This window comes from Marinicella marina, from assembly GCF_030065545.1.
In the GTDB taxonomy this organism is placed as follows: domain Bacteria; phylum Pseudomonadota; class Gammaproteobacteria; order Xanthomonadales; family Marinicellaceae; genus Marinicella; species Marinicella marina.
Genome location: NZ_JASJNC010000001.1, coordinates 115,344 through 173,014 on the forward strand (window position 1 = coordinate 115,344; position 57,671 = coordinate 173,014).

The window sequence follows — 57,671 nt, forward strand, 5'->3', positions numbered from 1 at the left end:
CTGAAAACACATTCCTGGTAATGACCGTGAGAAAACTGAGCAACACCATGACCAGCGTCAACCAGCCAAGGAAACCACCATACCGCTCAAGCCACTGGGAATCAGCGGTCTTCATTCAGATTAATTGCATAATCACAGCAACCAAAGCGCCCAACAACAAGATGTGTGAGGCCAAAAATCCGGTGACAAACCCCAGTCCTCTGGATTTAGGGTCTTTGATGTAAGTGGTGTAATACAGTTGTCGACCAAGTAAGTAAACCACGCCCAAAACAGCCGCGCTGAGGGCATGGGCATAGGTCGCGAACAACAACAAAGCTGGGATAAAAATGATCAATTGTTCCAAGGTGTTTTGCTGCACCCGATAATACCGTTCAAAAACTTCATGCCCTGTGACAGCCGGTGCATTCACTTGGAACTTGCCGCGCGCTGAACCGACCATGAAACTGAAAAAAGAATATTGCAACAAAGCCAATACCAAAACCACGATCACATACAACATAAAATATACCCTTTGTCAGAAGTGATTTATTTTAACTGATAACAACCCCATGGATGCGGCCAATAATTGACCATTATTTATCTCAGATAAAAAATTTGGCTCAAAACCAACAAAAAATTGGCTTAATCAAAACAAAACAACACATATCACAATGATTCACTTCTCTTTGGATGATCCTGTGCTAAATTATTGACAGTTAAAAAGCGTGTGTGATTTTATGAAAAAATTGATTTTATTAGGTGCCTTGATGTGCTCTGCGCTGACTCATGCTGGCAGTCGGCAATTGGGTACGGGTGCTGTGATGCAAGTTGAAGGCGCCTCAGGCAGTGGTATTGTGCCGTGGGCCACCATTGCCGGATATGGTGAAAAAGGTGAAACCGATTTCACCGCAGCTTATACTTATCTTGATACCGATGATTACCGTTTTGATATGGTAGGTGCCGCAGTCGGCTGGCATAACCGCGTCGAGCTTTCCTTTGCCAAACAAGAGTTAGATTTGCTTACTTTGGGCCCAGCACTTGATTTACCTGGCGCTTCTCTGCGGCAGGATGTGATTGGACTTAAAGTGCGTTTGGCTGGGAATTTGGTGTACAGCAAGATGCCGCAGATAGCTTTTGGCATCCAACACAAAAAGAACCAATCTTTTCTGATTCCATCGGTTGCTGGTGCCAGAGATGACCAAAGCATGGATTATTATTTAAGTGCCACAAAACTTTTTCTGGGTAAACCAGCTGGCTTCAATGGCTTTGTCACCTTAACCTTGCGCTCAACAGAGGCCAATGAGATGGGATTGTTGGGATTTGGCGGTGACATCGGTGGCAGAGACATCAATGCCGAAGCCTCCATTGGTTTGTTTTTGAATAAAAGTTGGGCCATCGGCTTTGACTACCGACAAAAACGCTCCAACTTGAGCTTCGCCAGTGAAGACAGTTGGCGCGATGTTTTTGTGGTTTGGGTGCCCAACAGGCACATATCTGTGGTAGCTGCCTATGCTGATTTGGGCAAAATTGCGACTTTGCCAGAACAAAAAGGGCTTTACCTATCAATCAACGGGAGTTTTTGAGTATGAAAAATTTAATCTTTACCCTGGTTATCACCCTGAGTGTTTTCGCGACAACAAAAGCACAAGCAGAGGAATCACTGTACCAACAACTCGGTGGTGAACCCACTGTCGATGCCATCACCAAAAACCTGATTGACAGACTGCTTGTGAATCCCAAAATCAGCTTTTTATTTGAAGAAACTGACCGCGAAGACTTACACCTTAAAATTGTTGACCAAATTTGTATGGAGACCGGTGGGCCTTGTGAGTATGAGGGCTTAGACATGGTTGAAGCCCACAGTGGTATGGACATCAAATATTCAGAATTTGATGTATTTGTGGAAGATTTTATCCTCGCCATGGAAGATGCCAAAGTACCTTTCAGACTTCAAAACAAAGTGTTGGCTATTTTTGCTCCGATGCGTGAGGACGTCACTTACGAATAACCCTTTTGGCATGATTGGCTTTGAAGCCTGCTGAGACAAAAATCCCAGCAGGTTTTTTTAGTTGTTGAATTTTATCTGCTTTAACTCACTCAGTACAGCTTGTACAGTCTGTGGTCTGTCTTTCGGTTGTTTGGCCAAGCATTTCAAAATCAATTGCTCTAAGCTTTTTGGCGCATCCGCCCATTGGGTAGAGATGGGGAGCGGTGTTTCACTGACGTGTTTCATCATCAAATCCTCATCATCGCTGCCATAAAAGGGCCGCTGGCCGATGAACAACTCCATCAATAAAACCCCCAAAGCATAGATGTCGGTGCGTTCATCAGCGCCTTTGCCTAAGGCTTGTTCAGGCGCAATGTATGCCGCGGTGCCGCCGACCATGGCATTGGATTGTTTTTCACTGATGATGGAATCAATTGACGCAATACCAAAGTCCATCAGCTTAATCGATGAATCCAATTCAACGATGATGTTGGCAGGCTTTAAATCTTTGTGTACCACGCCAGCCTCATGCGCCGCTATCAATCCTGAACAGATATGAATCGCTGCGTGCTTGGCTGCAGCCGGGCGTAATTTTTTAGCGAACCGCAGTATTTGTTCCAAGGTATAACCTTGCACAAACTCCATGGAGATATAAACATTTTGTTTCAGCTGACCAAAGTCATGAATCCTTACCACATTGGGGTGTGAAATGCGGCGGGCTACTTTGATTTCATCTTTGAACTGAACGATGTCCGACTCACTGGCTTGCTGGGTTTTGAGCACCTTCAAAGCCACCACTTCTTCCAGCTCTTGGTCATAGGCTTGGAACACAGCACCCATGCCACCCACACCAATATTTTTTATCACTTCAAATCGCTGATTGATGACTTTTCCTGGTTCAATCAGGACTTTGGCTGGATTTTGCATGCGCTCAACTTCATGATGAGACTTCTTGCTCAATTCAACCAAATGTGATGCCAGCGCATCTCGCCCCCTCAGGTTTTGCACCAATTGATTGATGGACTCACTCAAGTCCGACATGTCTGCGCCGACATTTTTGGGGAATTTGGCGCTGTAATTGCCATAAGACACCTGACGGGTTGCTGCTGAAATTTTATTCAGTGATGACAGTGATTGGTTAACAAAAAAGCGAGCAATAATCAGTGCCAAAATCACAATGCCCAGACCGGCAGCCAACAACAGGTTTCTGGTTTTAATAAAAGGCGCCATGGCTTCATTGACCGATACGCCATTGAAAATAAAGTATTCGGTGTCGCCTAATTCACTCAGTTCACTCAAGCGTGTGGCCAAGTTCAACTCACTCAAACTGAGGTTTTGTTGTCGAGTCAAATCATTGGCATCAATGGCATTTAACCTTTCTATCAAGTTGGCATTTTTATCCAGATCAAGGGTGGTGGCTAATGTGGTGTATTGGCCAGACTGTTCGGCCACTACGGCCACCTCAGTGCCAGAAAGTCGGGCTATGTCGTTGGCCAGAACATCATCAACCGCTAACCCTGTTAACAAAAATCCAATCAAATTTCTGCCTCTGGATAATGGCACCACCGCAGCTTGGTAAAGCTGTTTGGAGTCAGTCCAATATCCACTCACCGGCAGCAGTTGATCAATGGCGTTTTCCATCAATGGATCTTCAGCCAAATTTTTAGGCGCCGCCATGGCCTGATCGGATCGGGCTATTTGCTGACCATCGGCAGAGACAATGATGGCCACTTCAAAGCCATACTGTTGTTTCCTTTCCAACAATAAGTCGGCAATCGAGGCGATATCAGCCCGTTCATTGTTTTCCAAGTCAAAAATGGTTTGAGCCACATAGGCCACGAAGGCAGGGTCAGAGGCCACCACCATTGAAACCAGCTCTAACTGGCGTAGTTTCTGCTGATTAAACTCTTGCTGAATCAACTGGCTGCTGCTTAGTTTTTTCTCTATGCCCTCATTGGCAATTTGGTTACCGAAATACAAGGTGATAAAAATAGAGACCGCCACCGTTAACAAAATCAAAAAGCCCGTAATGAGCATGAGTTTTGAACTTAATTTGATGCCTGATTGTTGTGCCATATGCTGATTAATCTCTGGTTGGGCGGTAAGATTTACCAAATTTGTTGGTGTGCTTGGGTACTTTGGGCCGCGTGATTGTTAATTCTTGTTGCAAGGCAGTTAAGTCCATGCCATCGTTTAAGTTAATTGTTTTGATGTTGCCTCTGGGGTGCCATATTTTCAATTCACCATCCAAACTGGGCAAGCCACCAAGGTCAAAGCGGCCGGATTCATCAACGCGAGTGAAGTATGGCGTGTCCAATACCAATATATCAGCTTGCATCGAATGATGAACGTTGCAGTGGACATAAATCACCCCCGGCTGGTCGAAGGTGACGTTTTTGGTGGTACCAGCTGAATACAAACCCAAATCAAACTCGCTTTCAGGGGTGACTGAAAAAACATTGTGTAAAATACGGTCCATGTTGGGAAAACTGACTTCACTGCCAACCGTAACAGCCAACACATTGGGTTCAAAACGCTTGTTTTGGGTACTGATGATTGCATCGGTGGGACTTAGATCAATGCCTTGTTTGTTATTGGGCTCGAAGTAAACGATGGTATTACTCACTTCGGCATTTTGTCGCCGCAATTCGGACTGATCCAATTTAACCTCGCCAGATAAATTCATACTTGTTACTGATTCAGGCTTGGGTTCAGGCTTGGTTTCAGGCTTGGTTTCAGGCTTGGGTTCAGGCTTGGGTTCAGGCTTAGGTTCAGGCTTCGGTTCAGGCTTCGGTTCAGGCTTAGGTTCAGGCTTGGGTTCAGGCTTAGGTTCAGGCTTGGGTTCAGGCTTGGGTTCAGGCTTAGGTTCAGGCTTAGGTTCAGGCTTAGGTTCGGGCTTCGGTTCAGGCTTCGGTTCGGGCTTGGGTTCGGGCTTGGGTTCGGGCTTGGGTTCAGGCTTCGGTTCGGGCTTGGGTTCGGGCTTCGGTTCGGGCTTGGGTTCAGGCTTCGGTTCGGGCTTGGGTTCAAACGATTGACTTTTTTCAGGGTCAGATGGTTTAACCATTGGGTCATTACTTTGTGGGGCGCAAGCACTCAGCAATCCGAGACACAAAAGGGTGATTGCAATTGTTTTTACTCTATTCATAATCAATGCTTCAATTCTAAAGTTTTGTTTCATCCAGCCTGTTGCTTTGATACCATTCTTTTCTTCCATCCAAGCCACAAGGCACACACCTTTAAGTATATAGGAACTGATGTCAATTTTATAAGTATTCTGCTTGATGCAAGCACATTTCAACGAACAATGACACGCACAAGCTCCTGATTTAAGTCATTCAAACCCTGCTGTGTGCCAGTGACTTCTGTCTCAGGCCAAACCACCTGTAATTGGTTATAATGTCCTGATGAAACTGAACAGCAAATCTCTGTTATTGACTGTTTTCACCTTGCTGGGCTTGTTTGCTGTGGTTTTGGTGATGGTTTTGACAGAGAAAATATTGGCCATATGGCAATACCTACAACAAGCACCGGCTTGGGTCAGTGTTTTGTATGCCAGCGCCATCATTGTGGTTGCAACCCTTCCTGTGCTGTTGTTTTTAAAAATCACCCGACCAAAATCACCCAACGAACCCCAAGTTAAAATCATTGACGAATCGAGTCTTGAAGCTGCCATCATTAAGGAACAACGGCGCGGTGTGGACACTTCCGCCGCCGATGCTGAAATCAAAGAACTGCATGAACGACGCGGCAGTGGCCAGTTTCATATCAGCCTGTTTGGCAGCGCCTCTACCGGTAAATCCAGTTTGATCCATGCGCTGATACCCGAAGCGCGGGTAAAAACCGATGTGGTTAAAGGCACCACCATACGAGCCGAACACCATACTTATGGCCAACTGGAAATCACCGACCTACCCGGCTTTGATGCCGTTGATCAAGCCGAGCTTTCACAGTTGGCCTTGGAGGAATCTCAGCGTGCGCATGTGGTGGTATTTTTATTGAACACCGATTTAGCGCGCAGTGAAATGGTGTTGTTTGAAAAGCTCAATCAACTGAATAAGCCCATGGTTTTGGCTTTGAATAAAGTGGACGTTTATTCAAATGAACAAGTGCAACAAATCAGCGCAGCGATTACTGCCAAAACACAACAACAATTCCCTGTGGTGATGATTAATACCGGCGGCTTTAGGGAGGTCATCACCCGCCATGCTGATGGCTCTGAAAGTCAAAGCACAGAACCGAAGCAGCCAGAAATAAAACCCCTGTTAGATGCCATCGAGACCGTGATCAGTGACAACCCCGAAGCCTTGCACCGCTTTCGTGATGCCGGTATTTTGCTGTTAGCAGAGAACAAACTCAATCAGGCCAGCAGCGAATTCAATCAAAACTTGGCAGAGGAGACCATCGAGCGCCACACCAAAAGAGCCATTGTTGGTGCATTGGCCTCTGTTGCACCAGGATCAGATCTGGTGATTCAGGGCACCATTGGCACCCAACTGGTCAGAGAGTTATGTCAACTCTACGATGTGCCAGTGAATCAATTACAAGTGGATCAAGTGCTTAAATCCACCGGCGGTAAACTGCGCACCTCGACATCATTGGTACTGGCAGTGGCCGGTAATGCACTGAAAGCCTTCCCTGGGGTCGGCACCGCAGCAGGTGGTATCATGCACGCAGTGGCCTATGGCTTGATTTTTAATTCACTCGGTAAAGCGGTCATGACCAGTGTCCAAAGTGAGGGCCGCCTGAATACCGAATTAACCCAACAAACCTTCGAGGAAAACTTACTTGGATCATCCAAAGAACTGGCTAAAGACTTGGCGAAAATGGCGCTCAAACTCAGTCAACAAAAAAAACACAAAGCCTGAAGCTGAAGATCAAATAACAGCTGCATCTGAATTACCAGATGTCGGTGCACCAACGGTCAATGAACAGGCTTTAAGCAGCCTGCGTCAGTTGTTGGATGACCCAAAAATTCCGGCCACAGTCAGGAACCAATTGCAGGATGAATACCAAAACATCCAGCGACTGATTGATAAATTAGAAAATGAACAAATTCACATCGTGGCTTTTGGTAAGGTCAGCACCGGTAAATCCTCACTGTTAAATGCCATCAGCGGTGAGGCGCATTTCACTGTCAGCCCGCTGCATGGTGAAACCAAGCACACCAACCACCTGGACTGGCCCAGTTACCAACAACAATCAGTGGTGCTGATTGACACCCCTGGCACCGATGAATTCAATGGTGAAGAACGTGAACTGATGGCCCAACAAGCAGCCAATCAGGCCGATGTGATTTTGTTCGTGCTGGATGGTGATTTGAGTGCATCACAGAAACAACAGTTGGAAATCATTGCCCAACCCAACAAACCCATCATTGTGGTGCTTAACAAAGCCGATTTATACACCCACGATGAATTGCAGCGACTCAAAGCATCCATAACAGCCAAAACCCAGCACATCAACAGCCAACTTGTGGCCGTGTCAGCCGATCCCAGGGAACGCACTTTGATTGTTGAAATGGCCGATGGTACTCGCCAAGAAAAAGTCGAGTCACCACCAGCCCACATTGATGCACTGAAACAACTGATCTGGGAATTATTAGACAAAGAAGGTAAGACCCTGACCGCCTTGAATGCCTCCCTGTTTGCTGGTGAAGTGTCTGAAAACATAGCCCGCAAGGTCATCGAAGTGCGCAAAACCGCTGGGCAGAAAATCATTCGCACTTACTGCATGGCCAAAGGTGTGGGGGTGGCATTTAACCCCATACCTGTGGCAGATTTGTTGTTTGCTGCGGGCTTGGATGTGGCCATGATCAGGCAACTGTCCAAGTTATATGGTTTGTCTTTGGGTAAAGTAGAGGCGACCAAACTGACCACCACCATCATGGCTCAACTGGCTGTTTTGATGGGTGCGGTTTGGGGCGTCAACCTGCTTTCATCGGCGATGAAAACCGTCAGCGCCGGCCTCTCCACCACGCTTACTGCCACTGCGCAAGGATCACTGGCCTATTATGCCACCTATTTGGTGGGCCAAATAGCCGAATATTATTTCATCCAAGGCAATTCTTGGGGCAAAGCCGGTCCCAAAACAGTGGCTAAAAACATCGTGAAGAACTTGGACAGGAATTCAATCCTGTTGGAGGCACGTGAGCAGATATTAAAAACTTTGAATCGTAAAAATTAATCATTAGCCCTCTGATCAACAAGACTCACATCGGCTGACTTATTCAGCATGAAACAGTCAAAATCATTGGCTAAAAACAATTGACCTTGGTAATGTGCTCTCGCTTCTTGTTCAATTTCAGAAATATTGGAACCCTGGCTATCACCGTATTGGTACCTGGCACTGAAATGCGTCAAAATCAGATTTTTTAGCTGTTGCTTTTGCGCAAATTCAGCGACTTTTTCAGCTGAACTGTGTTGTGGTCCAGGACCAACCTTTTCAGCTATTTGTTGGGTGTAAGTTGCCTCATGAATCAACAAATCAGTGTCTGAGATGGTTTCAGTTAACAGCTCAGGCGTGTCATTGTCACCGCCAACAACCACTTTTCTTGGTTTTCTGGCAGGCAACCAATAATCGGAGGCTTGAATCTCCTGTCCATCATCAAGTTTGATGTTTTTGCCGGCCTGAATCTGACCCCACACCGGGCCTGGTGGTATCTCATCTGCTTTGAGTTTTTCGGCATTTAATGAACGTTCAATGCCTGACTCAGTAAAGCCATAGGCAAAAGAACGAACACGGTGCGAAAGCTCATGAGCATTGACACTGAAGTCACTCAGAGTGATTGACTCATTCATTGATTCAACCGCAATGAAATCAATTTCGTAAGGCAAAAACGTGTCGCTTATGACTTGCGCTGTATCTATCAATTGTTTGATTGCAGCCGGTGCAATTATTGTGATTGGCTGTGTTCTTCCAGCCATGGCAGCACTGGCCAACAGTCCAGGTAAACCGAAGCAGTGGTCGCCATGGACATGGGTAATCATGATTGCATCCAGATGATTTAAGGCCAGTTTGGTTTTTAATATTTGGTGTTGTGTTGCTTCACCACAATCCACCAAACACCATGCTTTTGTATCGCTCTTTTTTATCACAATGCCAGAAACATTCCTGGTTTTTGTTGGGGTTCCAGATGAAGTACCTAAAAATATTATTTCCATACTTTTACAGGGGTGCGTTTATTCAATGAATAAGCAATTATTCCAATGGTGACTTCTTATTCAGTGCATTGATTCGTTTGGTTTCCTCGAAGTCCTTGGGATTATTGGCTTGGATGCGCTGCGATTTGGCGATGTCTTGGATCGATTCATCGATGCTTTTGACTTGTTGGCTGATTTTATAGAAAAACGCGGCCATCAAAATAAACAGCGACAGCACCACAAATAACAGTGCCAATACATCAGGTTGGTTCATACGCACTCCGCATCAATTAAGCAATACACGATTATAATTGATTTTCACTGGTGACTCAGCCAGAATGTGCGCATGATTCAATTGACCAACCTTTCACTCAGACGCGGCCATAAATTACTCTTTGAGGAAGCCAGTGTCAGCATCCACCCAGGCCAAAAAGTGGGTCTCACTGGTGCCAATGGTACCGGAAAGTCGAGCTTATTTGCTTTACTGATGGGTAGCTTACAGGCCGATTTAGGTGAATGCAGTGTACCCAAAGGCTGGCGCATTGCACACGTCAAACAAGAAACCCCAGCCTTGGCTGTTTCTGCCATGGATTACGTGTTGGATGGCGATGTGGTTTATCGCGATATTGAACAAAAAATTGCCAAGGCCACCGCCGCCGATGAGCATGAAAAGTTAGGTGAGCTGTATGCTGAAATGGAGCACATTGATGGTTATGCTGCACACGCCCGTGCCGGGCGCTTATTGAATGGCTTAGGCTTCAGCAGCGATGAAACTTCACAACCAGTCAAGTCGTTTTCAGGTGGCTGGCGGATGCGTTTGAATTTGGCCCAAGCCTTGATGTGTCCATCTGACTTGTTGTTATTGGATGAGCCAACCAACCATTTGGATTTAGAGGCAGTGGTGTGGTTACAAGACTGGCTCAAGCGTTATGAAGGCACTTTGTGGCTGATATCGCATGACCGCGATTTTCTCGATGGCGTGGTGGGACACATCCTGCACATTGAACATGAACAACTGACCTTATACAGCGGTAATTATTCTGATTTCGAAAAAGCCCGCATGGAACAAATGGCACTGCAGCAAGCGATGTTTGAGAAACAACAGAAACAAATCGCCCACATGCAGGCTTATGTCGACCGTTTCCGCTACAAAGCCAGCAAAGCCAAACAAGCCCAATCTCGCCTCAAAGCGCTGGAGCGCATGGACACCATCGCTGCTGCGCAGGCGGAGAACCCGTTTCATTTTGAATTTTACCCTTGCCAAAACCTTCGGCACCAGATTGTCGAATTGGAACATGCCGACATTGGCTATGGTGAGCATAAGGTGTTTAAAGATTTGAGTTTTTCAGTCACCGCCGGCGCCCGCATTGGTTTATTGGGTCGCAACGGCGCTGGCAAGTCGACCCTGATCAAAGCCATGTCGGGCGACAAAGCCTTACAAAAAGGCGAGCTCAAAACCGCCAAAGACTTACACATTGGTTATTTTGCCCAACACCAGTTAGAACAACTCGACCCCTCCGCCACTGCCATCGAACACGTGTTACAACTGGACCCGAAAGCCACTGAACAAGACATCAAAAATTTCCTCGGTGGCTTTGGCTTTCGTGGCGACAAGGCCGACACCCCAGTCAAGCCCTTTTCAGGTGGTGAGAAAGCGCGTTTGGCGTTGGCCTTGATTGTCTACCAAAGACCTGACTTATTGCTGCTGGATGAGCCCACCAATCACTTAGACCTGAACATGCGTGATGCCATCAGTTTTGCTTTGCAAAGTTACGAGGGTGCGGTGATTTTGGTCTCGCACGACAAACACATGCTCAATTCGGTGATTGATGAAATGGTCTATATCGACCGTGGTCAGATTCACCCCTTTGATGGTGATTTGGATGAATACCAAAGCTTCATCAAAGCCCAAATCAAAGCCGCTGAGGCAGAGGAAGCCGCAGCCAACAATGTGGTTCCAATCAATAAGAAACAAAACCACAAAGCCAATAAAGCGGCCAAAAACCGATTCCAGAAACTCGACAAATTAATCGAACAGCACAGCCAAAAACTCACCGACCTCACCGCCAAATTAGGCGAGGCTGAAATCTATGAACCAGAAAACCAACACGAGTTACAACAGTGTATGGCATTATCACAAAAACTCAAAAGTGAGCTGGAAGAATATGAAGCCGAGTGGTTGGAGCTGAGTGAGGAGTTAGAAGGCTAGTCCCACTGGGCACTCAAATCGATAACAGTTGTGTTTTTAGCCTTTTCAAATCATCAATGATGGCTTGCTGTTCTTGAATCAAAGGCTGGTTGAGCTGTTGTTCCAAATTATTGGGTAAATCATCCAATTTGAGATCAAAGAGCGACTGTTTAACCAAGGTATTGGGGTGACTGAATTGGCTTGGTTCAACCCTGGCCACCATCAAGGCAATAATGAAAGTCAAACAAAGGGCTGCTGCAACAGCACTCAGCTGGAACCATTTGCTGCTTGAGCGTGCTTCCAGCTGCGCCTGAATGTGCGCATTCAGGTCGATTGTTTGTAAACGTGCAGCGGCTTGTTGTTGGATGTATTTGGCATCCCGTTGTAACTTATTTTTTAAATCATTGTTCATGTTAACTGGCCTCCAGCATCTCAGCCAATGATGTATTATTGCCGAGTTTTATTCGGCTGCGATGCAAAGATGTTTTCACCCAGGCATTGGATTGGTGCATCACATGGGCAATCTCTTTGATGCTCAGGCCTTCAACGTAATAAAACCACAACACATCATAAGCATCAGGCTTGATGTCCTGCTTAATCAGCTGCCAAATGTTGTTTTGATCAACTGCAAAAGGGTCTTGCTCCTTATCAACAACTTGGTTTGCAATCACATCAAAGGCGACATGACAGACACTTTTTAACTTACCAAGCAAGCGCCTGGCTATGGTAAATAACCAGGTGCTGAACTGCCACTGGGCATCGTAGGAATCGAAGTATTTATAAGCGTTGATAAACGTTTCTTGCAACACATCATCGGCATCAAAACTGTTATCACAGCGGGCCAACAAATAACTGTACAAACGCGCTTGGTAAGAAGCCACCAAGCGCGTGAAGCAGTTGGTGGTTCCATCACGTGCAATTTCTTGCTTGGCCTGAATGATGAGTTGTTGCTCGTTCATGGCTTGACTCAGTCAACATCCATCACTGGTATCAAGTTGTAGGGCAGTTCCGTGCTGATAATCAGCTCATTGCCTTGATTGATGATGGCAAGGCTTGCTACCAATGCTGCAACAATTGGGTTCTTCTGATCCAAATTAGATAGGGCATTCATTGCTATCAAACCATTGACCACTTGTTCTAATTGTTTGGCGGTGGCTGCATCAGCCGTGCCCAATGCACCTTCGATGCTGAGTCCTTCACCCACGTCATAAATGCTGGCTGAAAACTGTTTGATTTTACTGACCACAACTGAATTAAATGGGCCGGTGTTACTGCTTAAATCAGCACCCATATGCGCCATGGCAGACTCGATATTGACTGACAGCGAAACCAAGCCAGACTGGTTCATTTGAAAATCATTGTAAGCACCATTGGCCCATTGTTTCACTTCATCTAGCTCGACACTGATGACTATCAGTTCATCGCTCAATTGAGTCGAGTAAATTGATTTGGTGTTTTCACCATCAGAGAAACTGAAATGTTGAATCATTTGCCCCGCGTGGTATTCAGATTCAATCAAATTAAAGGTCACTTCTTCCTCAGGTTCAACCCAGTACATCAAACCATTGACATACTCGTTTAAATCAAACCCAGTGAAATCGCCTACAGCTACCAAACCCAGGTCATCCTCTTGTTCGCTGTGACCATACAAGGTCAACTTGACCAATCCATCAGGCAGATGCTCATCAAGATTGATTTTTACGTTGGCATGTTTGTTCTTGGCTAAAAGCGGTAAAATTTTAGTCCGCACTTGTTCAACATCAACGGTTGCAAACCAATTGGCTTCATCGTAACCAGTTGCGATTGCTGGCTGTATTGACATCACAAACAGTGCGATGAGCAGTATTACTTTTTTCATTTTTGACTCCGGTTTTGTTTTTTGTACTTACTTATAGGCAAGGAATCTGTGTTTGGTTACAAATTATTTTATTAATTCAGTAACGCCAGCAACAGTGGTGAAGGTCATGAAGCATCGAACTAAATGCATCAGGCCATGTCCCAATAAGTACTTACTGTGGAGAAAAAAATGAAAAACAGCTACACAAAGTCTACCGAAGAGAATGAAATTAACATCACGCCGATGATGGATGTGGTTTTTATCATGTTGATATTCTTTATCGTTTCTACTTCTTTTGCCAAAGAAGAGGGTATTGGTATCACCGGTGCCAGCAGCACCAAACCACCCAATGCCCCCAGTGAAATCGTTACCATTAAGCTGGATTTGGCCGGTCACAGCATCAATGGTCAAGTCGTGGCGCTGGATGCCATCAAAGTCCACTTGTCGCAGCTACATGCGGCCAAACCTGACTTAAAGGCACAACTCTTTGCCGCCAATGAAATTAAAATAGCCACGCTGGTTCGCGCCATTGAGCAAGTTAAGGAAGCCGAGGTTGTTGATTTTTCAGTGAGTACTTATTGAGGGGTTTATTGATGATCTGATAGGGCGAAGGTGACCAAGTCATTGATGTGTGCTTCAGTCGCATCAAGTAATGGAATTTGAGTATCTGTTGGTTTAATCAATAAACCAATTTCGGTACAGGCCAATACCACTGCATCAGCACCTTGTTGCTGCAGTTTTTCTATCACTTGTAGGTAAGCTTGTTTCGAACGGGGCTTGAGTTGGCCTTGGCACAATTCATCAAAGATGACTTGATTGATTATTCCTTGGTCTTTTTTTTGTGGCACCAATGTTTCGACACCATAGTGTGCCAACTTGGTTTTATAAAAATCCTCTTGCATGGTGAATGAGGTACCCAATAAGCCAATTTTTTTACTGCCTTGCGCCATCAGGTTCTTAGCCACAGAATCAGCAATATGAACCAACGGAATTGAAAGTTGACTTTCAAACTGAGGCACCAGTTTATGCATGGTGTTGGTGGCTATGCCAATACACTGTGCACCGGCTTGTTGTAAATTCAGACAATGGTTCTTTAAGATCTGGCTGATGGGTTGCCATTCACCTTGTTGCATCAACCGTTCAATCGGCTGAAAATCCACACTGACCATCACCACAGGTACTGAGTGCAATCCTCCCAAAGCTTGGTTTACCCTGCGGTTCAGCTCGCGGTAGTAAACTTGGGTACTTTCCCAACTCATGCCGCCTAATAAACCGATGGTTTTCATTTTTGGTGGGTTATTTTTTCCAGGTGTAGATACGCATTGGTGGAATGTTCTTGTATTCGACCTTCTTGAAAGTGTATTCACCAAATAAGGGTTCAGCTAATTTACTCACATGGTCGCGTAACTGGTATGCCAGAAATATACCACCGGGTTTCAAAGCTTCATATATGGATTTAATGATGGCTTGATCCATGCCTTTGGGCAAGGTGGTAAAGGGAATGCCAGAGATGATTACATCAGCTGATTGCCAATCCTGATCAGCCATGATTTCAACCAAATTTTGCGCACCTTTATTACTGATGGTTAGGCGTTGATCATCAATGGTTTTTTCCATATGATCAATGAATTTTTGATTGATTTCGACACTGATTAATTGCGCGTCGTCTTGCATGTATTTGAGGATGCCGCGGGTCGTACCACCGGTACCTGGACCCAGTTCCATGATGTAATTGGCATCGCTGAGGTGCGCTGATTTGGCCACTTGTTCAATCAACCACGGTGAAGAAGGCATAAAATATGCCACTTGCATCGGGCTCTTGATGGCATGTTTCAGAAACAGTGCCGAGTCTTTGATTGAGTTAGAGACCTTTTTACTCATGCTTGGATTTTTTCCATTAAAAACGATTCGATTGTATCACGGCTTATTTTTTCTGATGCCATATTAATACGGCTGCGGTACTCAATGTTGTTCTCATCCAATGAGCGATCGCCAATAATCACCTGATGTGGCACACCTAATAGCTCAAAATCAGACATCATGAACCCGGGTCTGACCTTGCGGTCATCCAGGATAACTTCAATGCCTTGGGCTTGCAGTGCTTCATACAAATCATCGGCAGCACGCTTAACGCGCTCAGATTTTTGATAATTCATCGGTAAAATCGCCACACCGAACGGCGCAATGTTGGCAGGCCAAATAATGCCTTTGTCATCGTGGTTTTGTTCGATGGCAGCGGCCACCATGCGCGTCACGCCCATGCCATAACAGCCCATTTCCATGGCTTGAGATTTGCCTTGCTCATTGAGCACCACAGCATTCATGGCTTTTGAATATTTACTGCCCAATTGGAATATGTGACCGACCTCAATACCGCGCGCCACTTTCAACACGCCCACTCCATCAGGACTGGGGTCACCAACTTGAGCATCTCTGATGTCCTCAACCGCTTGATAAACAGCATCTCTGTCCCAGTTCATACCCGTTAAGTGGTAATCTGTTTCGTTGGCGCCACAGACAAAGTCATTCATGTTGGCCACAGTGCGATCAACAACGATGTGACAGTTAAGGTCTTTGACCCCAATAGAGCCAGCATCACAACCAGCCACTTGTTTTATTTCATCGTCATTCAACATTCGCAATGGCGAGGCCACACAGGCTAGGTTATTGGCCTTGACTTCATTCAAGTTGTGGTCACCGCGCACCACCAATGCCACCGGTCCATCAACACCGGCTACCAATAATGTTTTGATGGTTTGTGTGCTTTCAACTTTTAAGAAATCAGACACCGCCTCAATGGTTTTAACTTCAGGTGTGTGCACTTTTTTAACGTCTTGTTCGGCTGTGTTTCTGTTGTCAATCAAACTGACTGCTTCGCATTTCTCTAAATTGGCAGCATATTCACCCTGATCTGAGTACATGATGGCATCTTCACCAGAATCTGCAATCACATGGAACTCTTGCGAACCTGATCCACCAATGGCACCTGAATCAGCCAAAACGCATCTGAAATCAAGACCGATGCGTTTGATGATGTTGCTGTAAGCTTGTTTCATGACTTGGTAGGTTTGTTCTAATGACTCAGTATCCAAGTGGAATGAATAGGCGTCTTTCATAATAAACTCACGCGAACGCATCACCCCGAATCTGGGACGGATTTCATCCCGAAACTTGGTTTGTATTTGATAAAAGTTTATTGGTAGTTGTTTGTATGAGTTGATTTCATTGCGAACAAAATCAGTGATCACTTCCTCATGTGTGGGGCCAAAAAAGTAATCCCGCTCGGCGCGGTCTTGTATGGCCAAAAGCTGACCACCAAAATCAGCAATGCGGCCTGTTTCTTCCCATAACTCCTTGGGCTGAACAGCAGGCATCAACATTTCCAAAGCCCCTGCCGCATTCATTTCTTCACGAATGATATTTTCTACTTTCTGTAAAACACGCATGCCTAATGGCGACCAAGTGTATAAACCTGCACCCAATTTTCTGATCAATCCGGCTCTGATCATCAATTGATGTGAAACGATTTCCGCATCTTGCGGGGTCTCTTTGCGGGTCACTAAATGAAAGGCTGTGGTTCTCATGTTTTGTAATTGTTGAAAAAAACGCTATCTTACCCGATACAAGCCTTTTTTGCTGCTGAATTGTCCCGCTTCAAACCGTGATTGATATCGGTCAATCTGTGGTCAGCGAATCATTAACCCCTTGGTCTGTCAGGTCGGGCTAGGGAGTTGCGATTCCGCCTGGCGTCTATTTTTTTGAGTTTTGGTGCATAAAGAAGGTGATTTTCTCGGTCCTTTTTATGACTTTTTGATTGTAGCGATTAACCAACAACCCCTGCACCGTATGCTCACCTCTGTAAATGTTTTCAAACACTTGGGTAGAAGCATCAGCTGGTTTTTGCTTCTCACCATCAATGATAAATTGAACTTGGTGGCTGGCTTTTTGTGCGGCAGTTAAAGGCGATACTTTGGCCGTTAATTTACCTCCTGTGCCCCACAGGTTTTGTTCCTTGACGGGTTCAAGTAATTGAAACTCTCTCACCACTTCAGGGTCATCTTCCTGATCTTTCTCGCTGCCAGAGGTGCGAACGTTTTCTGAACTGTTGTTAACCGGCCTGGATGGCACCACTGATAACTCTGGCAAATCCGCTTCTTTGTATTCCTCAGAAGGTTTGGTCTCGGTGTAATGGGTCACACCATTTTCATCGGTGTATTTATATATTTTCTTTTCTTCTTGTGCTTGAACGCCGAAAGCCGAACACAACAAAAATAACATCAGTCCAGTTTTAATCATAATTAATCCGCAAATAACATACTTTCTTTGTTATACAACCTCACAGCAAACCATGCAAGTAAAGCGCCCACAATCAATGTACCTAACATGCTCACGCCGATGTTAGTCCAGCTCACATCCTCACCCCTGATCATCTGGTTGATGATGATGTTCTGACTCAAAATGGGGGTGGCCATCATCCACAGTTTTTCCTTCACCGGCATGAACATCAACAGCATGCTGGGTATCAATGGGATAAAAATAACCAAGTTAACGTATGTTTGGGCCTCTTTGAAGGTCTTACTGAAAGCTGCAATGATGGTCTGTATTGAACCGGCCAACAAAGACAGCGGCAGCAATATCAACAGCATCAACAACATATCAACCACACTCAAAGACAAGGTTATGCCCAATGACTTGGTGGGATAAAACGGCATCGTCAATTTGAATGCAATCAGGGTCAAAACCAAGGTCAACAAACCAAAACTGACTGTCGCTGCGAGCTTTCCTGATAGCACATCAACGCGACTGACTGGATTCAAAAACAAAGGCTCCAGCGATTTACGTTCTTTTTCACCAGCGGTTGTATCAATGGCCAAATACATACTGCCCATGAACAGACCGATGATTAAAAAGTAGGGCAAAAACAACATCAACTGGGCACCTTGTGACTGTGCTGTTGATTGGTCATGATTTTCTATCATCACCGCATTCATCAAGTTCGGCGACACCCCTCTTAATTGTAAACGCATGGCTCCGATTTGTGATGAATAGGCATTGACCAGGCTGCGAATTCTTTTAACGGTCACATTTGCTGCCCCTTTGGCTGATGCATCGTAATACAACATCACCTTGGCAGGTTTAGCGGCAGCCATGTCCTCACCAAACTTTTCGTCAATCACCAGTACCGCATCATGGTCTTTGTCTTTGATTGCAGCCTCTGGAGATTTATCCAAGTTGATGATTTTAACGTCTTGACTGATGAAATGTTTTTCCAGGTTTTTGGCATAGGCCATGTTAACAACTGGCAGCTCCAGTTGTTTCTCGGCCTTTTCTTTGCCCATATTGGCTGTCAAATAAATGATTCCCAAGGCCATGATTGGACCCAAGAACGAACCCATAATCACCGATGACATCATGGTGCGCTTGTCACGCAAGTTTTCCATGACTTCTTTCCAGTAGACGGTTTTAAATGCTTTACTGATCATGCGCCTGCTCCTGCTGTCACCAGGGACACAAAAGCGTCCTCTAGGTTGCTTTGATTAGATTGAGCCAACAATTCAGCTTCAGTACCAACAGCCACAACCGCACCGGCATCTATTACTGTGATTTCATCACACACTGCTGAAACCTCTTGCATCACGTGTGAGGAGAACAGGATACACTTACCGCGCGCTTTTTCTTCACGTAAAAAAGTGCGTATGGCACGGGTACTCATCACATCCAAACCGTTGGTTGGTTCATCAAGCAAAATGTTCTGTGGGTCATGCAAAATCGCTCTGGCAATGGCCACTTTAACCCGTTGGCCTTGAGAGAAACCATCGGTTTGACGGTCAGCAAATTTTTCCATGCCCAAACGCTCAATCAATTCGCCAGAGCGGTTTTTGATTTGTGCTTCACTCATGCCTTGCAAACGGCCAAAATAAGCCATGTTTTCTCGCGCTGTTAGGCGTTTGTACAAACCCCTGGCATCGGGTAAAACACCCATGCGTGCCCGCGCCGATACCGGGTCATCGGTTGAGTTGATACCATCAACTGTAACCACCCCTGTTTGTGGTGTAATCAAAGCATATATCATACGCATTGAAGTGGTTTTACCTGCGCCATTGGCTCCGAGCAAGGCTGTGATTTTGCCGTCTTCAGCCACCAAGCTGACGTCTTTGACCGCTTGCACTTCACCAAAGGATTTGCTGATGTTTTCTACAGTTATCATTCTTGAGGCCCATTCATGTTGATGAAGAAAGAAAAGTCATTGAAGTTTTTCATGCATGCAGTATCCAATTCAGTCTCAGGATCTTTGATGAAAGCAGTTAAGATTTTTGGCATACAACCTCGCGTTCCTACTATGTGTCCTTGCCCTTTGGCCACCAAATGTTGAGACTTGCTTAAAGTCTGCATGGCTTTTTCTGCAAAGGCAGGTGGAGTGACCGGATCGTATTCACCCGATAACAGCAAAGTAGGGATGTCTGATTCAACGGGTTCTTTGAATGATGAATCGACCACAATTGAGTCCCATAATTCACACCTGGCGTGCATCAGTTCAAACAAATTATCACCAAACAATGAATTGGTTTGATTGGTTTCTTTCGGCATAAATGGCACGTCTTCAGCACAAGAGACTGAGATTTCTAAGGCATTGTTAAGGCCTTGATTCAATGAGTTCATCATCATCTGTGCTTGGTAGGCCATGGTTTCGGGCTGATCATGGTTAGCCAATGACACCATCAAGGGTATCAAACCCATGGTCTCAGGCGCGTAGGAAAACATACGCAAGGCAATCACTGCATACTCGCGAGTCATGGTGATTTCTTCAAATTCACCGGTGCTTGAGTTTTGTAACCTCAACCCAATTGGCTCTGCTTTGAGTTTGTCTAAGAACGTCCACATTTGTTGTTCGGCATCACCAAATCGTTCACTACAGTCGGCATCTTTTTCACACAATTCAAAAACTCGGCTCAGGGTACTGCGCAAATTTCTTTCATGAGAAACACCCAACACTTCATCCTGCGAAACCACCCCATCCAGAATGGCAGACCTGATTGAATCAGGAAACATTTTCATGTATGTCAACGCCTTACGCGTGCCATAAGAACCCCCGTAAAGGTTCCACTGCTCAACTTCCAAAGCCGTTCGCACCGCTTCTAAATCATGAATGGCCTCTGTGGTGGTATAAGTGGTGGTATCGGCATCCAAGCTGTTGAGACAGTTTGATGTCCAATCTTTCCAAGCATCTGACTCCATATCGCTCAGGGCTTCGTACTCACTTGGATCTATCTCACAGCGCAAAGGGTTTGAATTTCCTGTGCCTCGTTGATCAACCAAAACCACATCCCTGTTCGGCAAAAGTTTATCGAACACCCTGACGATGGAAGCAAACGTATCAACCGCGCCCTGGCCCGGTCCTCCAGCCAAGAGCAGCAAAGGATCATTCAACTTTTCCTTTGAATTGGTTTTTAACACTGCGACATTCAGTTCGATGGTCTTATTTGGATTTTCGCGGTTTTCAGGTACCGTCAGGCGGCCACAATGAGCGGCGGTGCTGACACCAGAGCCTTCGGCGCCAATAAAGCATTTTTCAAGCTCCAGCGCGTTGACATCGGTGACTGAAAACCAAGCCACCAAAGGAATGAGTAATTTTTTCATAAATTAATTAGCTGTTTAACGTTGATTATTCTACTGTCAGCCACCGCAACAATCATGTCCCGATGGTCACATTTACAAGACTTGGTTGTTATTTTTTCTTGGTGGCCGGGCTGATGTACTTCTCCCGTTTAATCAATGGCACAGGCATGCCCTTCTCTTTGAGCAAGTTAAAAGCCTCATCCACCATATTGGGGTTGCCACACAAATAAGCGATGTCATTTTCAACATCAAAATCATGCTTTGCCAGGTAATTTTGTACATAACCTGATTGGTCATTGGGGCCGGCTTCGTTCCTGTCTATTCGAGACAAACAGGGCACGTAATGGAAATGTTCATAGGCCTGTTCCAGTGCCACGAAATCAGCTTCGTATAACAGCCCGGTTTCGTCCTGTGCGCCCATCACCACATAAAAAGCAGAACCCTGCTGCAAACGCAACTCAATTTCCTTGAGCATCGCTCGATATGGCGTGACACCTGTGCCTGTGGCAATCAAAAAATACCGCTCATGGCGATCGGGTAACAAACAAAAACGTCCATACGGTCCGGTGGCTTCCATGCTTTGACCGACTTGCATCTTCGACAGTTTTTCTGTGGCCAAGCCACCCGGCACCCATGAAACAGCGATATCAACTTCGTCCATGGTGGTCTTTTCTTCAGGGAAAATACTTGCTATTGAGTAACTTCTGAATGTTTCAAGACCATCGTCTTGGGTAAAGTGCAAACGCAAAAACTGCCCCGCAATCACCACAAAAGGTTGTTCTGAGTCTACTTTGAAGCGAATATTAACGGTGTTATCATTCAATGAATCCATGCCCAACATGGTTAATTTCAATGGTGTCATGTGCTGTTGTTTTTTGGAATGTGACCATTATCGCAAGAATAACGTGAAAATGTTACCTTTCAAACCACATCAATTGATTAAAAAAATGTTGAACAAAGGATTTATTTTGTCTATACTTCGCATCCTCGTTTCGACGAGCATCTGTGATGTAGTGCCGACATAGCTCAGTTGGTAGAGCAACTGACTTGTAATCAGTAGGTCCCGAGTTCGACTCTTGGTGTCGGCACCATTTCAAACATTCATAAGACTTCATAAAACCCCGCTTTCACCACATAAACCTCACTATATAGCCACTCAATGGGCTTTTATTATGTCATAAGGTATCATAAAACTCCTTTACAACCCATGAAAAAAAGTGGTACATTGCTTGGTATATCAGTTCGATGGTGTTATTTTCTAAAAATGTACCAAGTTAATTTTGAAAGAAAAGCTAGATCACAAAACAATTGAGAACCTACCTATAAAGGATAAGCCCTACAAGGTGCATGACAGCATGACTAAAGGCTTGTTTATCCTTGTTCATACTAACGGCTCAAAATACTTCAGAATTAATTTCACCTTTGAATCAAAGCAAAAAACTTTAGCACTTGGCGTTTTCCCTAATGTTTCACTGATAGCAGCTAGATTGGAGGCTGCAAAGATTCGCAGTCAATTATCTGAAAACAAAAACCCATCTAAAGAAAGAAAAAAAGGCAAGGGTAAAGCTAACAACCAAAACAAACACACGTTTAAAAAAATTGCACTCAAATGGATTGAGCTAAAAAGCAATGAATGGAAGCCAGACTACACCAAAGACGTTTTGAAGTCCTTGGAGTTTAACGTGTTTCCTTATATTGGTGACAAGCCGATAAATAAAATCAAGCCTAAGAAACTAACCAAAGTTTTAGAAAAAATAGAAAAACGCGGTTCATACGAAACACTTAAAAAAGTAAGGCAGCGGTGCAATGGTATTTTTATCTATGCCAAAGTTAAACAGCTAATCAAGTCAAACCCTTGCGAGGGTCAGGAATTGGTTTTAAAGAAACACACTTCTACTGAAAACTTCAACAGCATTGATATAAAGGAACTGCCACAGCTTATAGAAGCCATTCACACTACAGCTATGGAGCTTACAACTAAAACAGGACTATTGTTAGCACTTTATACTTTTGTTAGAACCAGTGAGATCAGGTTCGCGCGGTGGGATGAAATAAGCTTCATAGATAAACAGTGGTTAATACCAGCAGAACGCATGAAAATGAATAAAGATCATATCGTTCCACTTTCCAAACAAGCTATCAAAGCATTGAAAGATTTGCACCCTATTACTGGACACTTCCCTTTTGTTTTTGCTTCACGAAGTAAACCAGATACCAAGCCATTCAGTGAAAACGCTATGTTATATGCGCTCTACCGCATGGGTTACAGAGGTAAACACACAGTACATGGCTTCAGGCATTTAGCTACAACTATTTTAAATGAGCTTGGTTTTGAAAGGCGGCATATTGAAAAACAAATGAGCCATGTAATTAAAAATTCTACTGAAAAAAGATATAACCGTGCTGAATTTATTCAGGATAGAACCGCCATGATGCAGATATATGCTGATTATGTAGATAAATCAGATGGTTCAAACATAGTACCAATTGGCCACAAGAAAATAAATTAACAGGCTAAACAGCCATGCCATAGGTTAGCTACTGAACAGCGGACTGTTTACCGCCTTGGCATGGTTTTTTTAATTTGAAAGAAATCACAGGAAAGAGTGCTTATGGATTTTTCAAAAAAATATATTGTTAAGAGTAGATTTATAGATAAGCTTCATCAAGCTGCAATATTTACCAATGTTGCGGAGAAAGTAATTGAGTCTCTTAATTCAGCAGGAAAAGTTTATTTCAAAGTTGAAGGCATATTGCCAGTTTTTGAACTAAAAGAGTTTTATTCAAGCAAAGAATTATATCTTTCTGGATATTTCTCTTTTAAAAAAGAACTCACTGACTTAGGCCATATCTCTAATTCAGGCATGATAATTAAACCAACACCAGAGTTTAAAGTTAATGGTGAAAAGTATAGCGGAGAATTACTAATTGAGGATTTAAAAGATATTGTCGACATACTTGATTTTAACTTTTACACAGATGATAAATTTGAAGGTCATGACGAGTATAATCAATTCTTTAATAACTTACATTGTCTTAATTTTCAAATGTTAAGTGAAGTAAGTTTGTTTTACAAAATTAGTGATATTAATAAAATCTTAAATAAGTTTGGCATCAGTGATATAACGTTCAGTGAAAAGAATAAGTTAAATGAAAACAAAAATGAGTTCACAGTTTCTGATTCAGAAACAAAACCAACAAGAGGGGAACGTAATTTAAAACTTGCACTTTTTGCTATGGCAAATTTATTATCAGAAAAAGATGTAAGCTATAGACACAAATCTTCTAATAATATCAATGTAACTAATATTGCCAAAGATGTGGCTGAATATTTAACAGCTAATAAAGATGACTTCGTTATACCTCCAAGAATAAAAGAAGGTTATTTTGCAACTGAATATGGGAAGCTTAAAAAAGAAATATCAAATTATATAGAGGATTCATTAAGTGAAATTAGTGACGAAATATAATTTTTCATTATTACAGCTTAATTTTTCATTATTGCGTACTAATTTATCCTAATAAAAGTATTTTTTCATAATAAATAAGGTCTTTGGTTTTTAATGGTTTAATTGACACCTCTTTCAACGTAATGAGGTAATAAACCAATGCAAAAGGCATTAAAAGTTAATCGACCAAATGAGGTCGCTCAAATGTTTGGGATTAGTCTATCGACTTTAAACCGATGGTCTAAAAACCCAAGCTTTCCCCAGAAAATCAAGTTAGGCGGTCGCGCCGTTGGCTATGACCACAACGAGATTTTAGAGTTTATTGAAGCGCGTAAGCAGGAGCGTAGCCAATGAATCAATCTACCATAAAAAAAGCACTGAAAGTTTCGACCCTTGCCAGTGCTTTTAATTTCTGTATCTTTCAACACAACCATGAGGTAAACATCAAATGAGTATTGACGAAACCACACAGCAACTCAATTCTAACGCAGCATCAGCTCAAAGACAAAGACTAGAGCATTATTTTCATGAACACGGCAAGATAACTACCTTACAGGCCCAGATTAAGCTTGATATTGTTTGCCCAGCCGCACGAGTATATGAACTCAGGCACATTCATGATTTAAACATCGTCACTAACTGGCGCACTGATCACACAGCACAAGGCAAACCACACAGAGTTGCTGAGTATGTTTTATTGAGTGGCAAATATAACGAGGTGCATCATGAGTTATGACCAAATAACAATTATTACACCACTGCAACACGGCTACAGCTTAATCAAGCGCCATGGAGATGAACCAAACTTTGAAATATGGCTTGGTACTTCCACAGTCAGAGATTTTGTAGCGTGTTTTAGTTTCAATGATGCGGTTAACTTTTTGCTGTCATCAGGTTTATGTGCTGACTATAAGAAAGCAATTAAACTACTGAACAAAGGTGACTGCAATGACTGATATTTTAAAGGCCCAGAACGGCAGAAACAATCAAAGCAACTTCAGCCCCTTGCATATTGCAGGGGGCACAAAAAAACGCAACCACTTTAAGCTTCAGTTTATGCCTGAATTGTTAAGTCTTAATATCGAGCCTAACTGGTTGATTGAAAATTTTATTGAAAGAGACACAACAGGGGTTCTTTATGGTCAGTCAGGCTCTTATAAAACTTTTCTGGCTTTGGACTGGTGTTTATCAGTGGCAACAGGTAAAAGCTGGCACGGTCTCGATGTGAATCAAGGTTTGGTTGTTTACGTAGCAGGTGAGGGCAATCACGGCGTTCAGAAGCGCGTTAAAGCTTGGTTGAAACACCATGGTTACAATGATGGCTCAGAAGTTCCATTTGCTGCCAGCAACCAAAGAGTGGCTGTTCTTAATACTGAAGAGTTAAGTGTATTTAGGCATCAACTTGACCAAATACAAGAACCAATCAAGCTAGTTGTATTTGATACACTGCGGAAATGTTTTGGCCGTGGCGATGAAAACCATTCAAAGGATATGGGTGAGTTTTTAGACTATATTGAAAACATTAGATACGACTACAACACAACTTGTTTAGTTGTGCATCACACTAATAAGAGCAAAGTCATACGCGGCAGTAATGCACTGGAGTCTGATGTTGATTTCGTCTATAAGCTGGAATCAAAGCAGAAGTTGAGTTGTGTGTTACATGCCGAAAAGCTGAAAGATTCAGACGCGCCATTACCCAAACAATTTGATTTAAACAATGTTTATCTTGGCAGCCAAAAAGGTAAACCGATTAATTCGCTGGTACTTGAGCCAGCAGATTACAACCAAGAGCCTGAAACATGCAAGCCCCAAGGCATCAGAGGGATTGTATTTGACTACATACTAGCAAACTGTACTGCGCCAATGACTTGGACTGATTTAATCAGTGGCTTACTTGATAGTAATTCTGGCAGTGATGACGAACAGCTAACAAAGACAAATATCAGGACGGCTTTAAACGGCTTAAAGGATAACAGAACCCCTTTGTTAGACTTTGCCAAGTTGAACGGCCAGAACGCTGTCAGGGCGGTTTCAGAGGGCTAAAAAATGCGTGTATGTATGTAAGCTTTCTCTATAGGGGTGATACGTACATACATGTTTTATTAATCTTCTGGAATAAAAGCGCCAACAGCAGTAACTTGATTTTTTTCTAAAGCAAAATAGGTATTGTATTTATCATAATCTAATCTCCATACAGTTAAATCTTCACTCTTTGACATATCTGATGGTTCTCCGTATTTTTCTATAACTTTTTGATAATTGTCACCATGTTGAATCGGCCCAATTTTTATACATTTCCAACAGTTATCTTTTGCAACTTGAGTAATTCTTTTAATTTTATTTTCTGTTATCAAAACAATTGTAATAAATGTGTCATTGTCATAAAACCAGTTATCTCTTTCTGGGAAAATCCTTTTTAAGTCAAACTCGTCGTTTGGAATGTTTTCAGCATTTGGTTCAATTAGCCCTCTATCTTTTGCAATACGTACTAATAAACTTTTAGATAAGCTGGAATCTATCAAATCACTATGGTCAATTGATTCATTTAATAATTTTAAGGTTGCAGGATCGGTAACACGTTTTGCAGTTTTAATATCAAAATTTGAACTTTTTGGTTCATTTGTCTCTGTAACGGAGTTATTTAAAAATCTAATATGTTGGATTAGTTGTTTATCAGTGACATTTGGTAGTAATGTTTCAGATGTTTTTCTGTAAGGTTGTCCTTTGTAAAAAATCAAATCATCAGCCGTAATATTTAAATCAATTCCACCTAACGAGATTATTTTTTCAATTTTATTTTCCTGATAATATTCATAAGAAAAAATCACAGCCATGACTATAGCCCAAGCCAAAAACGTTCCAATAATTCCTATTACAATTTTTTTTAGCATATCTATTTTGTCGAACTTTTCTTACAAGGTTTCAGAATTTTTCTATATCGGTTAGATTTCATACTAGAAATAATACATCAATGGTCACTGACTTACTACAGGTCAACCGATAAATCCGTCAGGTGTTTCGTTCGTTCAGTGGCCTTTTTGATATTAGGGAGTTACAAAATGATGACTGAGCAAAAACAGATCAAAGCACTTATACAAACGCAACATTACTTACAACGGCCAGACATTGAGCTACTCGACAAGATACAGCAGCTAAAGGATGAGATTGTCAGAATTTCACACCAACCAACGCCAGACTTAAAACTACATAGATTTTTGATGAACCAACTTAAAAAGGCCCAGCAACAACTATCAGAATTTAGAAAGGGTGAAGCATGACAGCACAAGACATTATCGGAAAAATGAAAAAAACACGGCGTGCCAACATTGTTAAGTCTAAATCTGATTATAAACAGCGGTTGCATGAAATTAGAAAAGAACTTGCTCTCAACTCACTAAAAGAGTCACCAGACCTTGAAAGATACAGCCAATTGATTACAGAGCTTGAAGAGACAAAGTTATTATTAAAACAGGTCGCAGCCTTTAGCAATTAATTGAATTTCGTAACACTATAAAAATAGTTTTGCGGTACGTTAGACAAAGAATTTTCTGACACCGTAAAAAGGCCAGCTAGTGACCCCTTAAAAAGTTATCTACAAAGGTTTGAAATACAATGTTAAAATCTTAAAGAAGAACACTAATCCTCTTTCAGTAAATTAACCCGATTGCAATATTTTTATGAAGCTATTTATATTTTTCTTACTGCAACTAGTCCCTTCTGTTTCACTTGCATCAGGATCTACTAGTGGTTTTTTGCTACTTATCTCAATTATTGTTGCACCGTTTGCCATTATATTTGCATTTTTTTATTTCTTATTTAGAAAAAAGGATTAAGTCAAAGAATTATTATTCGGCAATAAAAAAGGGTTTTCGGCTACGTTTACTGAATAGTTTTTACGTACGTTAAGCAAACAGTTTTCCGGCACGTTTGAAAACAATTTTCTTGCACTATAAAAAAGGGGGTTCGGAGTCAGTTTCATTGTAATTAACGGACACTATAAAAAGGGTTTTCCGACACGTTAGCAAATAACACAATAAATAATTTCTGCACACGTTAGGGAATTGGTTTTCCGACACCGTAAAAAGAAATTAGTTTACACTATAAAAAAGAGGGGTACAGGGGCAATTGAAAGTAAAATTAGTCATTGCTCGACAAACGAACGCCCAGCTAAATTTTTACATTCACAGAATTTGATTTTTGATTTTGCGTTTAGCTGTAATCAATTTAAAATGCAATTTACCCACACTAAAAAAACCGTGAAATTGTTTTAATGTGGATATGAAAAGATTACTATGCACCCGTATCAATCAATAAAGCTGACAGGTATTAGTGCCACCCCACCCCTTTGAAATCTAAATAATGCGGAAACGCGAAGTTTTCTATGCACCCGTGTTACATCACCATAGGCTTAAATATCTTAGCTATAAATACCGCTTATGCTGAAAAGTTTAATGTATGGAAGCAAAAACAACTTTATGCGGACGTGTCACCATTTACCAATAGATTTAATTTTTACATATGTACGTGTAAGACTAATCAGTCGTGATATGTGGCTTGTAAAAATGCCTAAACTTGGTACAAAACTGGGTACATTGCAATATTACATTATTTTAAACTTTACTTATCAGTTACTTACAAGATTGTTTCGACTCTTGGTGTCGGCACCATTTCATTCCCCACCCTCAAGACAACCTCATTCAAGCACCTTTTTCTGTGGCTTGCCCAAATGGAACCCCTGTAAGTAATCTACCCCAAGATTAATCGCCATGGCTGTGGTGGCCTCATCATAACAATATTCGGCGGTAACCTTCATGTTATGACGCTTGGCGATGGCTACTATTTCTCTGGTCACGCGCTGCGCATCCTCGTCATTGGCTATTGAAGTAATGATTGATCCATCAATTTTAATGAAGTCCAATGGCAAATGGGTTAAACGATCGAAATTTGAATAGCTTCTGCCCAAATCATCGATACCTACTTTGGCCCCCAATGATTGAAGTTTTAGGATAAAGGTCGTTACCTGCGACAAATCTTCAATGGCTTCTGTCTCTAAAATTTCGAATTGAATTCTTTCAGCGATATTGGATTCCCTGACACTGCGATACAAAAACACCCTGGTCTTTGTATTCATGATGTCTGATATCGATAAATTAATCGATATGATGACTGTATTGGTTTGCGCGAAAGCAATCGAATGAGCCAATATAACCTGTGTGATTTCACTGTAAATGCCGGCCCTTTTCGCTACCGGGATAAACTGCTGCGGTGCCACCAACACGTCACCCTGTTCATCGACAATACGGGCCAAACACTCGTACTTGGCCAACTGCTTGTCATGGGCATTAAAAATAGGCTGATAAAAGGGTACCAGCCGGTGCTGCTCAATCGCCTCAATCAACTGATGTTTAATGATTGAGTTGGTTTTGTAAGTCTCTGGTAAATTATCACTCTTATTGTCATAAACAAAAGACTGAATTTTTTGTCGCTTGGCCTCTTCAAGTGCCATATTGGCCAACATAAAAGCATCGTCATTTTGGTTAACACCACCAACAACCACATTCAAACGAATGTATTCATTGCTATTAACTTGGTATCGGTGTGAGACCAAATAAGTAATCAACTCTTCGCTGCCGGCTTTGATTTCATCAACACCGATGTTCTGATCTTCCAAGATGGCAAAAACATCACCGTCTAAACGATAAACTTTGTAGTTATCGAGCTTATCATGCTTAAAACTATCTAAACGCACAGCAAACTGCTTCAAAATGTGATCACCAACTGCCGGACCATAGGTGTTGGTGACATCGCTGAATTTTTTGATGTCTATCAAACCCAAATGAATGTGTTGGGCTTTTTTGAGGTCAGTGAGTAATTGGTTTTTGTTTGGCAAACCTGTCAAGCTATCCTTAAAAAGCAGCTGATATTTCATTTGCCATTGTTGTTTTTTGGCTTTCACAAACAAGTACATAACCGGCACCACCAATACCGCAAATAAGCCCGTTAAGATAAAGGCATAAACAAAACTTTTAAACAGCGCGCTTTCAACATCACCCTGAGTCATGTCGGCCCCCACCACGTAAGTTTCGCCTTGGCTGTTCTGGAACGGCACAAACACTGACCTGAATGAACCCCACCTGTCATGGTATTCAGCGAATTGAATCACACCCGTATCGAAAGTCACCTCAACTGCCGGATCCATTTCTGGATAGCGGGTAAAATAAGCTGAATCATAGACTTCCAATGCCAGTTCTTCATCTGTGGCACTGGAAGCAGTGAATAAAATCTCGTCATCAAAACGCTTAAAACTGTATAAATAAGCAATGCCGACGGAACGGGCATAATCATAAAGCCTGAGGGCCGCTGCATAATCCTGCTGGTAGCTGATTGAGTCTTGATTGGTCAGCTCATCATGAAAATCTTTGCCCAGTATCGCTCTGGCAGCGTGTGCTGCATTGATCAGTTCTTGGTTGATTTGGTTGGACTGTTCATAGCGCACGTATTTAAAATGCGCGAGCGAGAATAGTATCAGTACCGAAACATACAATAGAATCAATAAAACGACACCACTTTTTTGCACCCGAACAACCTCCGGCTATGTCCTTAAAGTCCATCATTCTTGCATTGAAACACATGTTTTTACAAACATTTTTGGACATTGTTGGCAAACGCTTCATGCCATAATGGATTTATCTTGAGCCAATAAATTATGGTTGACGATTACACACCACTAAAGCTAACATGGCGATTCCTTCAAACAGGTGCCTGGCGTCATTAAATAATTTTGATGATTTCAGGGTAAACGGGAAGTTGGTGCGAGTCGAGTTAATCATAAACCTCACTCAAAGCCCACACTGCCCCCGCAACGGTAAGCACTATCAAGCCAGTCATTATGCCACTGTGTTAATCATGGGAAGGCGCTGGTAAGGTGATTCATTTCACTCCTGGTGTGAGTCCGGATACCGGCCTGTTTGATTTATTAACCTCAAAGTTCGGGCGGAACAGGAGTAAAAATGAAACACAAAAACCACAATGGCGTGGCTTGCTGGCTTGCGCTCGCATTAAGTACACAAACCCATGCTCAAACAGTCGATGACACAGCACAGCTTACTGACTTAGTTGTTACCGCTGGCATCACCCCCATTGAACAAAACCAATTTGGTGGTTCAGTCACCCTCATTACCGCTGCCGACATCGCAGCCACTCAAGCCACTTATCTGTCTGATGTACTCAGGTCTGTGCCAGGCTTTGCAGTCAGTCAATCAGGCGGCCCAGGCACCCAAACCCAGCTGCGCATTCGTGGCTCAGAAGCCAACCATGTGCTGGTTTTAATAGATGGCATTCGCGTGAATGATCCCACAGCCAATGATGAGTTTCTGTTTAACTATGCCATGGTGGATAACATCGAACGCATTGAAATTGTGCGTGGACCGCAAAGTGCCATTTGGGGCACTGATGCGATGAGTGCAGTGATCAACATCATCACCCGCAGCGACCGCAGCAATCGTTGGGGTTTTGATATTGAGACCGGTTCTTTCAACACCAAAGGCATGGCCTTGGATGGCACTGTGGCTGATGAGGGTTGGCGGCTTTCTGCGGGCATCAACGCCCTCGATTCAGCGGGTATCAACATTGCTCGACGTGGCGATGAAGCCGACGGTTTTGAGAACTTGAACGCCAACTTTGCTTTTGACTACGACTTCAATTCAGCTTGGTCGCTAAAAATGAGCACCAATCACACCGATGCACTGAATGAATTTGATGGCACCGATTTTGTGATTACTGGCCTGCCTGTCGATGCCGACTTGTGGACTGAAAGAACTCAAACCAATTCTCAAATAGTGCTTAAACACCGGCCCAGTGATAAATGGCACAATGAGTTCAGCTACCAATTTTCTGATGTGGATGCTGAAAATTTCACTTTCGGAGCTGGTCAAACCAGCTCAACTGCGGCTGAGACAGCGGAAGTTAAACTTAAATCCAGCGTGTCATTCGGCACAATTAACCAACACCGAGTCTCTGCCTTGCTGGATCATCGCATGGTTGATTTTGTGCAACGTGGCACTGCATCACCATTTGGTGACCCTAATCAGGGCCAAGAATATTCAGTAACGGGTTTAGCCGCTGAATACCACCATCAGCTTAATGACCAGTTCAGCTGGAACCTATCAGCACGGCAAGATAATTTTAACCGCTTTGATGATGTCAGTAATTACCGCTTAGCTGCTTCCTATCAAATTAAACAAGATTTGCGACTGCGCAGTTCAGTGGGTACTGGCAGCAAAGCGCCTTCTTTTATTGAACGGTTTGGCTTTTTCCCAGCCAATTTCATTGGCAACCCCAATTTAAAACCTGAAGATTCAGATGCCTTTGAAGTGGCCATTGAAAAAAATTGGGCTAACAGTCAGTTGGTACTGGTTTACTTCAAGCAAAACTTGGAAAATGAAATCAATGGCTTTGTTTTTGATGCACCATCAGGTTTGTTCACGGCTGCCAATCAAACAGGTGAAAGCGAGCGCAGTGGCTTCGAATTAAACCTCTCAAGCAGCATCTCTACCCAATTAGACTTGGACTTTAATTACACCTACACCGATGCCACGGAAGAAAATGCCGCAGGAATGGAGGTCACTGAAGTCAGACGCCCTAATAACATGGCCAGTTTGAGTCTTGATTATCGATTCGCTGACAATCGTGCACAACTTTATGGGCAATTAAACTATCAGGATGATCAATTAGATGTGTTTTTTGATCCAACCAGTTTCACCTCATCCAATGTTAAGCTGGGTAGTTATACCACTTTTGATTTGACCTTCAGTTGGCAATTGAATCAACAGCTTCAGCTGTATGCCAAAGGTCAAAATTTATTTGATGAAAACTATGAAGAAGTATTAGGCTATGCCCGACCAGGTGCGGCGTTTTATGCTGGATTAAAAGGCAGTTTTTAGATTTTGAACTCCATACAAAAACACAGGAGAACTACAGTACAGCTCTCCTGTTTTTTAAGTCATCACAAAGCGTGCTGACTATTTGTCTTCCTCCAAGCCAATACCATCCATACCCATAGACAATGAATCAGCATCACCGCCTTGAGACAGTTTAATCGCCAAGCGTACTTCGTTGGCGGAATCGGCATGGCGCAACGCGTCTTCATAGGTAATTTCACCGGCCTGGTATAAATCAAACATGGCCTGATCGAAAGTTTGCATGCCCATGTTGGTGGACTTTTTCATCAAATCCTTCAGCTTTTCAATCTTGCCCTTACGGATGTATTCTTGGGCCAGTGGCGAATTGATCAAAATCTCAACAGCCGCCCGTCGACCGTTGCCATCCGGTGTTGGAATCAATTGTTGTGCCACCATGGCGCGTAAGTTCAAAGACATGTCCATCAATAATTGTTCACGTGCATCTTTGGGGAAAAAGTGTAACACCCGGTCCAGTGCTTGGTTGGCGTTATTGGCGTGCAAAGTAGCCAAACAGAGGTGTCCGGTTTCCGCAAAAGTAACCGCCTGTTGCATCGTTTCTGAAGTACGAATCTCACCAATCATGATGACGTCAGGGGCTTGCCTCAAGGTGTTTTTCAAAGCAATTTCAAACGATTCAGTATCCAAACCGACCTCACGCTGGGTAATCACACAGCCTTGGTGTTCATGCACATATTCAATCGGGTCCTCAATGGTGATGATGTGGCCTGTGGTATTGACGTTGCGATAACCTACCATAGCAGCCAATGAGGTTGACTTACCGGTACCAGTACCCCCGACAAATATAATGATGCCTCGCTTGGTCAGAGCGAGCTCTTTCAATACTTCAGGTAGCTTCAATGACTCGAATGTTGGAATCTTGGTTTCAACCCGACGAATCACCATGCCTACGGCATTTCTTTGGTAAAAAGCACTGACCCTGAAACGACCCACAGATGACACACCAATCGCGAAGTTACACTCATGGGTTCGCTCAAACTCTTCTTTTTGGTAGGGCGACATGATCCCGGTGACCATATCCCGTGCTTGTGCTTTGGTCAGTGGTTGTTGGGTGATTGGAATCACCCTGCCATGAATTTTAATACTGGGAGCCAGGTTGGCAGTGATAAAAAGGTCAGATGCCTTTTTATGTACCATTAATTTTAAATACGAATTAAAGTCCATGCTTATTCCTCTGAGTTATTTATGGGGTATCACTATTAATCAAAATCAGCTTTCTTAACAGCACGTGATCTGGCTTGCGCTTTAGAGATCAAGCCTTTGCGCACCAGCTCAATCAAACACTGGTCCAATGTCTGCATGCCCACTGATTGTCCGGTCTGAATAGATGAATACATTTGTGCCACCTTATCCTCACGAATCAAGTTACGTATCGCCGGAATACCGACCATAATTTCATGCGCAGCAACCCGTCCACCACCGACGCGTTTAATCAACGTTTGTGCCACCACAGCTCGCAGCGATTCTGAAAGCATGGAGCGTACCATGGGTTTTTCACCTGCAGGGAATACATCAATAATTCGGTCAATGGTTTTGGCCGCAGAGGTGGTGTGCAAGGTGCCGAACACCAAATGTCCTGTTTCAGCCGCAGTCAATGCCAGTCGAATGGTTTCTAAGTCACGCAGCTCACCAACCAGAATGATGTCTGGATCTTCACGCAGTGCCGAACGCAGGGCATTTTCAAAGCTTTTGGTGTCGCGGTGAACCTCACGTTGGTTAATCAAACATTTGTTACTGGTGTGTACAAATTCTATCGGATCCTCAATGGTTAAAATATGACCATGTTCTTTCTTATTGAGGTAATCAATCATGGCAGCCAAGGTGGTTGATTTACCCGAACCAGTTGGACCTGTTACCAAAATCAGTCCTCTTGGTACATCAATCAATTCCTTGAAAATAGGGGGACAATTCAAATCTTCAAAAGTCAGTATTTCAGTCGGAATGGTCCGAAAAACACCACCACAACCGCGGTTCTGATTGAAGGCGTTGACCCTGAAACGAGCCAAACCTGGTATCTCGAAAGAAAAGTCAATTTCATAATTTTCTTCGTATTCCTTTCTTTGGTAATCGTTCATGATGTCATATACCATGTCGTGCAATTCTTTATGCTCTAACGGTGGTAAGTTGATTCGACGCACATCACCATCAACCCGTATCATGGGTGGCAAACCTGCTGAAAGATGTAAATCCGATGCTTTGTTTTTTACCGTAAATGCTAATAACTCGGCTATATCCACTTGAAAACCCTATCTTTTAATTTGTATTGAGTTTAGCTTTGTTAGGTGATAAATTCCAGTTTACTTTTTAAAAATATGAACCAATCTATGAAAAAGATTGCACTGGTTGTTCTGTTGCTTTTTATTTTAAGCGCTTGTCAACACATGCAACATCGCGTCACACTCAAAGACCAAACCTTTTTGGTCGAACTGGCAGATGATGCCCAAAGTCGAGCCATGGGTTTGATGTATCGCAAGGAAATGGCAGATTCAGAAGGTATGTTATTCATATTTCCAGATTCAAAACCTCGGGCGTTTTGGATGAAAAACACCTTGATCCCATTAGATATTTTATACTTTGACCAAAATCGTCGACTGGTCAGCATCAGTGAAAACACCCCGCCTTGCAAGAACACCTCCACCCGATGCCCCAATTACCCCAGTGCCAAACCAGCTAAATATGTCCTTGAAATCAATGCAGGTCTGAGCCAGGACTATGGATTTACCACCGGTGATGAACTCATCATTGAACTGAAAAAATAGCTAATGCCTACCTTTGGCGTTAAAAACCAGTTAAGATATTTGCCGAATTTCGGCGAACTGATCGTTCACCTTCCATCCTCATAAATAAAAAAAATAGGGAAAAATCATGAAAATAAAACACGTTTTGTTAACGTTAATGCTCACCTTATCTGGTTCAGTACTGGCTGAAGGCGTCGACGAAAAAATCAACGAAGTCGTCGGGCCGTACCTGAATGGCTTCACCGGTTTGATTTTTTCTCAAATTCCGTTTTTTGGTGGTGTCACTGTGCCTTGGGTGGTCATTTGGCTGGTCATCGCCGCCACTTTCTTCACCATCTACTTCAAATTCATTAACCTGCGTTCATTTCGTCATGGATACCACTTACTCAGCGGCAAATACGATTACTCCAAAGCCCAAGGTGAGGTGACACACTTCCAAGCCTTGACCACGGCGCTTTCTGGCACAGTTGGCTTAGGTAACATTGCTGGGGTGGCTGCTGCTGTTGGTATCGGCGGCGCTGGTGCTACTTTCTGGATGATTGTTTGTGGCTTCTTGGGCATGTCGACTAAGTTTGTCGAGTGTACCCTCGGCGTCAAATACCGTGATGTACTACCCAATGGTCACGTACACGGTGGCCCCATGCGCTACCTGAGTAAAGGTTTTGCTGAAAAAGGCTTTGGTGGCGTAGGAAAAGTGCTCGCCGTGGTCTTTGCTATCTGTTGCATCGGCGGCTCATTGGGTGGTGGTAACATGTTCCAAGTCAATCAAGCGCTAGAACAGGTGGTTGCGGTCACTGGTGGTGAAGGATCTTTCCTCGACAACAACGGCTGGTTATTCGGTTTGATAGTGGCTGTTTTGGTTGGAATCACCATCATTGGTGGCATCAAAAGCATCGGTAAAGTCACCTCAAAACTGGTGCCATTCATGGGCATCATTTACGTGTTTTCAGGTTTGGTTGTGATCGCCATGAATTACGATAAAATCGGTCCGGCTTTTGGTGCCATCATTGATGGCGCATTTTCGACTCAGTCAGCCTTTGGTGGCTTGGTTGGTGTTTTGATTGTGGGCTTTCAAAGGGCAGCCTTTTCCAATGAAGCCGGTATTGGTTCAGCCTCAATTGCTCACTCGGCGGTGAAAACCGACCATCCAGTAACAGAAGGCTTGGTCGCTTTGTATGAGCCATTTATTGATACGGTTGTGGTATGTACCATCACCGCATTGGTTATTGGTATCGCTGGCTTCATCCCTGATGCCCCAACCGCGGGCCAGGGCATCGCCTTGACCTCAGCAGCCTTTGGTTCGGCCATCTCATGGTTCCCTTATGTATTGACCATTGCTGCGGTGTTGTTTGCCTTCTCAACCATGTTGGCTTGGTCATACTATGGCCTGCGGGCTTTTAACTACCTGTTTGGCCACGGTAAAGCACAGGACATGACTTATAACATCCTGTTTTTGGTATTCATCGTGATTGGTTCATCAATGAGCTTAACCGCTGTAATCGGCTTCTCGGATGCGATGATTTTTGCCATGTCAGTACCTAATCTCATCGGCCTGTACTTTTTAGCGCCCGTGGTTAAACGTGAATTAGCCCAATACATGGCTAAAATTAAATCTGGTGAGATTAAACCCAGCAGATAATTAAGTCAAAACCCTGAAAAACCCAGCCACCGAGCTGGGTTTTTTTTGCCTTCAGCACAGTCATTGTATTTTATGTTATTCTGTATGCTCGATAAAATTTGACCCCAGTAATATGTATAAAAAAATCTTCTTGTCGTTGGCTTTGTTTGTCTTGCCGTTGCCGTTATTAGCTCAAGGCATTGATCAGAGAATCAATGATTTATTGACCCCAGTTGCCAACGCCGTTGATGGCTTTTTTATGACCAGTATCCCCATCCCTTTCATTGGCAGCGCACCATTTATAGTGATTTGGTTGGTTATCGCTGCCACATTTTTTACCCTGTACTTTAAATTCATCAACCTGCGGTCATTCGCCATTGGTATGAAACTGATCAGGGGCAAATACGACACCACTGGTGCCGTTGGTGAAGTTACCCACTTTCAAGCTTTATCAACAGCTGTCTCCGGTACGGTTGGTTTGGGTAACATTGCCGGGGTTGCCACCGCGGTCAGTGTCGGCGGCCCCGGCGCCACTTTTTGGATGATTGTGGCTGGTTTGATTGGTATGTCTACCAAATTTGTTGAGTGTACATTGGGGGTTAAATACCGCGACATCCATGCCGATGGCACGGTGGCTGGCGGTCCGATGAAATACCTGGCCAAAGGTTTTGCCGAGGGTGGCCATGTCCGCTTTGGTAAATTTTTAGCTTTTGTCTTTGCCATCTTATGTGTGGCAGCTTCTTTGGGTGGTGGCAACATGTTCCAAGCCAACCAATCTTTCGCTCAACTACAAAACATCACTGGCGGTGCTGATAGCTTTTTGGCTGGTAAAGGCTGGCTGTTTGGCCTGGTCTTGGCTTTTTTCACCGGTCTGACTATTTTAGGTGGTATCAAGAGCATAGCCCGAGTGACCTCAAAATTGGTACCCATCATGGGCGTCATCTATGTGGTGACTGGTTTGGTTGTTATTTTTGCTAACATCGGTAACTTAGGTCATGCCATCAGCCAAATCATCGGCGGCGCCTTCACGCCAGAGGCGGGATTGGGTGGTGTTTTGGGCGTGTTAATCGTTGGCTTTCAAAGGGCAGCTTTTTCGAATGAGGCCGGTGTAGGCTCTGCTGCCATTGCCCACTCAGCAGTAAAAACAGACCGCCCTGTGACCGAAGGTTTGGTCGCCTTGTATGAACCTTTCATTGATACTGTTGTGGTTTGTACCATCACTGCGTTGGTGATAGTAATTACCGGTTCACTGGAGACATCAACAGGCGTGCAGGGCATCCCTTTGACCTCTGATGCTTTTGCCAGTGTGGTTTCTTGGTTTCCTTATGTTTTGACTGTTGCCGCGATTTTATTCGCCTTTTCTACCATGATTTCATGGTCGTATTATGGGGTGCGCGCTTGGACCCATTTATTCGGTGAAAACAAAACCCAGGAACATATATTTAAAGTCATCTTTTTGGTTTTTGTGGTGATTGGCTCCAGCATCAACTTAACCGCAGTGATCGGCTTTTCTTTTGCCATGACCTTGGCGATGTCATTCCCTAACATCATCGGTTTGTATTATCTGGCACCGGTAGTGAAGCAAGAATTGAATGCTTTCATGGCTGACATCAAATCAGGTCAGTTGGTTTTCAAACCTTAAGAACTGGCTCAATCTAAAAGCACGGCCTGATTGAACCAGTAAACAGTTTAAAAGTGTAAACTATCCGTTCAAACTCGGAATTTTGCTTGGTATTATGTACCGATGTATTTAGAAAACAACAAACACAGCGAGGGTTTTCAAATGTTGATTAAACATGTTTTGAATCAGCTGATGAAATGGCTTGATCATGTCAGATAAAGAGTTAGATAAAGTCCTGAGGTCACTGCTGGAAAACACCCCCAGTGACGCACCAAAAGACACTGACGATATGTTCGATCAAGGCCTGAACCAAGCATTGCCAGAAACCATGCAAGCTAGTTTTTCTGGATTTAAAGACATAGAAATCGGTTCACAGTTCAACGCCTATCGAATAACAAAACACATCGCTACAGGTGGTATGGGCAAAATTTTTCTGGCCCAAAGGACCGATGGTCAATATCAAAACCAAGTGGCATTGAAGATCCTTTCCACACCCTTTCCAGACGATAAAATTAAAGCTCGATTTTTACGGGAATGCCAGACTCTGGCTGATTTAAAACACCCTTATATCATTTCAATCCTCGACTCCGGTATCGATGACTATCAAAGACCCTGGTTTGCGGCCGATTACATAGACGGTTTATCAATCACCGATTATGCGCTGCAAAATAAGGTGTCCTTAGATGAAAAAGTGAAGATGATTAAAGACATTTGTCAGGCAGTGGATTTTGCTCATTCACAGAACATCATTCATCGAGACATCAAGCCTGCCAATATTCTGGTACAAAAAAACCATCACAGGGCCATCCCTCAGGTTTTGGATTTTGGTATCGCTTATCGGAAAAGTGACAGTCAACTGACCATGGATGGCTTAGCTGTAGGCACACCTGGTTATATGGCTCCAGAACAAATCAAGCAAGGCCTGGTTGATGAAAGGTCAGATATTTTTAGTTTGGGGGTGGTCATATACGAATTATTTTCCACCCTAAAACCTTTCAAAGCTGACAGCTTGATTGAAATTCAAAACAAGACCTTGAACGCCTATCCGCCGAAGTTAACCAAGTTAATCAATGGTTTTCCTAAAGAATTGCAATTAATCACTGAGGCTTGTTTAAATAAAGACTCAAAAAACCGCTATCAAACCATTGCACAGTTATTGACTGATTTAACCAATTGGCAAAAAGGATATCCAATTTCCATCAAAAGAATCTCGTTGTATGATTCATTCAAAGCAGCGGTAAAAAGAAATAAATTAGCCACTGGGGTACTGTCACTGGCTGTTGTGGCTATTTTTTTCAGCAGCTTTTATTATACCTACAGGATTGATCAAGAAAGACAGCAAGCCATCACAGCCAAAAATGAATCAGATGAATTACTCAATTACATGCTCAAAGATTTATACGCGCAGTTACAGCAAGTGGGTCGCACCGATATATTGAAAAATCTGGCCACCAAAAGTTTATCTCAATTGAGCAAATATAAATTTGAGAACAACCAACAAATGCAAATACAAAAAGCACAAGGGTATTTGAACATTGCGGATGTGCTGGAAAATGAAAAAGTTCTGGATGAAGCTGAACAAGCTGTTAAAGAAAGTATCCACATCACAAATCAACTGTTAAAGGTCGATGATCAAGCCACTGATGCTTTAACCATCAAGATCAAAGCAACCGCTACGCTGGCATCCATCTATCACTTGCAGGGTGAGCTGGAAAAATCTGAACTGATGTTGAATGAAGTGGAGTCATCAATGCCTGTCATTGAATCAATGAGTGATGAGTTGTTATTTTCCTATTGGGAATTATTGCACTCATTCACTTGGAATCAAATGGAACAAAGCGCTTATCTAAATGCACAAAGTCATTTGGATAGAATGATGCAAGTGATAAACAGTGGAGAGAAAAAATCCAACCTAAAAAACCAATGGTTAATCAGAAAGTATCGCACTTTTCAAACCCAAGGCTGGAATCAACTGGAGCTTAAAGAATACCAACAATCCATTGATGATTTTGATACCGCAATTACACTGATCAACAAGTTGTTGCTGGATGAACCCAACCATGCTCAATTTAAAATGCATGAACAGTTGATTCTCAATCAGTTGGCTTATGTGTTTCTGTTAGATCAACAGCCAGCTCAAGCTGAACAAACCAGCAAAAATGCTATTGACTTGGGGGTTAAGCTGAGCAATCGACTGCCCGAAAATAAGCGGGTTTCCAGAGAGTTGGCTTATTCCTGGTCAACCTTGGGTGATCTGATGCTTGAACAAGAACAACTTTCTGCTGCCACTGAAGCTTTTAAGCAAAGCTTGCAAATTTCTATAAACTTGGCGCAAATAGAACCCAACAACCAATCAGCACAAAACGACTTGGCAGTTGATTCATTGGGTGTGGCAAAAATATGGCTAAAACGAGGTGATGAACAACAAGCAGAATCACTGTTCTTACAAGCTGAACAGGCCATTGCAAGCATTGCACAAAAAGACAATGCCAGCTTATATTACATCCATACTTATGTCTGGGCGCTGATGTATTTAGGCAAAACACAGGCGGCTTTACCCTATATTCAGCAACTTAAAAACAATCAAGGATGGGGCAGTCGCATGTATCAAGAACTGATTGAAGCATTTCCTGAATTAACAACTTATGACAAACAATAAGCTTCACTCCACTTCAATCACCCAAGTCTTAAACAAGGCTTACCAAGGCGATCAACGCGCAATGAATGATTTGATGCCAATGGTATTCCATGAATTAAAAAAAATTGCCAGCAGACAACGCCACTCTTATCGAATTGTGGAGAAAACTTTAAACACCACTGCCTTGGTCAATGAAGCCTGGATTAAAATCAATCGCAGTGAATCACAGCATTTCAATGATAAAAAACACTTCTACTCAATTGCGGCACTGGCTATGAAACAAATTTTGCTGGATCAAGCCAAGAAAAAAAGCAGCGCCAAAAGACAATCGAATTTAAAGGACACCAACTTCGATGTAGAGCAATTTGGGTCGATTCAGAATGAAGCCGAGTGGTTGCTACAACTGGAGCATTTGCTGAGCAGGTTGGAAAAAATATCACCCCGTCTGACGGAGTTGTTTCAATTAAAGTTTTTTTGTGACTTGACGTTTGATGAGCTGGCTGAGTGTTTTGATGTATCAAAAAAGACCGCGCAAAGAGACTGGCAAAAAATAAAGTCAGTGATTGTCAATGCCATGTCTTTAGACACTTAAAAAAAACAAGTTTCTGCGGGTCATTGACTGACCCGCAGAATCGTCATGGCGGTTAAATCTTATTCAAAACCAGAGAAAAATATCAGATCATTGTTTTCAGTGGTCCCACCATTGTTGTTATCCACAGACCCATCATCGATGTTATTACTTTGATTGGGATCGAAGCCTGCCTGTGAGCTGATGCTGGCGGTGTTATTAAAGCTACCCATTGCATCAATGGTAGCCAACACAGTCAATGCCCCTCCTGAACCACTGGCCAAGCTGCCAAGTGCGCAAGGGAAACTGGTACAGCCAGCCCCTGATACTGAGTTAATCGTCATATTTTCAGGCGTGTCTTCTAGGGTTGCCATGAACGCACCATCCACACCGATATTGGCATATTGGATGTTATATACAATGGTTTGACCCACTGCATAGGGTCCAGTTGTGAGTAGAGTTTTGCTGACGGATAAATCAACCAATGAATCGGCCAGCAGCTGTTCACTGTTGGCAGTGTTATTGGTCAGGTCTGGGTCTACCCAAAAGGTATTAGTATCAACTTTAACCGACCCCCTGAATGAACCAGGACTGTCTACTTCATAAACCAATACCAAGGTTTCACTGGCTGCTCCAGATGCCAATAGATCAATAGTGCATGGCAGTTCTGAACAGCCTTCGCCAGTAACGCTGTGCAACACCTGGTTGATTGACAACGTGCCTGTTGAAAAAGTGAAATTACCGATGTCATCGGGGCCGTTGTTAGTGATTATCGCATGGTACGTAATCAGCTGTGTATGGTGGTATGGAGGGGGTGTTTGTATCACCAAATCCACTGACAGGTCAGATGAATACTGGGTGACCACACCTTCAGTAGATTGGTCATGATTGTTGCTGGTGTCAGGATCAAATATATCAGAAATCACTGCACTACTTGCAGAAAATAAAGCACCTGATCCAACTCTAAGTTCATAGATAAACGTCTTGCTCTCACCGCTGAGTAAATTACCAAAATGACATGGATTAATTAAATTACAATCACCAATGATTGAAACGATGGATAAATTGCTCATAAATAATTCAAGCGAACCAAGAAGTGCCGTGTCGGGGCCCAGGTTTTCCACCACCACGGTGTAATTCAGAATTTGGCCCTCATGGTAGGGACCTGGTGTATCTAATGTGATGCTTACCTGCAAATCAGCTTGAGTATCAGTCAGGTATTCATCAACTCCAGCATCGTAAGGGCCTGCATCATTGAGCACATTGGGCACATCCCACCCACGTTGTTGTCCATCTAAGTCTGTGGATAATGCCGCAACTGCGTTATTTGCACACCTGTCTATAGCCGCTGATGTAGGCAACAAATGAAAGTCTTGATTGTCACGATCCACAAATTCAGGATCGGCCACTACAACGTTGTTGCCATTGAAAGAGTCCATTTCATGACTGATGATACAATCAAAACCAACTGCAGCACTGCCGCTGCCATTGATCACTTCAATACCGTTAACTTCTTGGAATATTGAACTGACTATATTGGCTGGATTTATGCTGGCTTCAGCCACATGGATGATGGCATCTGTGAGGTGATTATCAACCACTGTGTTATAAGCCAGATTAAATGAATTGGGACGAAACACAGAGATCAAGTATTTATCGACAAATCCACTCAAACCATCATCACCATTGGCATAGATCAGATTACCGGCTAAATCAATGTTGGAAAACTGGTTGAAAAAGAAGGTGCTTTTACTGGCTCGGTTCAAAGCAACTTCAGTCTGATGAATTTTAAAATTCAGGCTTGAGTTGCCCAAAGATAAAATGGTGTATGAATCAGTATCTGTGACATCTTTGACGGTATTTTCTCTGATCTGATTGCATAAAGTGTCATGCCAACAACCACCGCTGTTGTTCTGTATGTAGAAATCTGATTGGGACAGGTAGGCGGCACTGGAATTATCAGCTTGGTTGTTATTTAACAACAAAGCGAATGCAGAAATATAGCTTTCGGTGGCGTAAATACCCCCGCCATCGCCGATTAAATTATTGTCAGCATCTGCTTCATTACCATTGATATTTACCGGATTTTCATTGTCGCCTAAATTGCCAAGTTGCTCGCCATAAAGCAAAATTTGTGAACCTGAAGCGCTGTAAACACCACCACCATGGCTATTGGCTTGGTTGCCAGCGATGCCTCTGAAATCAATAAAGCCCCCAGTGGTCCCTGAAAACAGCACAAATACACAATCATTGGTGGCATAAACCCCACCACCGTTGCCATTTAAAAATTCACCAGTGGCCTGATTGGCAGATACACCTGAATCACCATATAAATAAACACTGGAGCCATCACAATATAAGCCACCGCCGTCAGTTGCTTCATTCAGCAGCACCAGAACATCTTCCAAGAATAACTGTGTTGACTGACCCACTGCATAGATACCTCCACCGAGTGCACCCAGGTTGTCATTGATTAACATGTCCGTGAGGTAAATTTCTGCTTGGGCATGGTTGGCATTGATGCCACCACCAGGCACACCCAAAGCTTGATCACCAGTTCCACCACTGACATCTATTCGTTCAATAACTATTTGGCGGTTGTTGTAGTTGGCAGGATTGGCAATTCTGATTGTTGGCAATGCTGCTGCAGAGCCATCAAGCTGAGCATGGTTGTTATTACCGATACCTGCCGCAGCGGCATTACAGTCATCGAAGCCACCAACTAATTTTAATGAGTGGGTGTAAATAAATAAGTTTTCTTGGTAATTCGAATTTGAAGCCACCCTTATTTCATGATTCAAAGCCCCAACAGGTATCGAGTTTATGGCACTCTGAATGGCCACAAAATCACAATCCAAGTCACTACCAACAGTCAGAACTTCAGCCCCTCCTCTGTGATCAAACTTTGCCAGTGGAAGATTATCAGCTTGGCTTATTGAAGACAACGACTCAGGAATAATGACTTCACTGAGGCTGTTTTTTGCCTGAATCCAATTGAGGTAAAACATCAATATAATGACAGTTATTAATTTTTTGTTCATGAACTCACCTTTTGATTTAAATTACCTCTTTAAACGACAAGACAAAAACAAAAGAGACATTTAAATGTTGATTAATTTTAATGCTGTTGAAAAAAAGTCAATAATTCCTTGTTGATGTTCTTCAAGTTAAATGAACTTGGTTTAAGATGAATGGTTGAATCTGAATGACTGTTTGAGGGCTGACTTCAGTCGATTGGCATTGAAATATAAAATAATAACAGCAAATGTATAAAATAATTAATAATAATATTAAAGAGAAAAGATATGAAAACTAAAATTGCCATCAATGGATATGGACGGGTCGGCCGCTGCATATTAAGAGCGATATACGAATACAACCGAAATGATGCCTTTGAAATCGTTGCGATCAATGACTTGGGTGCACACGATGCCATGCGATACCTGACACAACAAGACACCGCACACGGGCGTTTCAATGCCGAAGTGACGCTGGATGAGGACCACTTGATAATTAACGGCGACCGCATCAAACTATTTGCTGAAAAAGATCCAGAACATCTACCGTGGGGCGAACTGGATGTTGATGTGGTGATGGAATGTACTGGCGTTTTTCGCAGTCGAGAACTGGCCCAAAAACACGTCACCGCTGGAGCCAAAAAAGTCATCATTTCGGCACCTGCTACCGGAGAAATTGATGCCACCATCGTTTTTGGTGTTAATGACCACACACTCACTGCTGAACATCAAGTGATATCCAACGCTTCCTGCACCACCAACTGTTTGTCGCCATTGGCCAAAGCCTTGCATGAAAAAATTGGTATTGAATCAGGTTTGATGACCACCATCCATGCCTACACCAACAACCAAGTGTTGTCTGACACCTATCACAAAGACCTGCGCCGGGCCCGGGCAGCCACTTTGAGTCAAATACCAACAAAAACTGGCGCAGCACAGGCCATAGGCTTGGTGATGCCAGAACTGAACGGCAAGCTTGATGGCTATGCCATGCGCATCCCCACCATCAATGTTTCTGCGGTTGATTTAACATTCGTTGCGAGCCAAGAAACTTCCGTCGAAGAAGTCAATGAAGTGGTAAAATCAGCGGCTGATGCTTCAAGCGTTCTGGCATACTGTGATGAGCCATTGGTATCCATTGATTTCAATCACAATCCGGCGTCCTCTATATACGATGCCACCATGACCCGCGTCAACCAAGGCAAATTGGTCAAAGTGTTGGCTTGGTATGATAACGAATGGGGCTTTGCCAACCGCATGTTGGATGTATCCAAGGCGCTGATGCAGGCTTAAAACCGAACAAAATAAGACCCAGGTATTTTTATGAAAGTAAAGTTAATGGCTGATTTAGACTTAAGCCAAAAAAAAGTTCTGATTCGACAAGATTTGAATGTACCAATCAAAAACGGTGTGGTTACCAGCGATAAACGCATCCTGGCATCGCTACCAACCATAAAAACGGCCTTAGAAAAAGGCGCTGCAGTGATTTTGATGTCACACTTGGGCAGACCCACTGAAGGTCAGCCTGAATCGGCTTTTTCGCTGCAACCGGTGGCAGACTACTTGAGTTTGGCGTTGAATCAAAAAGTCCACATCATCAATGATTGGTCTAATGGCGTGGCCACAGAACCCGGGGAAGTGGTGTTGTTGGAGAACATCCGCTTTAATGTGGGCGAAAAAGCCAATGATGATCAATTAGCAAAAGCCTTGGCCAGCTTGTGTGATGTGTTTGTGATGGATGCCTTTGGTACCGCACATCGAGCCCACGCATCAACCCATGGCGTAGCAAAATACGCACCAGTAGCCTGTGCTGGACCCTTACTGGCTCATGAACTTGAAGCGTTGGCCCAAGGCCTGAAAAACCCCAAGCGACCGATGTTAGCCATTGTTGGTGGCTCAAAAGTTTCAACCAAACTGACTGTGTTGGACAGCCTGTCCAAGCAAGTTGATCAGTTGATTGTCGGTGGCGGCATTGCCAACACTTTTATCGCAGCAGCTGGCCACAATGTCGGCAAATCGTTGTTTGAGGAGGACCTGATTGCTGATGCCCGAGCTTTGATTGAACAGGCGCAGAAAAACGGCAAAGAAATCCCGATACCAACTGATGTGGTGGTAGCCACAGCTTTCAGCGAAGATGCTCAAGCCATCATCAAAGAAGTCAATGAAGTCAGTCCGTTTGAAATGATTTTAGACATTGGACCAAAAACTGCCGCCAAATATGCCGCCATGGCACAACAAGCAGGCACCATCATCTGGAATGGGCCGGTTGGTGTTTTTGAGTTTGATCAATTTGGCGAAGGAACCCGCACTTTAGCTAACGGCATTGCCGATTCTGAGGGTTTTTCTATGGCTGGGGGCGGAGATACGCTCGCTGCGGTTGATAAATATCAAATAACGGATAAACTATCCTACATTTCTACAGGAGGTGGTGCTTTCTTGGAGTTTTTGGAAGGCAAGAAACTACCGGCTGTGGCTATTTTGGAAGAAGTGGCTAAATAACCTACAACATACATACTTTTAGGACATAAAGATGACAGACAAATTAAACGAAATGATTGAAACAGCTGCTGCTATGGTAGCACCTGGACGCGGCATTTTAGCCATTGATGAAAGCACTGGCACTTGTAAAAAACGTTTTGACAGCATCGGCGTTGATTGCACCGAAGCCAACCGCCGTGATTATCGCCACATGCTGCTCAGCGCAGCCGATTTGGGCGAGCACATCTCAGGGGCGATTCTGTTTGATGAAACCTTACATCAATCGTCAGCTGAAGGCGTTGCTTTCACTCAGGTGATGCAAGACAACGGTATCATACCAGGCATCAAAGTCGACAAGGGCGCACACCCATTGGCTGGTTTTGAAGGTGAAAAAATCACCGAAGGCTTGGACGGCTTACGAGACCGTTTGAATGAATATTATGAATTAGGTGCTCGCTTTGCTAAATGGCGTGCGGTCATCACCATATCTGAAGACAACCCATCACAGGCTTGTATTGATGCCAACTGCCATGCTTTAGCCAGGTATGCAGCTCTGTGCCAAGAAGCCGGTTTGGTACCGATGGTAGAACCGGAGGTATTGATGGAAGGTGATCATGACATCCAAACCGCTTATGAAGTGACCTTGTTAACCTTGAAAACTTTATTCGATCAATTGTTCGATCAAAATGTGGTGCTTGAAGCCTGTATTTTGAAATCAAGCATGGTGGTGCCGGGTGCCGATTGTGCACAGCAAGCCGATGTCGATGAAGTGGCTGAAGCCACTTTGGATTGTTTTTATAACACCGTACCAGCATCGCTGGCTGGCATTGTTTTCTTGTCAGGTGGACAATCAGAGATTGAAGCCACCGAACACTTGGATGCGATGAACCGCATGGGTGATTTGCCTTGGCCTTTGAGTTTTTCATACGGCCGTGCACTGCAGTCTTCAGCATTGAAAGTATGGGGCGCCAATCCTCAGGACAATGTCAAAGCTGCGCAAGCTGAACTTCAACATCGTGCCCGCATGAACGGCTTGGCAGCCATGGGCCAATACGAAAGCAAGCTAGAACAAGAGTAAAATTATGTCAAACGTGTTGCTTTTGGACTGAAACAACACCAAATACAAGCAAACGCTCATGGTTGTGGACAACGATGGGCGTTTGTGCCTGAACAGGCAAACAACTAAACAGACCAAATTGGGGACAACCATGAGTCTAAGAGAAGACATCAAGCAGGCGGCACTGGAATACCACCGGTTACCGACGCCTGGAAAAATCAAAATCACAGCCACCAAGGCTTTGACCACGCAACAGGATTTGGCGTTGGCCTATTCACCCGGCGTGGCTGCACCTTGTGAAGCCATCGTCGCTGACCCAGCCAGTGCTGCTGATTTCACCTCGCGCGGTAATATGGTTGCTGTGGTTACCAACGGTACCGCCGTGTTGGGCTTGGGTGACATTGGCCCATTGGCAGCCAAACCAGTAATGGAAGGCAAAGGTGTTTTGTTCAAAAAATTTGCTGGTATTGATGTTTTTGACATCGAAATCGACGAAAAAGACCCCGATAAACTGATTGATATCATAGCCGCTTTAGAGCCCACATTTGGCGGCATTAATCTGGAAGACATCAAATCTCCAGAGTGTTTTTACATCGAGGAAAAGCTCAAAAAGCGCATGAAAGTGCCGGTATTTCATGATGACCAGCATGGCACGGCCATCATCTGTGGTGCGGCTGTCATCAACGCCTTGCATGTGGTTGGTAAAGACATTAAGGATGTTAAACTGGTCACTTCGGGCGCAGGCGCTGCTGGCATGGCTTGTTTGGATTTACTGGTCGCACTGGGCATGAAAAAAGAACACATCATCGTCTCTGATTCAGCCGGCGTGCTGTACGAAGGTCGCGAAGACCTTGAATCTGAGCGCAAAAAGTCCTACGCCAAAGGCGTTAAACAACAAACCCTTACCGATGCGCTGGATGGTGCCGATATTTTCTTGGGTGTTTCGGTGGCTGGCGTATTAAAACCTGACATGATCAAAACCATGGCCAAAGACCCTTTGATCATGGCCTTGGCCAACCCTGTACCAGAAATCATGCCAGATTTGGCTCTTGAAGTCAGACCAGATGCCATCATCGCAACGGGTCGTTCTGACTACCCCAATCAAGTCAACAACGTGCTGTGCTTTCCCTACATTTTCAGAGGTGCATTGGATGTTGGCGCCACCCACATCAATGAAGCGATGAAAACAGCCTGTGTCCATGCTTTGGCACAATTGGCACGCATGGAGGTTAGCGAGGTCAGCTCGAAAGCCTACGGTGGCAAGGAATTAAAATTTGGCCGAGATTATTTGATTCCCCAGCCATTTGATCCGCGCATCTTATTACATGTCGCACCGGCAGTGGCCCAGGCCGCAATGGACAGTGGCGTGGCCACTCGTGACATCACTGACATGGATGAATACGAGCACAAGCTCAACGAATTTGTCTACCAAAGTGGTCTGTTGATGCGGCCGGTATTTGATGCCGCGCGCAAGGACTTGAAAAGAGTGGTTCTGGCCGAAGGCGAAGATGAACGTGTACTTAGGGCTGTGCAAGTGATTAATAATGATCAACTGGCCAAACCCATATTGATTGGTCGACCTGATGTGGTTAACCAGCGCATCAAACGGGTTGGCTTGAATTTGAAAATTGGTGAAGATTTTGAATTGGTTAACCCTCAAGATGACCCCAGATTCAAAGCCTACTGGATGCAATACCACAGCATCATGGAACGTCAGGGTGTCAGCCCGGACATCGCCAAAGCCATTGTCAGAACCCGCACCACCGTGATTGCTGCGTTGATGGTTAAACGTGGTGAAGCAGATGCCATGCTGGCTGGCTTGACCGGCCGCTATCACAAAGTGCTGCAACACATCATTGATGTCATTGGGCTCAAAGACCAAACCCCTTCGGGCTTGAGTGCAGTGGCCACCGACATGGGTAACTATTTCATCACCGATACCCACGTTAACCCCAACCCTTCTGCAGATGAAATTGCTAACATGGCCATCAGCGCAGCGGAACGCATCAAAGCGTTTGGTAAAACACCGCGCTTGGCGCTGATGTCGTACTCTAACTTTGGTACGCGCGATGGCAACAGTCCTGAAAAAATGCGCAAAGCCTTAAAATTGATTCGCAAACAAGCGCCTGACCTGGCGGTTGAAGGGGAGATGGATGCAGAGTTTGCTTTGATGCCCAACATCAGAGCACATGTGTTCCCCAATTCAAATTACACCCAAAAAGCCAACTTGCTGATTATGCCTAACTTAGATGCAGCGACCATGGCTTTAAACATGATAAGATATTTTTCCCAAGGCGTTACCGTAGGCCCCATGCTGATGGGTACGCAATTACCAGCTCACGTTTTAAACCCGTCCTCATCGGTAAGGCGCATCATTAATATGGTCGCCATCGCTGCAGTAGACGCCCAAAAAGCCCAAGCTGAAACTCAAAACTGATTATGACAAACATCAAAACCACACCGGATTTGGATCCGACTGAAACCCAAGAATGGCTTGATGCCTTGACCGCGGTCATCAATGAAGAAGGCCCTGAACGGGCACATTTTTTGATTGAGCAGCTGATTGATCTGAATCGGCGGTCTGGCGGTCATTTACCGTATCAAGCCACCACCGCCTACCTCAACACCATTCCGGTTGGTGAGGAAAAAAGATCTCCAGGCAACATTGATTTAGAATGGCGTATTCGCGCCATCATTCGATGGAACGCCATGGCCATGGTCGTCAGATCAAACCGCCGACCCGGTGCCTTGGGTGGGCACATTGCATCGTTCGCATCCGCAGCCACCATCTATGATGTGGGTTTCAATCACTTTTTCCGCGGTGTTGATGACCCCAGTGGTGGTGATTTATTGTATGTACAGGGCCATTGTTCACCTGGGTTTTATGCCCGTGCTTTTCTTGAAGGGCGCATCGATGAAGATCAAATGGATAATTTCCGCCGTGAAGTCGATGGTAACGGTTTATCATCCTATCCGCACCCTTGGTTGATGCCTGATTTTTGGCAATTTGCCACGGTATCGATGGGTTTAGGTCCAATTCAGGCCATCTACCAAGCACGATTTATGAAGTATTTACAGAACCGTGGCTTGATTGAAAAAACCGATAAGAAAGTGTATTGCTTTCTGGGTGACGGTGAGACCGATGAGCCAGAATCATTGGGTGCCATTTCATTGGCCGGCAGAGAGAAACTCGATAATTTGGTGTTCGTCATTAATTGCAACCTACAAAGACTTGATGGTCCTGTGCGCGGTAATGGCAAAATCATTCAAGAACTTGAAGGGGTTTTCCGCGGTGCTGGTTGGAACGTCATTAAAGTCATTTGGGGTTCGTACTGGGATAAATTATTGGCCAAAGACAAAGATGGCTTATTACGTAAACGCATGGAAGAAGCGGTTGACGGTGACTACCAAAATTACAAATCCAAAGACGGCGCCTATGTGCGTGAACATTTCTTCGGCAAATACCCGGAACTGAAAGCAATGGTCTCAAACATGAGTGATGATGACATTTGGCGGCTTAACCGCGGCGGTCATGATCCACACAAAATGTTTGCAGCCTATCAGGAAGCCAGTAAAGCTGAAGGCATGCCAACAGTAATTCTGGCCAAAACCGTAAAAGGCTACGGCATGGGACACTCTGGGCAAGCGGCCAACACCACCCACCAACAGAAAAAAATGGATACCGAATCAATCCGTCATTTTCGTGACAAATTCAGGGTGCCCATCAAGGATGATCAACTGGAAGAGGTGCCCTACTACAAACCGGCTGAAGACTCTGAAGAAATTAAATACCTGCAGCAGCGACGTGAAGCATTGGGAGGCTATCTGCCACAAAGAAAGTTTGATCAACAAACTTTAGATACCCCTGCGCTGGATGCTTTCAGCAGCATAACGAAAGGCACCGGTGATCGCGAAATTTCAACCACCATGGCTTTTGTTCGCACTTTGTCGCTGTTATTGCGAGATAAAAACATCAAACAGCGGGTGGTTCCTATCCTCTGTGATGAAGGACGTACTTTTGGCATGGAAGGCATGTTCCGCCAGCTGGGCATCTATTCCCACCAAGGCCAAATGTATGAGCCTGAGGATTCAGATCAATTGATGTTCTACAAAGAATCAGCTGATGGGCAAATCCTACAAGAGGGCATCACTGAGGCCGGCGCCATGTCATCTTGGATCGCAGCAGCAACATCCTACGCCAATTACAACGTACCCATGATCCCGTTCTATATCTATTATTCGATGTTCGGGCACCAACGCATTGGTGATTTGTGCTGGGCCGCTGGAGACATGCGCGCCAAAGGCTTTTTATTGGGCGGTACCGCAGGTCGCACTACCCTGAATGGCGAGGGCTTACAACACCAAGACGGTCATTCGCATTTGATTGCATCTACTGTGCCTAATTGTGTCTCTTATGATCCAACCTACGCACATGAAGTGGCTGTCATCATTCAACATGGCCTAAAGCGGATGTACGCAGATAATGAAGACGTGTACTTCTATTTAACTTTGATGAATGAAAACTACCCACATCCGGAGATGGTAGCAGGCCAAGAGACAGGCATCATCAAAGGTATGTACCAGTTGAAAGACGGTGGCAAAGGTAAAGTCAAAGCACAGCTGCTTGGTTCAGGCACCATTTTAAGAGAAGTCGAAGCCGCAGCGGATATGTTGAAAAAAGACTTCAAAGTCAGTTGTGATGTGTGGAGCGTCACTTCGATGACTGAATTGAAACGAGAGGCACAGTCTGTGGCTCGCCAGAATCGACTCAATGCAGATAAAAAACCAACCAACAGCTACATCGAAACCTGTTTGGATGGTCAATCAGGACCGGTAGTTGCAGCCACAGATTATGTGCATGACTTTGCTGAACAAATCAGGCCCTGGGTCAATGCACCTTACACCACACTGGGCACTGATGGCTTTGGCCGCAGTGACACCCGCGAGGAATTGCGTGACTTTTTCGAAGTCTCTCGAGACCACATCGCATATACCACCGTGGTTGAGTTAGTGAAAGCCGGCGACCTGCCAAAATCGGCCCTTGCCAAAGCAAAAAAGACCTATTCAATTGATGATTCGGTCGCTGACCCCAGAACCAGATGAGGAACCTATCATGAGTGACAGCAAAACAATTAACATCCCTGATATAGGCGACTTTTCTGAAGTAGAAGTGATAGAGGTATTGGTCAGTGCTGGTGATTCTGTTACCGCCGAGGACGCCATCATCTCATTGGAGTCTGAAAAAGCAACCATTGAAGTACCCACACCAGAGGGCGGTGAAATCATCGAAGTGTTGGTCAAAGAGGGTGATTTGGTTTCCGAAGGAACCCCAATGATCAAACTCAAAGCCCAAGGGGGCAATGAAGAATCTGCTGAAGAGTCCAAGCAATCATCACCAGCTGAGCAAAAAAGCGAGCCGGAGGAAGATGGACAAGACGATCAACCCCAACAGGAACAAGCCAAAGCACCGCAAAGCAAAGCACAGCCAGCTCAACCCAAAGCACCACCGGTACCAGCCGAATTACCCAAACAGGCCAGTGGTAATGTACCTCATGCCTCACCTTCAGTGCGCAAATTTGCCCGTCAATTGGGCGTGGACCTGGGTCATGTTACCGGAACTGGACGCAAAGGCAGAATCACCAAAGACGATGTGAAAAACCACGTCAAAACCACCATGCAAAGCGGTGGTCAAACAGTGGTTACCGCTGGCTTTGATGTACCACCCTTTCCGGAAGTAGATTTCACTGATTTTGGTGAGGTTGAAAGCGAACCGTTAAGCAGAATTCAAAAAATTTCAGGCAAGTACTTGCACCGAAACTGGGTCAGGATACCACACGTCACCCAATATGATGAGGCGGATATTACCGAACTGGAAGCCTTTCGCAATGAGAACAAAGCCGAAGCCAAAGAACAGGGATTTAATCTCACACCCTTGGCATTTATGGTCAAGGCCATGGCCAAAGCATTGAAAAAATTTCCCAAGTTCAATACTTCGCTGGATAACGATGGTGAAAACTTAATTTATAAAAAATACTTCCACATCGGTATTGCGGTGGACACACCCAATGGCTTGGTGGTACCGGTGATTCGTGACTGCGATAAGAAAGAAGTGTTTGAAATAGCCAAAGAAATGCGCGATGTTTCACTCAAAGCACGAGAAGGTAAGTTGGCACCCAGTGACATGCAGGGTGGCTGCATCTCGATTTCATCTTTGGGTGGCATAGGTGGTACCGCATTCACGCCAATCATTAATGCCCCTGAGGTGGCTATTTTGGGCGTTTCAAGATCAACCATCAAACCAGTTTGGAATGGCTCAGAGTTTGAACCTCGGCTGATGCTGCCCCTGTCATTGAGTTATGACCACCGGGTAATCGATGGTGCTGATGCCGCTCGTTTCATTGTCTATTTATCCAGCATTTTGTCAGACATGAAGAAAATGCTGCTGTAGTTAAAATGTAGTGTTTGAAAAAATCAACAAACTGATTGAAGCAGGCAAAAAAAAGGGCTTGGACAGCGTTGACCCTGATGTTTTCAATCACCCCGTTGCGCAACTAACAGACTGGCACCCGTTGCGCGGTGGTGGGGCCAGTTTTCAAACCCACCGCTTGGACAGCAGCAACCCAGATAAATTGGTGTTTAAAGCCACAACAGGGGCCAAGTTGTTTTGTGGCCTGTTTACGTTGATAGGTTTTTTGGGCTTGGTCATTCCAACCGTGGCGTTTTTCAAACAAGGCGGTGAAGACTGGTCGATGTTGTTGTTTGCTTTGTTTTTTGGTGGCATTTTCTCAGCTGTAGGGTTGTTGATGGGATATTTCTTTGCTTTGCCACGGGTGTTTGATACCTTTTATGGCACCTATTACAAAGGCTGGCACCGGCCCAAGCACAGCATGAGTAGTAACAACAAAACAACCGACCTCAACGAAGTGGCAGCCATTCAGGTGCTTCGTGAGCGGGTACGCAGTAAAAATGGCTCGTACTACAGTTATGAAATTAATTTAGTGATGCGCGATGCCAGTCGAGTCAATGTGACCGATCATGGCAAAAAATCAGCAATCACAGAGGATGCCGAGACATTGGCTCAAACATTAGGCGTTCCAATGTGGAACGGCGCTTAAATAAACATTGAGGAAGACATGAGTAATACCATAGAAATTACAATCCCAGACATCGGCGATTTCGATAACGTACCAGTGATCGAAGTTTTAGTGAATGAAGGTGATGCGGTTGAAAAAGACCAGTCCTTGGTCACGCTTGAAAGTGACAAAGCCACCATGGAAATCCCCAGCCCGCATGCCGGCGTAATTAAATCTCTTTCAATCAAAGAAGGCGATGATGTTTCAATTGGCCAAAGTATCGGCACCATGGAAGTCGAGGCGGCAGCAAAAGTGGCTGAGCCTAAAGCAGAGGTAGATGAGCCAGTAGCGCCAAGCAAACAAAATGATGACCGTCAAAAAGAACCACATCAAGTCACCGAAACCCCAACAAATTTTGACACTGAGTTGCTGGTCATTGGCGGTGGCCCCGGTGGTTATACCGCGGCTTTCAGAGCGGCAGATTTGGGTATGGATGTGACCTTAGTAGAACGTTATGACAGCTTGGGTGGTGTCTGCTTGAATGTCGGTTGTATTCCTTCTAAAGCGTTGTTACACACCGCTGCCATCATCCGTGAAACAGAACAAATGGCCGCGCACGGTGTGACCTTTGGCGCACCTGAAATTGACCGTGAAAAGTTATTGGACTTCAAAAATTCGGTGGTCAATAAACTCACCGGAGGACTGGGGCAAATGTCCAAACAACGCAAAGTATCGCGCAAAACTGGCGAAGCCAAGTTCGTTGATGCCCATACCGTTGTCATCGATGGTGATGAAATGACTTTCAAACAGTGCATCATCGCTGCTGGCTCACAAGTATTTAAATTACCAGGTATGCCGTGGGACGATGAGCGGCTGATGGACTCCACCGATGCGCTGGAGATGCGGGAAATTCCAACAAGCATGCTGGTCATTGGTGGCGGCATCATTGGCCTGGAAATGGCTGCGGTGTATTCCGCATTAGGCACTGAAATCACCATTGTCGAAATGATGGACCAAATCATTCCCGGTGCCGATAAAGACATGGTGCGCCCGTTAATGCAACACATCAAGAAACAATACAAAGACATCAAGCTCAAATCCAAAGTCACCGCTTGTGTGGCCAATAAAAAAGGTTTAGAAGTGGAGTTTGATGGCAGCGATAAAGTCACCTATGACCGGGTCTTGGTGGCCGTAGGTCGGGTGCCCAACGGTAAACTACTGGATGCTGAAAATGCCGGCGTCGAAGTCACTGACCGTGGTTTCATTGAAGTCGACAAACAAATGCGCACCAATGTGTCACACATATTCGCCATTGGCGACATCGTCGGCCAACCCATGTTGGCTCACAAAGCGACCCATGAGGCCAAAGTGGCCGCAGAAGTGGCGCACGGTGAAAAAGTTTATTTCGACGCATTGGTGATTCCGAATGTGGCCTACACCGATCCAGAAGTGGCCTGGGTGGGCTTAACAGAGCTGGAGGCCAAAGAAAAAGACATCGCCTATGAGGTGGGTAAGTTTCCTTGGGCCGCCAGTGGCCGTGCCATCGGTAATGACCGCACCGAGGGTTTAACCAAACTGCTTTTCGATCCTGAAACTAATCGCGTTTTAGGTGCCGGTATCGTCGGTACCAATGCCGGTGAATTAATCAGCGAATTGTGCCTGGCCATTGAAATGGGCTGTGAAGCA

The 57,671-nt window shown here is 44.2% G+C and carries 51 protein-coding genes, 1 tRNA gene and 1 riboswitch (2 of these 53 cut by a window edge); of the genes, 30 read left to right on the top strand and 22 right to left on the bottom strand.

What is annotated here, in order from left to right:
* Positions 1-115 carry the beginning of a TRAP transporter small permease subunit gene (locus tag QNI24_RS00585; RefSeq protein WP_267176764.1) on the bottom strand. 386 nt of this gene lie to the left of the window's left edge, so the window shows 115 of its 501 coding nt (coding positions 1-115); its start codon is at positions 113-115; its stop codon lies beyond the left edge, outside the window.
* Entirely contained in the window at positions 116-499 is a 384-nt protein-coding gene (locus tag QNI24_RS00590; protein WP_267176763.1) for an MAPEG family protein, read from the bottom strand. It lies immediately after the preceding gene.
* 217 nt (positions 500-716) lie between these two features.
* Between QNI24_RS00590 and QNI24_RS00595 the strand changes: the two genes are divergently transcribed.
* Together QNI24_RS00595 and QNI24_RS00600 are read left to right on the top strand one after the other, a co-directional pair.
* Complete coding sequence (locus QNI24_RS00595) at positions 717-1,562, top strand: DUF3034 family protein (RefSeq protein ID WP_267176762.1); 846 nt, start codon at positions 717-719, stop codon at positions 1,560-1,562.
* A gap of 2 nt (positions 1,563-1,564) precedes the next feature.
* Positions 1,565-1,987 (top strand): group I truncated hemoglobin, encoded by a 423-nt coding sequence (locus tag QNI24_RS00600; RefSeq protein ID WP_267176761.1) that lies wholly within the window; start codon positions 1,565-1,567, stop codon positions 1,985-1,987.
* Positions 1,988-2,044: 57 nt separating this feature from the next.
* Here the strand turns inward: QNI24_RS00600 and QNI24_RS00605 are convergent, their stop codons facing one another.
* Both QNI24_RS00605 and QNI24_RS00610 read right to left on the bottom strand, forming a co-directional pair.
* Positions 2,045-4,042, bottom strand: coding sequence for a serine/threonine-protein kinase (locus QNI24_RS00605; RefSeq protein WP_267176760.1), 1,998 nt, complete (start codon positions 4,040-4,042; stop codon positions 2,045-2,047).
* Between the two features lie 7 nt (positions 4,043-4,049).
* Positions 4,050-4,652, bottom strand: a complete 603-nt coding sequence (locus QNI24_RS00610) for a cupredoxin domain-containing protein (RefSeq protein WP_267176759.1) — start codon at positions 4,650-4,652, stop codon at positions 4,050-4,052.
* Positions 4,653-4,671: 19 nt separating this feature from the next.
* Here QNI24_RS00610 and QNI24_RS00615 point away from each other — a divergent pair, with 19 nt between their 5' ends.
* The 3 genes from QNI24_RS00615 to QNI24_RS00625 all read left to right on the top strand — a co-directional run bounded on the left by QNI24_RS00615 (position 4,672) and on the right by QNI24_RS00625 (position 8,149).
* Positions 4,672-5,001 (top strand): hypothetical protein, encoded by a 330-nt coding sequence (locus QNI24_RS00615; RefSeq protein WP_267176758.1) that lies wholly within the window; start codon positions 4,672-4,674, stop codon positions 4,999-5,001.
* 369 nt (positions 5,002-5,370) lie between these two features.
* Positions 5,371-6,831 carry a GTPase gene (locus QNI24_RS00620; RefSeq protein WP_267176757.1) on the top strand — a complete coding sequence of 487 codons (1,461 nt, stop codon included), beginning with the start codon at positions 5,371-5,373 and terminating at the stop codon, positions 6,829-6,831.
* Positions 6,752-8,149: a GTP-binding protein gene (locus QNI24_RS00625; protein WP_267176756.1), complete on the top strand. Its 1,398-nt coding sequence runs from the start codon at positions 6,752-6,754 to the stop codon at positions 8,147-8,149. The genes QNI24_RS00620 and QNI24_RS00625 overlap by 80 nt, the downstream gene beginning before the upstream one ends.
* Here the strand turns inward: QNI24_RS00625 and QNI24_RS00630 are convergent.
* Complete coding sequence (locus QNI24_RS00630) at positions 8,146-9,126, bottom strand: ribonuclease Z (RefSeq protein ID WP_267176755.1); 981 nt, start codon at positions 9,124-9,126, stop codon at positions 8,146-8,148. The two genes, QNI24_RS00625 and QNI24_RS00630, sit on opposite strands and share 4 nt — an antisense overlap.
* A gap of 37 nt (positions 9,127-9,163) precedes the next feature.
* Complete coding sequence (locus QNI24_RS00635; protein ID WP_267176754.1) at positions 9,164-9,379, bottom strand: hypothetical protein; 216 nt, start codon at positions 9,377-9,379, stop codon at positions 9,164-9,166.
* 72 nt (positions 9,380-9,451) lie between these two features.
* On the opposite strand from QNI24_RS00635, the gene QNI24_RS00640 reads away from it, so the two are divergent.
* On the top strand, positions 9,452-11,314 hold the full coding sequence (locus QNI24_RS00640) for an ABC-F family ATP-binding cassette domain-containing protein (protein WP_267176753.1): 1,863 nt from the start codon (positions 9,452-9,454) through the stop codon (positions 11,312-11,314).
* A 13-nt stretch (positions 11,315-11,327) separates the two neighbouring features.
* Here the strand turns inward: QNI24_RS00640 and QNI24_RS00645 are convergent, their stop codons facing one another.
* From QNI24_RS00645 to QNI24_RS00655, 3 genes are read right to left on the bottom strand one after another with little or no spacing between them, the layout of a single operon-like run.
* A complete protein-coding gene (locus QNI24_RS00645; protein ID WP_267176752.1) occupies positions 11,328-11,705 on the bottom strand; it encodes a hypothetical protein in 378 nt (125 codons plus the stop codon).
* Position 11,706: 1 nt separating this feature from the next.
* Positions 11,707-12,252, bottom strand: coding sequence for an RNA polymerase sigma factor (locus QNI24_RS00650; protein WP_267176751.1), 546 nt, complete (start codon positions 12,250-12,252; stop codon positions 11,707-11,709).
* A gap of 8 nt (positions 12,253-12,260) precedes the next feature.
* Positions 12,261-13,151, bottom strand: a complete 891-nt coding sequence (locus QNI24_RS00655) for a hypothetical protein (protein ID WP_267176750.1) — start codon at positions 13,149-13,151, stop codon at positions 12,261-12,263.
* Between the two features lie 168 nt (positions 13,152-13,319).
* Between QNI24_RS00655 and QNI24_RS00660 the strand changes: the two genes are divergently transcribed.
* Positions 13,320-13,712, top strand: coding sequence for an ExbD/TolR family protein (locus QNI24_RS00660; RefSeq protein ID WP_267176749.1), 393 nt, complete (start codon positions 13,320-13,322; stop codon positions 13,710-13,712).
* Between the two features lie 5 nt (positions 13,713-13,717).
* On the opposite strand, the gene QNI24_RS00665 is transcribed toward QNI24_RS00660, so the two are convergent.
* The 8 genes from QNI24_RS00665 to QNI24_RS00700 all read right to left on the bottom strand — a co-directional run bounded on the left by QNI24_RS00665 (position 13,718) and on the right by QNI24_RS00700 (position 21,609).
* Positions 13,718-14,416 carry an aspartate/glutamate racemase family protein gene (locus QNI24_RS00665; protein ID WP_267176748.1) on the bottom strand — a complete coding sequence of 233 codons (699 nt, stop codon included), beginning with the start codon at positions 14,414-14,416 and terminating at the stop codon, positions 13,718-13,720.
* A gap of 10 nt (positions 14,417-14,426) precedes the next feature.
* The gene (locus QNI24_RS00670) at positions 14,427-15,011 is read right to left on the bottom strand and encodes a class I SAM-dependent methyltransferase (protein WP_267176747.1); all 585 of its coding nucleotides are present in this window, start codon (positions 15,009-15,011) and stop codon (positions 14,427-14,429) included.
* Positions 15,008-16,714: a proline--tRNA ligase gene (locus tag QNI24_RS00675; protein WP_267176746.1), complete on the bottom strand. Its 1,707-nt coding sequence runs from the start codon at positions 16,712-16,714 to the stop codon at positions 15,008-15,010. The genes QNI24_RS00670 and QNI24_RS00675 overlap by 4 nt, the downstream gene beginning before the upstream one ends.
* A 166-nt stretch (positions 16,715-16,880) precedes the next feature.
* Positions 16,881-17,426: a DUF4124 domain-containing protein gene (locus QNI24_RS00680; RefSeq protein ID WP_267176745.1), complete on the bottom strand. Its 546-nt coding sequence runs from the start codon at positions 17,424-17,426 to the stop codon at positions 16,881-16,883.
* A 2-nt stretch (positions 17,427-17,428) separates the two neighbouring features.
* The gene (locus QNI24_RS00685) at positions 17,429-18,613 is read right to left on the bottom strand and encodes an ABC transporter permease (RefSeq protein ID WP_267176744.1); all 1,185 of its coding nucleotides are present in this window, start codon (positions 18,611-18,613) and stop codon (positions 17,429-17,431) included.
* Positions 18,610-19,338 carry an ABC transporter ATP-binding protein gene (locus tag QNI24_RS00690; protein ID WP_267176743.1) on the bottom strand — a complete coding sequence of 243 codons (729 nt, stop codon included), beginning with the start codon at positions 19,336-19,338 and terminating at the stop codon, positions 18,610-18,612. Before QNI24_RS00690 ends, QNI24_RS00685 begins: the two co-directional genes overlap by 4 nt.
* Positions 19,335-20,768 carry an alpha/beta hydrolase gene (locus tag QNI24_RS00695; protein ID WP_267176742.1) on the bottom strand — a complete coding sequence of 478 codons (1,434 nt, stop codon included), beginning with the start codon at positions 20,766-20,768 and terminating at the stop codon, positions 19,335-19,337. The genes QNI24_RS00690 and QNI24_RS00695 overlap by 4 nt, the downstream gene beginning before the upstream one ends.
* A gap of 88 nt (positions 20,769-20,856) precedes the next feature.
* The gene (locus QNI24_RS00700; RefSeq protein WP_267176741.1) at positions 20,857-21,609 is read right to left on the bottom strand and encodes an FAD-binding oxidoreductase; all 753 of its coding nucleotides are present in this window, start codon (positions 21,607-21,609) and stop codon (positions 20,857-20,859) included.
* 153 nt (positions 21,610-21,762) lie between these two features.
* On the opposite strand from QNI24_RS00700, the gene QNI24_RS00705 reads away from it, so the two are divergent.
* The 7 genes from QNI24_RS00705 (at position 21,763) to QNI24_RS00735 (ending at position 26,242) form a co-directional block, all read left to right on the top strand.
* A tRNA-Thr gene (locus QNI24_RS00705) sits at positions 21,763-21,838 on the top strand.
* A gap of 189 nt (positions 21,839-22,027) precedes the next feature.
* On the top strand, positions 22,028-23,257 hold the full coding sequence (locus QNI24_RS00710; RefSeq protein ID WP_283708424.1) for a tyrosine-type recombinase/integrase: 1,230 nt from the start codon (positions 22,028-22,030) through the stop codon (positions 23,255-23,257).
* A gap of 102 nt (positions 23,258-23,359) precedes the next feature.
* Positions 23,360-24,217 (top strand): hypothetical protein, encoded by an 858-nt coding sequence (locus QNI24_RS00715; RefSeq protein ID WP_283708425.1) that lies wholly within the window; start codon positions 23,360-23,362, stop codon positions 24,215-24,217.
* 138 nt (positions 24,218-24,355) lie between these two features.
* A complete protein-coding gene (locus QNI24_RS00720) occupies positions 24,356-24,550 on the top strand; it encodes a helix-turn-helix transcriptional regulator (protein ID WP_283708426.1) in 195 nt (64 codons plus the stop codon).
* Between the two features lie 94 nt (positions 24,551-24,644).
* Positions 24,645-24,932: a helix-turn-helix domain-containing protein gene (locus tag QNI24_RS00725; protein WP_283708427.1), complete on the top strand. Its 288-nt coding sequence runs from the start codon at positions 24,645-24,647 to the stop codon at positions 24,930-24,932.
* The gene (locus QNI24_RS00730; protein WP_283708428.1) at positions 24,922-25,152 is read left to right on the top strand and encodes a hypothetical protein; all 231 of its coding nucleotides are present in this window, start codon (positions 24,922-24,924) and stop codon (positions 25,150-25,152) included. The genes QNI24_RS00725 and QNI24_RS00730 overlap by 11 nt, the downstream gene beginning before the upstream one ends.
* A complete protein-coding gene (locus QNI24_RS00735; protein ID WP_283708429.1) occupies positions 25,145-26,242 on the top strand; it encodes an AAA family ATPase in 1,098 nt (365 codons plus the stop codon). Before QNI24_RS00730 ends, QNI24_RS00735 begins: the two co-directional genes overlap by 8 nt.
* Positions 26,243-26,301: 59 nt before the next feature.
* On the opposite strand, the gene QNI24_RS00740 is transcribed toward QNI24_RS00735, so the two are convergent.
* Entirely contained in the window at positions 26,302-27,090 is a 789-nt protein-coding gene (locus tag QNI24_RS00740) for a hypothetical protein (protein WP_283708430.1), read from the bottom strand.
* Between the two features lie 168 nt (positions 27,091-27,258).
* Here QNI24_RS00740 and QNI24_RS00745 point away from each other — a divergent pair, with 168 nt between their 5' ends.
* Positions 27,259-27,477, top strand: a complete 219-nt coding sequence (locus QNI24_RS00745; protein ID WP_283708431.1) for a hypothetical protein — start codon at positions 27,259-27,261, stop codon at positions 27,475-27,477.
* The gene (locus QNI24_RS00750) at positions 27,474-27,692 is read left to right on the top strand and encodes a hypothetical protein (RefSeq protein WP_283708432.1); all 219 of its coding nucleotides are present in this window, start codon (positions 27,474-27,476) and stop codon (positions 27,690-27,692) included. Before QNI24_RS00745 ends, QNI24_RS00750 begins: the two co-directional genes overlap by 4 nt.
* Positions 27,693-28,892: 1,200 nt before the next feature.
* On the opposite strand, the gene QNI24_RS00755 is transcribed toward QNI24_RS00750, so the two are convergent.
* Complete coding sequence (locus QNI24_RS00755) at positions 28,893-30,776, bottom strand: EAL domain-containing protein (protein ID WP_267176730.1); 1,884 nt, start codon at positions 30,774-30,776, stop codon at positions 28,893-28,895.
* A 162-nt stretch (positions 30,777-30,938) separates the two neighbouring features.
* A riboswitch (cobalamin riboswitch) is annotated at positions 30,939-31,181 on the top strand.
* A 28-nt stretch (positions 31,182-31,209) separates the two neighbouring features.
* Here QNI24_RS00755 and QNI24_RS00760 point away from each other — a divergent pair.
* Entirely contained in the window at positions 31,210-33,141 is a 1,932-nt protein-coding gene (locus QNI24_RS00760) for a TonB-dependent receptor plug domain-containing protein (protein WP_267176729.1), read from the top strand.
* A 78-nt stretch (positions 33,142-33,219) separates the two neighbouring features.
* Here the strand turns inward: QNI24_RS00760 and QNI24_RS00765 are convergent, their stop codons facing one another.
* Both QNI24_RS00765 and QNI24_RS00770 read right to left on the bottom strand, forming a co-directional pair.
* Positions 33,220-34,341, bottom strand: coding sequence for a PilT/PilU family type 4a pilus ATPase (locus QNI24_RS00765; RefSeq protein WP_267176728.1), 1,122 nt, complete (start codon positions 34,339-34,341; stop codon positions 33,220-33,222).
* A gap of 35 nt (positions 34,342-34,376) precedes the next feature.
* A complete protein-coding gene (locus tag QNI24_RS00770) occupies positions 34,377-35,414 on the bottom strand; it encodes a type IV pilus twitching motility protein PilT (RefSeq protein WP_267176727.1) in 1,038 nt (345 codons plus the stop codon).
* A gap of 87 nt (positions 35,415-35,501) precedes the next feature.
* Between QNI24_RS00770 and QNI24_RS00775 the strand changes: the two genes are divergently transcribed.
* From QNI24_RS00775 to QNI24_RS00795, 5 genes are all read left to right on the top strand, one after another.
* Positions 35,502-35,936, top strand: coding sequence for a DUF192 domain-containing protein (locus QNI24_RS00775; protein ID WP_267176726.1), 435 nt, complete (start codon positions 35,502-35,504; stop codon positions 35,934-35,936).
* Between the two features lie 106 nt (positions 35,937-36,042).
* The gene (locus QNI24_RS00780) at positions 36,043-37,554 is read left to right on the top strand and encodes an alanine/glycine:cation symporter family protein (RefSeq protein ID WP_267176725.1); all 1,512 of its coding nucleotides are present in this window, start codon (positions 36,043-36,045) and stop codon (positions 37,552-37,554) included.
* A 112-nt stretch (positions 37,555-37,666) separates the two neighbouring features.
* Positions 37,667-39,175 carry an alanine/glycine:cation symporter family protein gene (locus tag QNI24_RS00785; protein ID WP_267176724.1) on the top strand — a complete coding sequence of 503 codons (1,509 nt, stop codon included), beginning with the start codon at positions 37,667-37,669 and terminating at the stop codon, positions 39,173-39,175.
* Between the two features lie 187 nt (positions 39,176-39,362).
* The gene (locus tag QNI24_RS00790; RefSeq protein WP_267176723.1) at positions 39,363-41,813 is read left to right on the top strand and encodes a protein kinase domain-containing protein; all 2,451 of its coding nucleotides are present in this window, start codon (positions 39,363-39,365) and stop codon (positions 41,811-41,813) included.
* Positions 41,800-42,384 (top strand): ECF-type sigma factor, encoded by a 585-nt coding sequence (locus QNI24_RS00795; RefSeq protein ID WP_267176722.1) that lies wholly within the window; start codon positions 41,800-41,802, stop codon positions 42,382-42,384. Before QNI24_RS00790 ends, QNI24_RS00795 begins: the two co-directional genes overlap by 14 nt.
* A gap of 59 nt (positions 42,385-42,443) precedes the next feature.
* Here the strand turns inward: QNI24_RS00795 and QNI24_RS00800 are convergent, their stop codons facing one another.
* Entirely contained in the window at positions 42,444-45,401 is a 2,958-nt protein-coding gene (locus tag QNI24_RS00800) for a DUF11 domain-containing protein (RefSeq protein WP_267176721.1), read from the bottom strand.
* A 264-nt stretch (positions 45,402-45,665) separates the two neighbouring features.
* On the opposite strand from QNI24_RS00800, the gene gap reads away from it, so the two are divergent.
* The 8 genes from gap to lpdA form a co-directional block, all read left to right on the top strand.
* Positions 45,666-46,670 carry a type I glyceraldehyde-3-phosphate dehydrogenase gene (gap, locus tag QNI24_RS00805; RefSeq protein ID WP_267176720.1) on the top strand — a complete coding sequence of 335 codons (1,005 nt, stop codon included), beginning with the start codon at positions 45,666-45,668 and terminating at the stop codon, positions 46,668-46,670.
* Between the two features lie 30 nt (positions 46,671-46,700).
* Positions 46,701-47,876 (top strand): phosphoglycerate kinase, encoded by a 1,176-nt coding sequence (locus tag QNI24_RS00810; protein ID WP_267176719.1) that lies wholly within the window; start codon positions 46,701-46,703, stop codon positions 47,874-47,876.
* A 31-nt stretch (positions 47,877-47,907) separates the two neighbouring features.
* The gene (locus tag QNI24_RS00815) at positions 47,908-48,933 is read left to right on the top strand and encodes a class I fructose-bisphosphate aldolase (RefSeq protein WP_267176718.1); all 1,026 of its coding nucleotides are present in this window, start codon (positions 47,908-47,910) and stop codon (positions 48,931-48,933) included.
* Positions 48,934-49,063: 130 nt separating this feature from the next.
* Positions 49,064-51,349 (top strand): NADP-dependent malic enzyme, encoded by a 2,286-nt coding sequence (locus QNI24_RS15405; RefSeq protein ID WP_347177848.1) that lies wholly within the window; start codon positions 49,064-49,066, stop codon positions 51,347-51,349.
* A gap of 2 nt (positions 51,350-51,351) precedes the next feature.
* Complete coding sequence (gene aceE / locus QNI24_RS00830) at positions 51,352-54,015, top strand: pyruvate dehydrogenase (acetyl-transferring), homodimeric type (RefSeq protein ID WP_267176716.1); 2,664 nt, start codon at positions 51,352-51,354, stop codon at positions 54,013-54,015.
* A gap of 10 nt (positions 54,016-54,025) precedes the next feature.
* Positions 54,026-55,360, top strand: a complete 1,335-nt coding sequence (gene aceF / locus QNI24_RS00835) for a dihydrolipoyllysine-residue acetyltransferase (RefSeq protein WP_267176715.1) — start codon at positions 54,026-54,028, stop codon at positions 55,358-55,360.
* Positions 55,361-55,370: 10 nt separating this feature from the next.
* The gene (locus QNI24_RS00840; RefSeq protein ID WP_267176714.1) at positions 55,371-56,027 is read left to right on the top strand and encodes a hypothetical protein; all 657 of its coding nucleotides are present in this window, start codon (positions 55,371-55,373) and stop codon (positions 56,025-56,027) included.
* Positions 56,028-56,045: 18 nt separating this feature from the next.
* Positions 56,046-57,671: the 5' portion of a dihydrolipoyl dehydrogenase gene (gene lpdA / locus QNI24_RS00845; RefSeq protein WP_267176713.1), read on the top strand. Its footprint extends 114 nt past the window's final position; the window shows 1,626 of its 1,740 coding nt (coding positions 1-1,626); it begins with the start codon at positions 56,046-56,048; its stop codon lies off the right edge, out of view.

Bases quoted from the DNA above. Each gene is read 5' to 3' on its own strand.
- QNI24_RS00790 (WP_267176723.1), top strand. From the start codon at position 39,363: ATGTCAGATAAAGAGTTAGATAAAGTCCTGAGGTCACTGCTGGAAAAC.
- QNI24_RS00690 (WP_267176743.1), bottom strand. From the start codon at position 19,338: ATGATAACTGTAGAAAACATCAGCAAATCCTTTGGTGAAGTGCAAGCG.
- QNI24_RS00600 (WP_267176761.1), top strand. From the start codon at position 1,565: ATGAAAAATTTAATCTTTACCCTGGTTATCACCCTGAGTGTTTTCGCG.
- QNI24_RS00590 (WP_267176763.1), bottom strand. From the start codon at position 499: ATGTTGTATGTGATCGTGGTTTTGGTATTGGCTTTGTTGCAATATTCT.
- QNI24_RS00725 (WP_283708427.1), top strand. From the start codon at position 24,645: ATGAGTATTGACGAAACCACACAGCAACTCAATTCTAACGCAGCATCA.
- QNI24_RS00695 (WP_267176742.1), bottom strand. From the start codon at position 20,768: ATGAAAAAATTACTCATTCCTTTGGTGGCTTGGTTTTCAGTCACCGAT.
- QNI24_RS00635 (WP_267176754.1), bottom strand. From the start codon at position 9,379: ATGAACCAACCTGATGTATTGGCACTGTTATTTGTGGTGCTGTCGCTG.
- QNI24_RS00800 (WP_267176721.1), bottom strand. From the start codon at position 45,401: ATGAACAAAAAATTAATAACTGTCATTATATTGATGTTTTACCTCAAT.
- QNI24_RS00675 (WP_267176746.1), bottom strand. From the start codon at position 16,714: ATGAGAACCACAGCCTTTCATTTAGTGACCCGCAAAGAGACCCCGCAA.
- QNI24_RS00645 (WP_267176752.1), bottom strand. From the start codon at position 11,705: ATGAACAATGATTTAAAAAATAAGTTACAACGGGATGCCAAATACATC.
- QNI24_RS00785 (WP_267176724.1), top strand. From the start codon at position 37,667: ATGTATAAAAAAATCTTCTTGTCGTTGGCTTTGTTTGTCTTGCCGTTG.
- gap (WP_267176720.1), top strand. From the start codon at position 45,666: ATGAAAACTAAAATTGCCATCAATGGATATGGACGGGTCGGCCGCTGC.
- QNI24_RS00620 (WP_267176757.1), top strand. From the start codon at position 5,371: ATGAAACTGAACAGCAAATCTCTGTTATTGACTGTTTTCACCTTGCTG.
- QNI24_RS00605 (WP_267176760.1), bottom strand. From the start codon at position 4,042: ATGGCACAACAATCAGGCATCAAATTAAGTTCAAAACTCATGCTCATT.
- QNI24_RS00815 (WP_267176718.1), top strand. From the start codon at position 47,908: ATGACAGACAAATTAAACGAAATGATTGAAACAGCTGCTGCTATGGTA.
- QNI24_RS00740 (WP_283708430.1), bottom strand. From the start codon at position 27,090: ATGCTAAAAAAAATTGTAATAGGAATTATTGGAACGTTTTTGGCTTGG.
- QNI24_RS00650 (WP_267176751.1), bottom strand. From the start codon at position 12,252: ATGAACGAGCAACAACTCATCATTCAGGCCAAGCAAGAAATTGCACGT.
- QNI24_RS00715 (WP_283708425.1), top strand. From the start codon at position 23,360: ATGGATTTTTCAAAAAAATATATTGTTAAGAGTAGATTTATAGATAAG.
- QNI24_RS00660 (WP_267176749.1), top strand. From the start codon at position 13,320: ATGAAAAACAGCTACACAAAGTCTACCGAAGAGAATGAAATTAACATC.
- QNI24_RS00680 (WP_267176745.1), bottom strand. From the start codon at position 17,426: ATGATTAAAACTGGACTGATGTTATTTTTGTTGTGTTCGGCTTTCGGC.
- aceF (WP_267176715.1), top strand. From the start codon at position 54,026: ATGAGTGACAGCAAAACAATTAACATCCCTGATATAGGCGACTTTTCT.
- QNI24_RS00720 (WP_283708426.1), top strand. From the start codon at position 24,356: ATGCAAAAGGCATTAAAAGTTAATCGACCAAATGAGGTCGCTCAAATG.
- QNI24_RS00595 (WP_267176762.1), top strand. From the start codon at position 717: ATGAAAAAATTGATTTTATTAGGTGCCTTGATGTGCTCTGCGCTGACT.
- QNI24_RS00810 (WP_267176719.1), top strand. From the start codon at position 46,701: ATGAAAGTAAAGTTAATGGCTGATTTAGACTTAAGCCAAAAAAAAGTT.
- QNI24_RS00735 (WP_283708429.1), top strand. From the start codon at position 25,145: ATGACTGATATTTTAAAGGCCCAGAACGGCAGAAACAATCAAAGCAAC.
- QNI24_RS00665 (WP_267176748.1), bottom strand. From the start codon at position 14,416: ATGAAAACCATCGGTTTATTAGGCGGCATGAGTTGGGAAAGTACCCAA.
- QNI24_RS00765 (WP_267176728.1), bottom strand. From the start codon at position 34,341: ATGGACTTTAATTCGTATTTAAAATTAATGGTACATAAAAAGGCATCT.
- aceE (WP_267176716.1), top strand. From the start codon at position 51,352: ATGACAAACATCAAAACCACACCGGATTTGGATCCGACTGAAACCCAA.
- QNI24_RS00775 (WP_267176726.1), top strand. From the start codon at position 35,502: ATGAAAAAGATTGCACTGGTTGTTCTGTTGCTTTTTATTTTAAGCGCT.
- QNI24_RS00700 (WP_267176741.1), bottom strand. From the start codon at position 21,609: ATGACACCATTGAAATTAACCATGTTGGGCATGGATTCATTGAATGAT.
- QNI24_RS00630 (WP_267176755.1), bottom strand. From the start codon at position 9,126: ATGGAAATAATATTTTTAGGTACTTCATCTGGAACCCCAACAAAAACC.
- QNI24_RS00780 (WP_267176725.1), top strand. From the start codon at position 36,043: ATGAAAATAAAACACGTTTTGTTAACGTTAATGCTCACCTTATCTGGT.
- QNI24_RS00685 (WP_267176744.1), bottom strand. From the start codon at position 18,613: ATGATCAGTAAAGCATTTAAAACCGTCTACTGGAAAGAAGTCATGGAA.
- QNI24_RS15405 (WP_347177848.1), top strand. From the start codon at position 49,064: ATGAGTCTAAGAGAAGACATCAAGCAGGCGGCACTGGAATACCACCGG.
- QNI24_RS00760 (WP_267176729.1), top strand. From the start codon at position 31,210: ATGAAACACAAAAACCACAATGGCGTGGCTTGCTGGCTTGCGCTCGCA.
- QNI24_RS00640 (WP_267176753.1), top strand. From the start codon at position 9,452: ATGATTCAATTGACCAACCTTTCACTCAGACGCGGCCATAAATTACTC.
- QNI24_RS00730 (WP_283708428.1), top strand. From the start codon at position 24,922: ATGAGTTATGACCAAATAACAATTATTACACCACTGCAACACGGCTAC.
- QNI24_RS00750 (WP_283708432.1), top strand. From the start codon at position 27,474: ATGACAGCACAAGACATTATCGGAAAAATGAAAAAAACACGGCGTGCC.
- QNI24_RS00745 (WP_283708431.1), top strand. From the start codon at position 27,259: ATGATGACTGAGCAAAAACAGATCAAAGCACTTATACAAACGCAACAT.
- QNI24_RS00655 (WP_267176750.1), bottom strand. From the start codon at position 13,151: ATGAAAAAAGTAATACTGCTCATCGCACTGTTTGTGATGTCAATACAG.
- QNI24_RS00670 (WP_267176747.1), bottom strand. From the start codon at position 15,011: ATGAGTAAAAAGGTCTCTAACTCAATCAAAGACTCGGCACTGTTTCTG.
- QNI24_RS00610 (WP_267176759.1), bottom strand. From the start codon at position 4,652: ATGAATTTATCTGGCGAGGTTAAATTGGATCAGTCCGAATTGCGGCGA.
- QNI24_RS00795 (WP_267176722.1), top strand. From the start codon at position 41,800: ATGACAAACAATAAGCTTCACTCCACTTCAATCACCCAAGTCTTAAAC.